Source organism: Gemmobacter aquatilis (assembly GCF_900110025.1).
GTDB classification, from domain to species: domain Bacteria; phylum Pseudomonadota; class Alphaproteobacteria; order Rhodobacterales; family Rhodobacteraceae; genus Gemmobacter; species Gemmobacter aquatilis.
This window is the reverse complement of sequence record NZ_FOCE01000001.1, coordinates 575,191-630,211: the sequence shown is the minus strand read 5'-3', so window position 1 is coordinate 630,211 and position 55,021 is coordinate 575,191. Positions and strand designations below refer to the sequence as shown.

The 55,021-nt window shown below is 65.5% G+C and carries 55 protein-coding genes and 2 tRNA genes (2 of these 57 running past the window's edge); 39 read left to right on the top strand and 18 right to left on the bottom strand.

What is annotated here, in order from left to right:
- Both BMX43_RS03150 and pbpC read left to right on the top strand, forming a co-directional pair.
- A protein-coding gene (locus tag BMX43_RS03150) for an alpha-2-macroglobulin family protein (RefSeq protein ID WP_091296591.1) crosses the window boundary here: on the top strand, positions 1–1,005 show its 3' end. It extends 4,431 nt beyond the left edge of the window; the window shows 1,005 of its 5,436 coding nt (coding positions 4,432–5,436); the start codon falls outside the window, past its left edge; it ends in the stop codon at positions 1,003–1,005.
- Positions 1,002–3,035: a penicillin-binding protein 1C gene (gene pbpC, locus BMX43_RS03145; RefSeq protein WP_425431769.1), complete on the top strand. Its 2,034-nt coding sequence runs from the start codon at positions 1,002–1,004 to the stop codon at positions 3,033–3,035. Before BMX43_RS03150 ends, pbpC begins: the two co-directional genes overlap by 4 nt.
- Positions 3,036–3,038: 3 nt before the next feature.
- Here pbpC and BMX43_RS03140 read toward each other — a convergent pair whose 3' ends face one another.
- Positions 3,039–4,214: an acetyl-CoA C-acyltransferase family protein gene (locus BMX43_RS03140; protein ID WP_091296586.1), complete on the bottom strand. Its 1,176-nt coding sequence runs from the start codon at positions 4,212–4,214 to the stop codon at positions 3,039–3,041.
- Between the two features lie 149 nt (positions 4,215–4,363).
- Here BMX43_RS03140 and BMX43_RS03135 point away from each other — a divergent pair, with 149 nt between their 5' ends.
- Positions 4,364–5,455, top strand: a complete 1,092-nt coding sequence (locus BMX43_RS03135) for an MFS transporter (protein ID WP_091296583.1) — start codon at positions 4,364–4,366, stop codon at positions 5,453–5,455.
- Between the two features lie 36 nt (positions 5,456–5,491).
- On the opposite strand, the gene BMX43_RS19700 is transcribed toward BMX43_RS03135, so the two are convergent.
- From BMX43_RS19700 to BMX43_RS03120, 4 genes are all read right to left on the bottom strand, one after another.
- On the bottom strand, positions 5,492–5,656 hold the full coding sequence (locus tag BMX43_RS19700; protein WP_175482003.1) for a hypothetical protein: 165 nt from the start codon (positions 5,654–5,656) through the stop codon (positions 5,492–5,494).
- 104 nt (positions 5,657–5,760) lie between these two features.
- Positions 5,761–6,507, bottom strand: coding sequence for a metallophosphoesterase family protein (locus BMX43_RS03130; protein WP_091296581.1), 747 nt, complete (start codon positions 6,505–6,507; stop codon positions 5,761–5,763).
- Between the two features lie 188 nt (positions 6,508–6,695).
- The gene (gene serA, locus BMX43_RS03125; RefSeq protein ID WP_091296578.1) at positions 6,696–8,291 is read right to left on the bottom strand and encodes a phosphoglycerate dehydrogenase; all 1,596 of its coding nucleotides are present in this window, start codon (positions 8,289–8,291) and stop codon (positions 6,696–6,698) included.
- 125 nt (positions 8,292–8,416) lie between these two features.
- Positions 8,417–9,574 (bottom strand): phosphoserine transaminase, encoded by a 1,158-nt coding sequence (locus BMX43_RS03120; RefSeq protein ID WP_091296575.1) that lies wholly within the window; start codon positions 9,572–9,574, stop codon positions 8,417–8,419.
- A 205-nt stretch (positions 9,575–9,779) separates the two neighbouring features.
- Between BMX43_RS03120 and BMX43_RS03115 the strand changes: the two genes are divergently transcribed.
- From BMX43_RS03115 to BMX43_RS03100, 6 genes are read left to right on the top strand one after another with little or no spacing between them, the layout of a single operon-like run.
- On the top strand, positions 9,780–10,220 hold the full coding sequence (locus tag BMX43_RS03115; protein WP_091296572.1) for a hypothetical protein: 441 nt from the start codon (positions 9,780–9,782) through the stop codon (positions 10,218–10,220).
- Positions 10,217–11,035 (top strand): AAA family ATPase, encoded by an 819-nt coding sequence (locus BMX43_RS03110; RefSeq protein ID WP_091296569.1) that lies wholly within the window; start codon positions 10,217–10,219, stop codon positions 11,033–11,035. The genes BMX43_RS03115 and BMX43_RS03110 overlap by 4 nt, the downstream gene beginning before the upstream one ends.
- 55 nt (positions 11,036–11,090) lie before the next feature.
- Positions 11,091–11,342, top strand: coding sequence for a hypothetical protein (locus tag BMX43_RS20125; protein WP_245749354.1), 252 nt, complete (start codon positions 11,091–11,093; stop codon positions 11,340–11,342).
- A gap of 27 nt (positions 11,343–11,369) precedes the next feature.
- A complete protein-coding gene (locus tag BMX43_RS20120) occupies positions 11,370–11,558 on the top strand; it encodes a hypothetical protein (protein ID WP_245749353.1) in 189 nt (62 codons plus the stop codon).
- Entirely contained in the window at positions 11,555–12,040 is a 486-nt protein-coding gene (locus BMX43_RS20115) for a phage portal protein (RefSeq protein ID WP_245749352.1), read from the top strand. Before BMX43_RS20120 ends, BMX43_RS20115 begins: the two co-directional genes overlap by 4 nt.
- Positions 12,033–12,707 (top strand): phage major capsid protein, encoded by a 675-nt coding sequence (locus tag BMX43_RS03100; RefSeq protein ID WP_091296567.1) that lies wholly within the window; start codon positions 12,033–12,035, stop codon positions 12,705–12,707. Before BMX43_RS20115 ends, BMX43_RS03100 begins: the two co-directional genes overlap by 8 nt.
- A gap of 32 nt (positions 12,708–12,739) precedes the next feature.
- On the opposite strand, the gene BMX43_RS03095 is transcribed toward BMX43_RS03100, so the two are convergent.
- Positions 12,740–12,815: transfer RNA gene (locus tag BMX43_RS03095), tRNA-Lys, on the bottom strand.
- A 109-nt stretch (positions 12,816–12,924) separates the two neighbouring features.
- Here BMX43_RS03095 and dapF point away from each other — a divergent pair.
- From dapF to BMX43_RS03080, 3 genes are all read left to right on the top strand, one after another.
- The gene (gene dapF / locus BMX43_RS03090) at positions 12,925–13,761 is read left to right on the top strand and encodes a diaminopimelate epimerase (RefSeq protein ID WP_091296564.1); all 837 of its coding nucleotides are present in this window, start codon (positions 12,925–12,927) and stop codon (positions 13,759–13,761) included.
- Positions 13,758–15,011: a tRNA (N(6)-L-threonylcarbamoyladenosine(37)-C(2))-methylthiotransferase MtaB gene (gene mtaB, locus BMX43_RS03085; protein ID WP_091296561.1), complete on the top strand. Its 1,254-nt coding sequence runs from the start codon at positions 13,758–13,760 to the stop codon at positions 15,009–15,011. The genes dapF and mtaB overlap by 4 nt, the downstream gene beginning before the upstream one ends.
- Before the next feature lie 119 nt (positions 15,012–15,130).
- On the top strand, positions 15,131–16,948 hold the full coding sequence (locus tag BMX43_RS03080) for a heavy metal translocating P-type ATPase (RefSeq protein WP_245749368.1): 1,818 nt from the start codon (positions 15,131–15,133) through the stop codon (positions 16,946–16,948).
- A 106-nt stretch (positions 16,949–17,054) separates the two neighbouring features.
- Here the strand turns inward: BMX43_RS03080 and dnaJ are convergent, their stop codons facing one another.
- The 3 genes from dnaJ to BMX43_RS03065 all read right to left on the bottom strand — a co-directional run bounded on the left by dnaJ (position 17,055) and on the right by BMX43_RS03065 (position 21,249).
- Positions 17,055–18,215 (bottom strand): molecular chaperone DnaJ, encoded by a 1,161-nt coding sequence (gene dnaJ / locus BMX43_RS03075; protein ID WP_091296556.1) that lies wholly within the window; start codon positions 18,213–18,215, stop codon positions 17,055–17,057.
- A gap of 72 nt (positions 18,216–18,287) precedes the next feature.
- Positions 18,288–20,195, bottom strand: coding sequence for a molecular chaperone DnaK (dnaK, locus tag BMX43_RS03070; RefSeq protein ID WP_091296555.1), 1,908 nt, complete (start codon positions 20,193–20,195; stop codon positions 18,288–18,290).
- Positions 20,196–20,430: 235 nt separating this feature from the next.
- Positions 20,431–21,249, bottom strand: coding sequence for an ABC transporter permease (locus BMX43_RS03065; RefSeq protein WP_091296553.1), 819 nt, complete (start codon positions 21,247–21,249; stop codon positions 20,431–20,433).
- A 132-nt stretch (positions 21,250–21,381) separates the two neighbouring features.
- Here BMX43_RS03065 and cysQ point away from each other — a divergent pair, with 132 nt between their 5' ends.
- The 7 genes from cysQ (at position 21,382) to BMX43_RS03030 (ending at position 29,909) form a co-directional block, all read left to right on the top strand.
- Positions 21,382–22,176, top strand: coding sequence for a 3'(2'),5'-bisphosphate nucleotidase CysQ (gene cysQ / locus BMX43_RS03060; protein ID WP_091296551.1), 795 nt, complete (start codon positions 21,382–21,384; stop codon positions 22,174–22,176).
- Positions 22,177–22,219: 43 nt separating this feature from the next.
- Positions 22,220–23,464 carry a glycosyltransferase family 2 protein gene (locus BMX43_RS03055; protein ID WP_091296548.1) on the top strand — a complete coding sequence of 415 codons (1,245 nt, stop codon included), beginning with the start codon at positions 22,220–22,222 and terminating at the stop codon, positions 23,462–23,464.
- A 167-nt stretch (positions 23,465–23,631) separates the two neighbouring features.
- A complete protein-coding gene (gene galU / locus BMX43_RS03050; RefSeq protein ID WP_091296545.1) occupies positions 23,632–24,531 on the top strand; it encodes a UTP--glucose-1-phosphate uridylyltransferase GalU in 900 nt (299 codons plus the stop codon).
- A 3-nt stretch (positions 24,532–24,534) separates the two neighbouring features.
- Positions 24,535–25,761, top strand: a complete 1,227-nt coding sequence (locus BMX43_RS03045; protein WP_091296543.1) for a glycosyltransferase family 4 protein — start codon at positions 24,535–24,537, stop codon at positions 25,759–25,761.
- 96 nt (positions 25,762–25,857) lie between these two features.
- Positions 25,858–26,808 (top strand): glycosyltransferase family 2 protein, encoded by a 951-nt coding sequence (locus tag BMX43_RS03040; protein ID WP_091296540.1) that lies wholly within the window; start codon positions 25,858–25,860, stop codon positions 26,806–26,808.
- Positions 26,809–26,818: 10 nt separating this feature from the next.
- Positions 26,819–28,516, top strand: a complete 1,698-nt coding sequence (locus tag BMX43_RS03035) for a DUF5927 domain-containing protein (RefSeq protein ID WP_091296536.1) — start codon at positions 26,819–26,821, stop codon at positions 28,514–28,516.
- A gap of 1 nt (position 28,517) precedes the next feature.
- A complete protein-coding gene (locus BMX43_RS03030) occupies positions 28,518–29,909 on the top strand; it encodes a nodulation protein NodH (protein ID WP_091296532.1) in 1,392 nt (463 codons plus the stop codon).
- A 3-nt stretch (positions 29,910–29,912) separates the two neighbouring features.
- Here BMX43_RS03030 and BMX43_RS03025 read toward each other — a convergent pair whose 3' ends face one another.
- From BMX43_RS03025 to BMX43_RS02995, 7 genes are all read right to left on the bottom strand, one after another.
- Positions 29,913–30,377 carry a PTS sugar transporter subunit IIA gene (locus BMX43_RS03025; protein WP_091296528.1) on the bottom strand — a complete coding sequence of 155 codons (465 nt, stop codon included), beginning with the start codon at positions 30,375–30,377 and terminating at the stop codon, positions 29,913–29,915.
- Positions 30,378–30,411: 34 nt separating this feature from the next.
- On the bottom strand, positions 30,412–30,987 hold the full coding sequence (hpf, locus tag BMX43_RS03020) for a ribosome hibernation-promoting factor, HPF/YfiA family (protein WP_091296524.1): 576 nt from the start codon (positions 30,985–30,987) through the stop codon (positions 30,412–30,414).
- A 234-nt stretch (positions 30,988–31,221) separates the two neighbouring features.
- Positions 31,222–31,974 carry an LPS export ABC transporter ATP-binding protein gene (lptB, locus tag BMX43_RS03015; protein WP_091296521.1) on the bottom strand — a complete coding sequence of 251 codons (753 nt, stop codon included), beginning with the start codon at positions 31,972–31,974 and terminating at the stop codon, positions 31,222–31,224.
- Complete coding sequence (lptA, locus tag BMX43_RS03010; RefSeq protein ID WP_091296518.1) at positions 31,974–32,471, bottom strand: lipopolysaccharide transport periplasmic protein LptA; 498 nt, start codon at positions 32,469–32,471, stop codon at positions 31,974–31,976. Before lptA ends, lptB begins: the two co-directional genes overlap by 1 nt.
- A gap of 8 nt (positions 32,472–32,479) precedes the next feature.
- On the bottom strand, positions 32,480–33,076 hold the full coding sequence (locus tag BMX43_RS03005) for a hypothetical protein (protein ID WP_245749351.1): 597 nt from the start codon (positions 33,074–33,076) through the stop codon (positions 32,480–32,482).
- Positions 33,077–33,133: 57 nt separating this feature from the next.
- A complete protein-coding gene (locus tag BMX43_RS03000; protein ID WP_091296511.1) occupies positions 33,134–33,748 on the bottom strand; it encodes a ribonuclease D in 615 nt (204 codons plus the stop codon).
- A gap of 118 nt (positions 33,749–33,866) precedes the next feature.
- Positions 33,867–33,951 (bottom strand) — tRNA-Leu (locus BMX43_RS02995).
- A gap of 148 nt (positions 33,952–34,099) precedes the next feature.
- Between BMX43_RS02995 and BMX43_RS02990 the strand changes: the two genes are divergently transcribed.
- The 11 genes from BMX43_RS02990 to BMX43_RS02940 all read left to right on the top strand — a co-directional run bounded on the left by BMX43_RS02990 (position 34,100) and on the right by BMX43_RS02940 (position 47,155).
- The gene (locus tag BMX43_RS02990) at positions 34,100–35,086 is read left to right on the top strand and encodes a complex I NDUFA9 subunit family protein (RefSeq protein ID WP_091296508.1); all 987 of its coding nucleotides are present in this window, start codon (positions 34,100–34,102) and stop codon (positions 35,084–35,086) included.
- Between the two features lie 4 nt (positions 35,087–35,090).
- A complete protein-coding gene (locus tag BMX43_RS02985) occupies positions 35,091–35,897 on the top strand; it encodes an undecaprenyl-diphosphate phosphatase (protein ID WP_091296505.1) in 807 nt (268 codons plus the stop codon).
- A gap of 162 nt (positions 35,898–36,059) precedes the next feature.
- Entirely contained in the window at positions 36,060–37,496 is a 1,437-nt protein-coding gene (locus BMX43_RS02980; RefSeq protein ID WP_091296501.1) for an NAD(P)-dependent oxidoreductase, read from the top strand.
- Between the two features lie 142 nt (positions 37,497–37,638).
- Positions 37,639–38,451, top strand: coding sequence for an alpha/beta hydrolase-fold protein (locus BMX43_RS02975; protein ID WP_091296497.1), 813 nt, complete (start codon positions 37,639–37,641; stop codon positions 38,449–38,451).
- The gene (locus BMX43_RS02970; RefSeq protein ID WP_245749350.1) at positions 38,448–39,179 is read left to right on the top strand and encodes a hypothetical protein; all 732 of its coding nucleotides are present in this window, start codon (positions 38,448–38,450) and stop codon (positions 39,177–39,179) included. Before BMX43_RS02975 ends, BMX43_RS02970 begins: the two co-directional genes overlap by 4 nt.
- On the top strand, positions 39,166–43,704 hold the full coding sequence (gltB, locus tag BMX43_RS02965; RefSeq protein ID WP_091296493.1) for a glutamate synthase large subunit: 4,539 nt from the start codon (positions 39,166–39,168) through the stop codon (positions 43,702–43,704). Before BMX43_RS02970 ends, gltB begins: the two co-directional genes overlap by 14 nt.
- Before the next feature lie 92 nt (positions 43,705–43,796).
- Positions 43,797–44,555 carry a monofunctional biosynthetic peptidoglycan transglycosylase gene (gene mtgA / locus BMX43_RS02960; RefSeq protein WP_091296489.1) on the top strand — a complete coding sequence of 253 codons (759 nt, stop codon included), beginning with the start codon at positions 43,797–43,799 and terminating at the stop codon, positions 44,553–44,555.
- A gap of 70 nt (positions 44,556–44,625) precedes the next feature.
- Positions 44,626–45,291 (top strand): FtsZ-binding protein FzlA, encoded by a 666-nt coding sequence (gene fzlA / locus BMX43_RS02955; RefSeq protein ID WP_091296486.1) that lies wholly within the window; start codon positions 44,626–44,628, stop codon positions 45,289–45,291.
- Between the two features lie 51 nt (positions 45,292–45,342).
- Entirely contained in the window at positions 45,343–46,380 is a 1,038-nt protein-coding gene (gene queG / locus BMX43_RS02950; RefSeq protein ID WP_091296484.1) for a tRNA epoxyqueuosine(34) reductase QueG, read from the top strand.
- A 51-nt stretch (positions 46,381–46,431) separates the two neighbouring features.
- Complete coding sequence (locus tag BMX43_RS02945) at positions 46,432–46,911, top strand: DUF1294 domain-containing protein (RefSeq protein WP_091296482.1); 480 nt, start codon at positions 46,432–46,434, stop codon at positions 46,909–46,911.
- Between the two features lie 46 nt (positions 46,912–46,957).
- On the top strand, positions 46,958–47,155 hold the full coding sequence (locus BMX43_RS02940; RefSeq protein WP_091296479.1) for a hypothetical protein: 198 nt from the start codon (positions 46,958–46,960) through the stop codon (positions 47,153–47,155).
- On the opposite strand, the gene BMX43_RS02935 is transcribed toward BMX43_RS02940, so the two are convergent.
- Positions 47,146–47,589 (bottom strand): MarR family winged helix-turn-helix transcriptional regulator, encoded by a 444-nt coding sequence (locus tag BMX43_RS02935; protein ID WP_091296476.1) that lies wholly within the window; start codon positions 47,587–47,589, stop codon positions 47,146–47,148. The genes BMX43_RS02940 and BMX43_RS02935 overlap by 10 nt on opposite strands.
- Positions 47,590–47,706: 117 nt before the next feature.
- On the opposite strand from BMX43_RS02935, the gene BMX43_RS02930 reads away from it, so the two are divergent.
- Both BMX43_RS02930 and BMX43_RS02925 read left to right on the top strand, forming a co-directional pair.
- Positions 47,707–48,135, top strand: coding sequence for an organic hydroperoxide resistance protein (locus BMX43_RS02930; RefSeq protein ID WP_091296473.1), 429 nt, complete (start codon positions 47,707–47,709; stop codon positions 48,133–48,135).
- Positions 48,136–48,326: 191 nt separating this feature from the next.
- Positions 48,327–48,755 (top strand): glyoxalase superfamily protein, encoded by a 429-nt coding sequence (locus BMX43_RS02925; protein WP_091296471.1) that lies wholly within the window; start codon positions 48,327–48,329, stop codon positions 48,753–48,755.
- Between the two features lie 38 nt (positions 48,756–48,793).
- Here the strand turns inward: BMX43_RS02925 and BMX43_RS02920 are convergent, their stop codons facing one another.
- Positions 48,794–49,660 carry a branched-chain amino acid aminotransferase gene (locus BMX43_RS02920; protein ID WP_091297144.1) on the bottom strand — a complete coding sequence of 289 codons (867 nt, stop codon included), beginning with the start codon at positions 49,658–49,660 and terminating at the stop codon, positions 48,794–48,796.
- 145 nt (positions 49,661–49,805) lie between these two features.
- On the opposite strand from BMX43_RS02920, the gene BMX43_RS02915 reads away from it, so the two are divergent.
- The 7 genes from BMX43_RS02915 to dxs all read left to right on the top strand — a co-directional run.
- Positions 49,806–50,306: a MarR family winged helix-turn-helix transcriptional regulator gene (locus tag BMX43_RS02915; RefSeq protein ID WP_091296468.1), complete on the top strand. Its 501-nt coding sequence runs from the start codon at positions 49,806–49,808 to the stop codon at positions 50,304–50,306.
- Positions 50,303–51,016 (top strand): response regulator, encoded by a 714-nt coding sequence (locus BMX43_RS02910; RefSeq protein ID WP_091296466.1) that lies wholly within the window; start codon positions 50,303–50,305, stop codon positions 51,014–51,016. The genes BMX43_RS02915 and BMX43_RS02910 overlap by 4 nt, the downstream gene beginning before the upstream one ends.
- Positions 51,017–51,082: 66 nt before the next feature.
- The gene (locus tag BMX43_RS02905) at positions 51,083–51,571 is read left to right on the top strand and encodes a hypothetical protein (RefSeq protein WP_091296463.1); all 489 of its coding nucleotides are present in this window, start codon (positions 51,083–51,085) and stop codon (positions 51,569–51,571) included.
- Between the two features lie 104 nt (positions 51,572–51,675).
- Positions 51,676–52,593, top strand: coding sequence for a histone deacetylase family protein (locus tag BMX43_RS02900; protein ID WP_091296460.1), 918 nt, complete (start codon positions 51,676–51,678; stop codon positions 52,591–52,593).
- The gene (locus tag BMX43_RS02895; RefSeq protein ID WP_091296457.1) at positions 52,590–52,829 is read left to right on the top strand and encodes an exodeoxyribonuclease VII small subunit; all 240 of its coding nucleotides are present in this window, start codon (positions 52,590–52,592) and stop codon (positions 52,827–52,829) included. The genes BMX43_RS02900 and BMX43_RS02895 overlap by 4 nt, the downstream gene beginning before the upstream one ends.
- A complete protein-coding gene (locus tag BMX43_RS02890; RefSeq protein WP_091296455.1) occupies positions 52,826–53,695 on the top strand; it encodes a polyprenyl synthetase family protein in 870 nt (289 codons plus the stop codon). Before BMX43_RS02895 ends, BMX43_RS02890 begins: the two co-directional genes overlap by 4 nt.
- A gap of 17 nt (positions 53,696–53,712) precedes the next feature.
- Positions 53,713–55,021, top strand: the 5' portion of a protein-coding gene (gene dxs, locus BMX43_RS02885) for a 1-deoxy-D-xylulose-5-phosphate synthase (RefSeq protein ID WP_091296452.1). Its footprint extends 605 nt past the window's final position; the window shows 1,309 of its 1,914 coding nt (coding positions 1–1,309); the start codon lies at positions 53,713–53,715; its stop codon lies beyond the right edge, outside the window.

The following is a 55,021-nucleotide window of genomic DNA, read 5'->3' as shown; positions in this document are numbered from 1 at the left end:
GGGGGCGAGGCGCTGGCCTATGCGCTGCTGGTGCTGGCGCGCGAAGGTGCTGCGGCGGTGGGCGATCTGCGCTATTATGCGGATGTGAAGGGCGATGCCTTTGCCACCCCGCTGGCTCAGGCGCAACTGGGTGCGGCGCTGGCGGCTTATGGCGATCCGGCGCGGGCGGATGCGATGTTCCGCAAGGCGCAGGCGCGGCTGGATGAAAGCGACGACAAGGGTGCGCAGATCTATCGCGCCGATTACGGCACCACCTACCGCGATGCGGCGGCCATGCTGACGCTGGCGGTGGAAGCGGGATCGGAAGCGGTGGACCGTGACGCGCTGGTGAACCGCATCGCCACGCAGGGCGCGCTGTCCACGCAGGAAAGCGTCTGGGCGCTGCTGGCGTCGAACGCGCTGATCGGGGCGGGCGGGGCGGATGTGACGATCAATGGCGCCGCCGCCAGTGGGCCGCTGGTGCGGGTGGCGAATGACACCAGCGCGCCACTGGTGGTGAAGAATGGCGGGGCGAAGACGCAACTGACCGTCACCACCTATGGTGTGCCGTCAGAGCCGGTGGCGGCGGGGGGCAATGGCTATGCCATCACCCGCAGCTATTACACGCTGGAAGGGGAGCCGATGGTGCTGGACAGCGTGCCGGTTGGCACGCGGCTGGTGACGGTGCTGGAGATCACCCCGTTCGAGGGCAACGAGGCGCGGCTGATGGTGGCCGATCCGCTGCCGGCCGGGTTCGAGATCGACAACCCGAGCCTGATCAGCGGCGGCAACATCGCCGCGCTGGATTGGCTGGGGCTGGAGACCGATACGGCGCATAGCGAGTTCCGGCAAGATCGCTTCCTTGCGGCGGTGGATCAGGTCGGGTCTGGCGCATTCAAGCTGGCCTATATCGTGCGGGCGGTGTCGCCCGGCACCTTCCGGCATCCGGCAGCCTCGGTCGAGGATATGTATCGCCCGGATTACCGCGCGCGCAGCGAGACCGGCCAAGTCACGATCACCGAGTGATGCGCGCCTTTGCCGCCTTTGCCCTGGTCGCTGCCCTTTGGGCGGCGGGTTTTGCCATGGACCGCGCGCGCGATTGGGTGGCGGTGACGGACCTGCCGCCGCTGGTGCTGGAAAGCTCGGCCGAGGTGGTGGATCGCAACGGGATATTGTTGCGGGCCTATACGGTGGGGGACGGGCGCTGGCGAATGACGGTGGAGCCGGAGGCGGTGGACCCCCGCTATATCGAGATGCTGGTGGCCTATGAGGACAAGCGGTTCTGGCAGCATGGTGGGGTGGATGGCTGGGCGATCCTGCGGGCCGTCGCGCAGGCGGCATGGAACGGGCGGGTGGTGTCGGGCGGATCAACGCTAACGATGCAGGTGGCGCGGCTGCTGGAAGACAGCGGCACCGGGCAAGTGGCGGGCAAGCTGCGGCAGGCGCGCGTGGCGCTGGCGCTGGAGCAGCAGTTGACGAAGCGCCAGATCCTGCAGCTTTATCTGAACCTTGCGCCGTTTGGTGGCAATCTGGAGGGCGTGCGGGCGGCCAGTCTGGCCTATTTCGGCAAGGAGCCGCGCCGCCTGACCCCGGCAGAGGCGGCGCTGCTGGTGGCCATTCCGCAGGCGCCGGAAAGCCGCCGCCCCGACCGGCATCTGCAGGCGGCGATTGCAGCGCGCGGGCGGGTGCTGGCGCGGGCGCTGGGCGATGGGGTGATCTCGGCTGAGGAGGCCGAGGCGGTGCGCGGCGAGCCGGTGCCGCAGGCGCGCAAGCCGGTGCCGATGCTGGCGCCGCATCTGGCCGACCGGATGCGCGCCGCCGAGCCGCAGAACCCGCGCATCACGCTGACGCTGGACGCCGGGTTGCAAAAGGCGCTGGAGGCGCTGGCGCGTGACGCGGTGGCGGGCAAGGGCGATCAGTTGCAGATCGCGCTATTGGCCGCCGACCCGGTGTCGGGCGAGGTGCTGGCCTCGGTCGGGTCTGCCGGGTTTCTGGCGGATCGGCGGCAGGGCTTTGTGGATATGACGCGGGCGCTGCGTTCACCCGGCAGCACGCTGAAACCGCTGGTCTATGGGCTGGCCTTTGACGAGGGGCTGGGCCACCCCGAGACGATGATCGACGACAAGCCGGTGAGTTTCGGCCCCTATGCGCCGCAGAATTTCGACAAGCTGTTTCGCGGCACGGTGCGGATGCGCGAGGCGTTGCAGATGTCGCTGAACATTCCGGTGGTGCTGATCACCGATGCGCTGGGCCCGGCCAAGGTGCTGGCCGCGATGCGCCGCGCCGGGATGAAGCCGGTGCTGGAGGGCGGGCAGCCGGGGCTGGCGCTGAGCCTCGGCGGGGTGGGGGTGACGCTGGAAGATATGGTGCAGCTTTACGCCGCGATTGCGCGGGGTGGGGTGGCGCTGCCGCTGCGCTATACCGGCGAAGGGGCCGAGGGGCAGCGCGTGATGTCTGCCGTGGCGGCCTGGCAGGTGGCGGATGTGCTGGCGGGCCTGCCGCCACCGCCCGGCGCGCCGGAAAACCGGCTGGCCTACAAGACCGGCACCAGCTACGGCCACCGCGACGCCTGGGCGATCGGGTTTGACGGGCGGTTTGTGGTGGGGGTGTGGATGGGGCGGGCTGATGGCACGCCGGTGCCGGGCGCCTTTGGGGGCGATCTGGCAGCGCCGGTGCTGTTTCAGGCGATGGGGCGGCTGAGCCGCAGCCTGACGCCACTGCCGCCCCCGCCCGCCGCGACGTTGCTGGTGTCGAACGCGCAACTGCCGCAGCCGTTGCAGCGGTTCCGGTCGCGCAATGCGGCGTTCGAGGTGGCGGAGGCGCCGGTGGTGGCCTTTCCGCCCGATGGGGCCGAGGTGGAGCGGTTGGGCGGCAAGCTGATGGTCCGGCTGCGCGGCGGCACGGCGCCCTTCACCCTGCTGGCGGATGGGGTGCCGGTGCAGGTGGGGCTGCGCGGGCGCGAGACGCTGCTCGATCTGCCCGGCGCGGGGTTTGTCACCCTGTCGGTGATCGACGCGGCCGGACGATCCGCCCGCGTCGCCATTCGCTTGCGCTGAGGCTCAGGCCAGTTCGACCGCCAGCGCGATGCCTTGGCCACCACCGATGCACATGGTGATGATGGCGCGTTTGCCGCCGGTGCGCTGCAGCTCGTAGATCGCCTTCACGGTGAGGATGGCGCCGGTGGCCGCAATCGGGTGGCCCAGCGCGATGGCGCCGCCATTCGGGTTGACCATCGCCGGGTCAAGCCCGAGGCCCTTGTTCACCGCCAGGGCCTGGGCGGCAAAGGCCTCGTTCGATTCGATCAGGTCGAAATCGGCCAGCGTCAGCCCGGTGCGCGCCAGAAGCTGCTGCACGGCAGGGATCGGGCCAAGGCCCATGACCTGCGGCCGCACGCCCGCGATGGAATAGCCCAGCAATTTCGCAATCGGCTTCAGCCCGGCCTTTTCGGCGGCGTCGGCCCGGGCCAGCACCACGGCGGCGGCGCCGTCATTGATGCCCGAGGCGTTGCCGGCGGTGACCGTGCCGTCTTTCTTGAACACGGTTTTCAACCCGCCCAGAGCGTCGAGCGAGGTGGCCTTGGGGTGTTCGTCGGTGTCGAAGATCACCGTGCCCTTGCGGCCCGCGATTTCGACCGGGACGATCTGATCCTTGAAGCGGCCCTCGGCAATGGCGCGGGCGGCGCGGATCTGGCTTTCCATGGCGAAGGCATCCTGATCGGCGCGCGAGATGTCACATTCCGCCGCGACGTTTTCGGCGGTGACGCCCATATGGCCGGTGCCGAACGGGCAGGTGAGTGCGCCGACCATCATGTCCAGCGCCTTCACGTCGCCCATCTTCTGGCCCCAGCGCGCGGCGGGCAGGATATAGGGGGCGCGGCTCATGCATTCCGCGCCACCGGCCAGCGCGAAATCGGCATCGCCCAGCATCAGGTTCTGCGCCGCCGAAACGATGGCCTGCGCGCCCGAGCCGCAGAGCCGGTTGACATTCAGCGCCGGGGCGGTATCGGGCACGCCCGCATTCATCGCGGCGACGCGGCTGAGATACATGTCGCGCGGTTCGGTGTTGATCACATGGCCGAACACGGCGGAGCCGATCTGCGCGCCCTCGATTCCGGCGCGGGCAAGGGCGGCCTTGCTGGCGAACGTGGCAAGCTCGATGGGCGAAAAGCCCGACAGGCTGCCGCCAAAGGTGCCGATGGCGGTGCGGGCGGCAGAGAGGATAACGATTTCAGTCATGGAAGGGCCTTTCCAAAGGTTTACGGGAAATGTGTCGCCCGGGGCGCGATCACGCGAGTCTTACGTTGCCTCAGAAATTAAGCAAGCGAAGCGATTGACAGTCGGGCCTGCAGGCAGAATGTGAAGCCGCGAAACAGGAGATCGGGAAGATGCGCGGGATGATGGGCGGCCAGGCCGGGCTGCTGTTTGCGGGAATGGCGAGTTTCATCCTGATGGGGGCGGGGCAATCGCTGTATGGCCCGGCGCTGCCGGTGTTTGGGCGCGAGATGGGGTTGAGCCTTGCCGATGCCTCGCTGGTGATTTCGGCGCATTGGGTGGGCTGTTTCATCGGGGTGGCGGTGATGTTCGTGGCGGGGCATCTGGCCACGCCGCGCCGGGTGCTGGCGCTGATGGCGGCGGGGGCGGCGCTGATTGCGGCAGGCTGGGGCTGGCCGGTGACGCTGATCGGGGCCACGGTGTTCGGCACGGGCTATGGCGGATCGACGGTGCTGTTCAACCCGCGCTTTCTGGCGGCGTTTGGCGACCGGGGGCCTTCGATGCTGTCGCTGCTGAATGCCACCTTCGGCATCGGCGCGATTGCGGCGCCGCTGGTGTTCGTGGCGCTGGGGTCGCAGCCCGGGCTGGGCTATGGGTTGATTGCGGGTCTGTGTCTGCTGGTGTTGCTGGGCGCGCAGGATGCCGGGCGGGTGGCGGTGAAGGTGGAAACGGTGGAGCGGCTGCGGCCCGATGCGCTGATCCTGACCTTTGGCCTGTTCGGCGTCGGGATGGAGGCCTGTCTGATCGGCCTTGGCCCGGCGGCTTTGGTGCGGGCGGGCGAGACCGAGGCCACCTCGGCGGCGCTGCTGTCGGCGTTTTTCGTGGCCTTTCTGGGTGCGCGGGTGGTGCTGACCTTTGCCGCGCATCTGATTGCGCCGTTCCGTCTGTATCTGATTGCGGTGGGCGGGATCGGCGCCTGCATGATTCTGGCTGCCGTCAGCGTGCCGGACTGGTTCTTCGTGCCTGCGGGCGCTTTTGCCGGGATGATCTTTCCCGGCTATTTCGTGGAGGCACTGGCGCGCATGGGCCATGGGCCGCGCGTGGCGCCGGTGGTGGTGGGTGCGGGCCTGATCGGCGGCATCGGCGCGCCGCTGGTGCTGGCGCGGCTGGTCGAGGCACTGGGGACACGCGGGTTTTTCTGGTGCCTTGGCGCGCTGGGTCTGGTTCTGCTGGCGCTGGGTCTGCTGGTGATGCGGCGACGCTGACCGTCAGGAGGCCGTTTCGGGCCTCCTGCCACAGGCTCAGAGATAGTGCCGCATCGTCGGCGTTGCGTCGCGCAGCGCATGGCCGCCCGACAACAGGCGCCACAGATGTGCCATCGTCATCATGTCATCCCTCGCGGCATGGGTGCCCGGGTGATCCCGCAGTTTCAGCACGCGCACGCCGTCAATCATCTCGACCTTCATCCCTGTCTCCTTCGGTTGGACGGTGCCCCCGAACGTCAGACTGATGGCAGATTATTAATGCGGCCTTGCCAGAGCCGGGCAATATTGCGGCGCTTGCGCTGCCTTTAGGGCAAATGCGGATGCGCGGGGCGCAGCGGTTTGCGGCCTTGCGCGGTCAGTTCGAACACCTCGCGCCCTTCGATCACCACGGCGGTCAGCGGCCCGCCATAGGCGGCGGAACTGTCAATGTTGACCCGGTTGCCGTAATGGGTGGCGACATCCAGCGCGGTATGGCCGTGCACGATCAGGCTGCCATGGTCGCGGGGGTCCGACAGGAAGGGTTCGCGGATCCAGACCAGATCGGTTTCGGTCTGTTTCGCCAAGGGGATGCCGGGGCGGATGCCGGCATGGACAAAGGTCACCTCGCCGCGTTGATGCGAGGTGGGCCGTGCAGCCAGCCAGTCGCGATGGGCCTGCGGCACGGCGGCCAGCGCATCGTGGAACACCGGCAGCAAAGGCCGGTCGCCGGGCGAGGCCACGCCATAGGATTGCAGCGTCTGCACGCCGCCGAGGCGCGGGTGCAGCCAGCTCAGATCCCGGCGCAGGCCTTCGTCATGGGCGTCGAAGGCGGTAAGGTAGAGGCTGAACATCCGGTCATGGTTGCCTTTCAGCACCACCCAATCCTCGCCGCGGGCCTGACCCTGCATCAGATGTTCGATCACGCCACGGCTGTCGGGGCCGCGATCCACCAGATCGCCGACATGGATCACCGGGGCGGCGCCGTGCTGGGCCTGATCGCGCGCGATCAGGTCATGCGCGCCCAGAAGCAGCGAAAGATGGCCGTGAATGTCGCCGATGGCGTAGCTGCGCATGGGTGCCTCCATGGAGAGCCGTGTCGCGGATGGGTAAGGCCGGGGGCCAGCCCCCGGACCCCCGGGGTATTTGGGCAAAGAAGAAAGTGCAAGGGGCGTGGCGCGGGGCCCTGCGTTGGGAAAGGACAAAGGCCGGGGCGTGGGCCCCGGCCTTCTGGATTTCGCGTGACGGCTGGCCTGTGCCCGGTTCAGGCCACGTCGAATTCCAGCGGTTTGACCTGCTGGAACATGCCGGTGGCCTCCAGCGTATCCACCACTTTCGCGTCGATCGCCTGATCGAGATACAGGATCGCGATCGCGTCCTGCCCCACGCCCGAGCGGCCAAGGGTGAAGTTGGCGATGTTCACGCCGTTCTTGCCCATGGTCATGCCCAGGAGGCCGATGATGCCCGGCACGTCATCGTTGGTGGTATACAGCATGTGCCGCCCCACTTCGGCGTCGATATTGATGCCCTTGATCTGGATGAAGCGCGGTTTGCCATCGGCAAAGCAGGTGCCTGCCACCGAACGTTCGCGCTTGTCGGTGACCATGGTCACCTTGATATAGGCGTCAAACGTGCCGGTCTTGTCCTGCTTGGTGGTGGAAACCTGAATCCCGCGCTCTTTCGCCACGATGGGGGCAGAGACGAGGTTCACATCGGGATTCGAGGCTTTCATCACGCCCGCGATCACCGCCTGGTTCAGCGCGGCGAGGTTCATGTCGGCGACGCGGCCATCATAGAGGATGTTGACGGCGCGGATCGGCTCTTCGGTCATCTGGCCGATGAAGGCACCCAGATGCGAGGCAAGCTTGATCCACGGGCCCATGATGGCGGCCTGTTCGGCGGTGACGTTGGGCATGTTCAGCGCATTCGACACGGCGCCGGTCAGCAGGTAATCCGACATCTGTTCGGCCACTTGCAGCGCCACGTTTTCCTGCGCTTCGGTGGTGGAGGCGCCAAGGTGCGGCGTGCAGACCACGTTGGGCATGTTGAACAGCGGGTTCGCGGTGGCGGGTTCCACCTCGAACACGTCCAGCGCTGCCCCTGCCACATGGCCGGATTTCAGCGCATCGACCAGCGCCGCCTCGTCGATCAGGCCGCCGCGGGCGCAGTTGATGATGCGCACGCCCTTCCTGGTCTTGGCGAGGTTTTCCGCCGAGAGGATGTTGCGGGTCTTGTCGGTCAGCGGCACATGCAGGGTGATGAAATCGGCGCGGGCCAGCAGATCGTCCAGTTCCACCTTGGTGACGCCCAGTTGCTTGGCGCGCTCGTCCGACAGGAAGGGATCATAGGCCACGACCTTCATCTTCAGGCCCACGGCGCGGTCGCAGACGATCCCGCCGATATTGCCGGCGCCGATCACGCCGAGCGTCTTGTTGAACAGCTCGACCCCCATGAATTTCGACTTTTCCCATTTGCCGGCATGGGTGGAGGCGTTCGCCTCGGGGATCTGGCGGGCGACGGCGAACATCATGGCGATGGCATGTTCGGCGGTGGTGATCGAGTTGCCGAAGGGCGTGTTCATCACGATCACGCCTTTTTTCGACGCGGCCGGAATATCGACGTTATCGACACCGATCCCGGCGCGGCCCACGACCTTCAGGTTGGTCGCGTTTTCCAGCAGCTTTTCGGTGACCTTGGTGGCCGAACGGATGGCAAGGCCGTCATATTGGCCGATGATTTCGGCCAGTTTCTCTTTGTCCTTGCCGAGTTTCGGCATGTAATCGACCTCGACGCCCCGGTCGCGGAAGATCTGGACGGCGGTTTCGGAAAGTTCGTCGGAAACGAGAACGCGCGGAGCCATTTGGGTGACCTCTGGATATGGGTTTGGAATGGCGGGGTGATCCCCGCCCTACGGTGTGGGGAAGGCGGGGTATTCCGCTTTCCCGGACGGTGCAGGTAGGGCGGGGGTTGCCCCCGCCATCCCGATCAGGCGGCTTTCGCCAGCGCCGCGATTTCGGCCTCGAACGCGTAGGCGATCCAGGGCATCAGCGCCTGAACATCTGCGGTTTCGACGGTCGAGCCGCACCAGATGCGCAGACCGGCAGGCGCGTCGCGATAGGCGCCCACGTCAAGGGCAACGCCCTCTTTCTCCAGCCGTTTCGCCACGTTCTTGGCGAAGGTGGCGCCGTCGGTGATACGCGGGTCGGCGAATTTCAGGCAGACGCTGGTGGTCGAGGCATTGGCCGGGTTCACCGCGAGGTTTTGCAGCCACGGATTGGCAGCGCAGAACTCCCACACCACTTGCGCATTGGCGGTGGCGCGGTCGATCAGGCCCTGCAGCCCGCCCACCGATTTTGCCCAGTTCAGCGCGACGAGGTAATCTTCCACGGCCAGCATCGAGGGCGTGTTGATGGTTTCGCCGACGAAGATGCCTTCGATCAGCTTGCCCTTCGAGGTGAGGCGGAAAATCTTCGGCAGCGGCCAGGCGGGGGTATAGCTTTCCAGCCGTTCCACCGCGCGGGGGCTGAGGATCAGCATCCCATGCGCGCCTTCACCGCCCAGCACTTTCTGCCAGGAGAAGGTGACGACATCCAGCTTGTCCCACGGCAGATCCATCGCGAAGGCGGCCGAGGTCGCGTCACAGATGGTCAGGCCCGCGCGGTCCGCCGGGATCGCATCGCCATTGGCGACGCGCACGCCCGAGGTGGTGCCGTTCCAGGTGAACACCACGTCCTTGTCGAAATCGACGGTCGCCAGATCGACGATCTCGCCGTAAGCGGCCTTTTTCACGGTGGCGTCGAGCTTGAGCTGTTTCACCACATCGGTGACCCAGCCTTCGCCAAAGCTTTCCCACGCCAGCATTTCAACCGGGCGGGCGCCGAGCAGCGACCACATCGCCATTTCCACCGCGCCGGTGTCAGAACCGGGGACGATGCCGATGCGGTAATCGGCGGGTACGCCGAGGATGTCGCGGGTCAGATCAATGGCCTGCTTCAGCTTTGCCTTGCCGACGGCGGCACGGTGCGAGCGACCCAGCGGGGCGTCTGCCAGTTGATCGAGGGTGAAACCGGGAACCTTGGCGCAGGGGCCAGAGGAAAAGCGCGGGTTTGCCGGGCGCTGTGCCGGGGCGATGAGATCAGCCATGGTATCCTTCCAGATATGAGCCTCTCGTTGGGGAGAGGTGTCCCGCTGCGGGCTTTACGAAACGCCCAAGATTCTTGCAAGCGGAAATGTCGTTTCCGATCGGAAACTGGTCGCAAGCGCCGTGAACGAGACGGGAACGACCGCTGATTCGTGGCACAAATCTGCCACAGGGTCTTCGCGGAATGTTCTTGGCGAAGCCCCGGAAATGGAAAACCCCGGCGCGCTGGCGGGCGCGACCGGGGCGGCAGGTCTGACCAAACAACCCGATAAAGTTGACGATCTGGCGGCAGAATATCGCTTGCGGCATGATTGGGCAATCACACTCACTTATGCGGTGGAGAATGCGCATCCCGACGATGCACTGTCGATCTGCTGCGGGGTGGTGGAACGGCTGCGCCGAGGGGCACCGCTGCCGCCGTTGCTGGACATCGAACACGAAGCCAGCTGGTGGGCCAGCATGGCTACGCCGTTCGAGCTGCTGGCCTATCTGCAAGCCTGTCTGGCCCAGCTGACCGACGAAGCGGTGAAGGTGAACACGCGCAAGCGGCTGTTGGTGCAACTGTGGGACACGCTGCCCGCCAGCGACCGACACGCCTTCCTTGCCCGCGTCGATCCCCAGGGCGCATTTGTGCGGGGGGCAGCATGACCGACGATCCGTTTGACGGCCTCAAGCCCGAAGAGCCGCCGCAGAATGTCACCAATCTTTCCGACTTCCGCAACCGCCCGCGCCAGGTGAATGCCCGGCAGGCGAATGCCTCGGGCCGCAAGAGCCGTTTCTTTTCCGCCGCCGATCTGGACGGCAAGCCGGTGCCGCCGCGCGAATGGCTGGTGCCCGATCTGATCCCGGCCGGAACGGTAACGCTGCTGACCGGCGACGGCGGCACCGGGAAATCGCTGCTGGCCCTGCAACTGGCCGTGGCCTGCGCCCTGGGCAAGACATGGTTGGGCCGGGGCGTGTCTGCGGGGCGGGTGCTGTTCCTTTCCGCCGAGGATGACGAAGCCGAGCTGCATCGCCGTCTCTGGGATGTGGTGCAGGCCGAGGATGCGGCGCTCTCCGATCTGGATCACCTGTCGATCCGCAGCCTTGCGGGCGAGGATGCGCTTCTGGCGGCGCTGGATCTGCGCAGCGGCATCCTGCGGGCCTCTGACCTGTTCCGCGAGCTTGACGCCTTCATGGGGGATCTGCGGCCCGTGGTGCTGGTGCTGGACACGCTGGCCGATCTGTTCCCCGGCAATGAGAATGACCGGGCGCAGGCGCGGCAATTCGTGGGCCTGCTGCGCGGGCTGGCAGCGTGGCCGCGCCGGAAGTGCAGGCCATGCTGTTGCGCAATCGCGCATGGGAATGCTGGATCTTGTTGCCCTCCGCCGAGGCACGGGCGGATCAGCCGATCTTCGCCGTTACCGCCATGGAAAACCTCGTTGGCTTCTTCGAAGACATGGGCGAATTCGCCATGGTGCTGAATGTCGGCGTGTTGGCCCGGAAGCTCTGGGCGCAGGTTGAAAAGGACGCGGCGTAATGTCCTTCCCCTTTAACTTGCTCGGGCGGGTGTTTCGCCCGGTCCACAAGCGCCAGATCGAGGCGGGGGGCGGCGGGCGTCGTTGGGAAGGTGCGGCCATGCTCCCGGCCCCTTCGCAATCGACGCTTGCCGCCCGTGGGGCCGCCAAGGCGCGCGCCAGCGCCGCCTATATGAACACGCCGCAGGGCAACCGGATTGTGGAGGCATGGGGGGCGGCGCTGGTGGGCAAGGGCTGGCAGGCGCGCCCGTAGCACCCCGACGCGGCCCGGCGCAAGGCGTTGGCCGAGGGGTTTGAAGAGCTGGTGCGCCCGATCCTGCTGCCGCTGGCCCGTGCCATTGTGCGCGATGGCGAAGCCTTCGTGCATCTGATCGTGACCCGCGACGGCGCGTTGCGCCCGAAGCTGATCGCCGCCGATCAGATCGACCCGAGCCTGACCCGCGATCTGGGCGACGGGGCGCGGATGTGACCTTTTCCAACCCCGGCGCGGGCCTTGCCCAGGCGGTGGAATTCCTGCGGGCGCAGGATCGGGAAATCGCAACCGGCGTGGGGCTGACCTTCGAAATGCTGACCGGCGATCTGGGCGAGGCCAATTATTCCTCGGCCCGCGTGGGCTTGCTGGACTTCCGCCGCCGCGCCGAAATGTTGCAGCGCAACCTGATCGAGGCGGGCCTGCTGCGCCCGTTGTGGCGGCGCTGGATCGACGTGCAGGCGCTGGCAGGGGCGATCCCGCCCGAGGCGCTGGCCGATCATCTGGCGGTGCGCTTCGTGCCGCCCGGCTGGGCTTGGGTGGACCCGAAGAACGAGGTCGAAGCCGATGTGGCCGCAATCGCGGCGGGCCTGAAATCCCGCGAAGAGGTGGTGGCCGGCCGTGGCCGCGACATTGACGAACTGGACGAAGAGCGCGCCCGCGACCGGGCGCAGAACATCAAAGGAGAAAGCCATGAATGATGAACGCGACAACACCGAAGCCACGGAAGAAGCCTACCGCATCGAGACCTTCGGCAAGATGGGCATCGCCGCCTGCGCCTTCGAGAATGACACGCTGGCGGCCATGGTCATGGCGAACCCGGTCCTGTCGGACGGCGTGGCGGTGTTCCATGCCGATCACGGCAACCTGACTGCTGCTGCCAATCCGAACGTAACTTCGCTGTCTGCTGCGCGTCTCGCCATGCGCAAGATGAAGGCCCTGGGTGGTATGCTGATCGACGTGACCCCGCGCTTCGTGCTGGTGCCGCCCGAGTTGGAAACCTTGGCCGAACAGGTGTTGACCGAGATCGCCGCGGCCAAGACCGAAGACGTGAACCCCTTCGGCAAGCTGTCGCTGCTGGTGGAACCGCGCCTGAGTGTCGCTGACCGTTGGTATGTCGTGGCCGATCCGGCCAGCGCCGAAGGGCTGGAATATTCCTATCTGGAAGGCGCGCCCGGCCCGCAGATCGAAACCCGTGCGGGCTTCGAAGTGGACGGCGTGCAGACCCGCATCCGGCTCGACTTCGGCGCAGCGCACGGGGGGCGTCGCGGAAGGGTGGCGCTGCAAGCTGTTTGCCGTAACAACAGTGGGGATAGCGACGGGGGGCTGTGTGCCTTGGCTGTGCCAAGCCGACCTCGTGTCATGTGATAGTGTTCACTTGTCCGGGGCGGTACAGAAAGTGGTGAGCCGGACAGGATTCGAACCTGTGACCCGCTGATTAAAAGTCAGCTGCTCTACCAACTGAGCTACCGGCCCACTCTCTGTGAGCGGCTAACTACGGAGTTCGGTCGGGGGGGTCAAGAGCGAAAAATCACAAAAACGCGGGTCTCTGGCAAAATCCCTAAATCTGGGTTACGACGCCCATATGACAGAGCTTTTCCCCCATGGCCTGCCGTTCATGAAGATGCACGGGGCAGGTAACGACTTTGTAGTGATCGATTCGCGTGGGCGCGGGGCGGTGGTGACGGCTGCGCTGGCGCGGGCGGTGGGTGATCGCAACCGCGGCGTGGGTTTCGATCAGCTGGCCGAAATCCGCGATGCGGAAGGCGCTGATTTCACGCTGGATTTCTGGAACAGCGATGGCAGCCGGGCGGGTGCTTGCGGCAATGCCACGCGCTGCGTTTCGGATTACATGATGCGGCAACTGGGCCGGGATGCGGTGACGCTGGTCACGCTGCGCGGGGGGCTGCGTGCGGTGCGGCGGGCGGATGGGCTGGTTTCGGTGAACATGGGCCAGCCGCAGCGCGACTGGGCCGAGGTGCCGCTAGCGCGGACGGTGGATACCGATCATCTGCCCTTGCCGGGCGATCCGGTGGCGGTGGGGATGGGCAATCCGCATTGCGTGTTCTTCGTGCCGGATGCCGGGGCGGTGGATGTGGCAGGCGAGGGGCGGCGCTATGAGGTGGACCCGCTGTTCCCGCAAAAGACCAATGTGGAATTTGCCAGCGTGATCGGGCCCAACCGGCTGCGGATGCGGGTGTGGGAACGCGGGGCGGGCATCACGCTGGCCTGCGGATCTGGCGCCTGTGCCACGGCGGTGGCGGCGGTGACGCGCGGGCTGACGGGGCGCCAAGTGGCGCTGGAACTGGATGGCGGCGTGCTGGAGATCGACTGGCGCGAGGATGGCGTCTGGATGGCCGGGCCGGTGGCGCATGTGTTCGACGGCGTGTTGTCGCCCGCGTTTCTGGCGGGCCTGCTATGAGCGCGCCTGTGTTCTCGACCCTCGGCTGCCGGTTGAACGCCTATGAGACCGAGGCGATGAAAGAACTGGCGGCGGCGGCGGGCGTGGAAAACGCGGTGGTGGTGAACACCTGTGCGGTGACCGCCGAGGCCGTGCGCAAGGCCAAGCAGGAAATCCGCAAGCTCGCCCGTGAAAACCCTGGCGCGCCGATCATCGTCACCGGCTGTGCGGCGCAGACCGAACCGGAAACCTTTGCCGCGATGGCCGAGGTGACACGGGTCGTCGGCAATACCGAAAAGATGCAGGCGGAAACATGGGCCAGCTTGCGCGTGCCCGATCTGATCGGCACGACGGAACGGGTGCAGGTCGATGACATCATGTCGGTCCGTGAAACGGCGGGGCATCTGATCGACGGGTTCGGGCGGCACCGGGCCTATGTGCAGGTGCAGAACGGCTGCGATCACCGCTGCACCTTCTGCATCATCCCGTTCGGGCGGGGCAATTCCCGCTCGGTGCCCGCCGGGGTGGTGGTGGAACAGATCAAGCGGCTGGTTGGCAAGGGCTTTAACGAGGTGGTGCTGACCGGGGTCGATCTCACCTCCTGGGGCGCCGATCTGCCGGCCCAGCCGCGGCTTGGCGATCTGGTGATGCGCATCCTGAAACTGGTGCCCGATCTGGCGCGGCTGCGGATTTCGTCGATCGATTCGATCGAGGCGGACGAGATGCTGATGCAGGCGATTGCCACCGAGCCGCGCCTGATGCCGCATCTGCACCTGTCGTTGCAGGCGGGCGATGACATGATCCTGAAACGGATGAAACGGCGCCATCTGCGCGACGATGCGATCCGGTTCTGCGAAGAGGCCCGGCGGCTGCGGCCCGACATGGTGTTCGGTGCCGATATCATCGCCGGATTTCCGACAGAAACCGAAGAAATGTTCGCCAATTCGCTGAAGCTGGTCGAAGATTGCGGGCTGACTTTCCTGCATGTCTTCCCGTTCAGCCCGCGCAAGGGCACGCCTGCCGCGCGGATGCCGCAGGTGAAAGGCCCGCTGGTGAAGGATCGCGCGGCGCGGCTGCGCGCAGTGGGCGACGCGGCTTTGGCGCGTCATCTGGCGGCGCAGGTCGGGCAGGTGCACCGCGTGCTGCTGGAAGGCCCGCGTCTGGGCCGGACCGAGCAGTTCACCGAAGTGGGTTTTGGCGCCGATCAGCCGGAAGGGCAGATCGTCACGGCCCGCATCACGGGGTTTGCAGGTGAGCGGCTGACTGCCTAGGGTGCGCCTGACAGCAGGAGACAGCCATGCCGCATGACCACAGCCATGATTCCGCGCCCCACGGGGAGGCTGATGAAAGCCAGCGCGAGGCGATTCTGGCCGCGATCACGCTGATCGGCATGGCGGCGGGGCTGATGGCGGAATTTCTGGCGCCGGGCTGGTGGGGCCCTGCGGGGTTGGGAGCGGTTTACCTTGCCGCCGGGGTGCCGACGCTGCTTTCGGCGCTGCGTGCGGCCTGGCGTGACCACAAGCTGGACATTGATCTGCTGATGGCGCTGGCGGCACTGGCGGCGGCGCTGGTCGGATCGGCGCTGGAAGGGGCGGTGCTGCTGACCCTGTTCACCATCTCCGAGGCGCTGGAACACCGCGCCATGGGCCGCGCCCGCCGCGCGGTGGAGGCGCTGATGGCGCTGCGCCCCGATACCGCCTTTCGCAAACGCGGCCCGGTGGTGGAAGAAGTGCCGTCCGACAGCCTGATCCCCGGCGATCTGGTGGTGGTGCGACCGGGCGGGCGCGTGCCGGTGGATGGGGTGATCGCCAGCGGCGCGGCCTCGATGGACCTGTCTACCATCACCGGCGAATCGATGCCGGTGCATAAAGGCCCCGGCGACAAGGTGTTCGAGGCGACGGTGAACCTGAACGGCGTGCTGGAGGTGACGGTGGCGCGCGGCGTGGCCGAAAGCACGGTGGCGCGCATGGTGCAACTGGTGACCGAGGCGCAGGCGGCGCGCGCCCCGTCCGAACGGTTTTCGGAATGGTTCGGGCAGCGCTATACGGTGGCGGTGCTGGTCGGCTCGCTTCTAGCCTTTGCGGCCTTCTATGCGCTGGGGCGCGGTTACGACGAATCGCTGTATCGCGCGGCCACGCTGCTGGTAGCAGCCAGCCCCTGCGCCATCGTGATCTCGGTGCCCGCCGCGATCCTGTCGGCGCTGTCGGCGGCGGCACGGGGCGGGGTGCTGTTCAAGGGCGGTGCGGCGCTGGAAATGCTGGCCGAGGTGCGGGCCTTTGCCTTCGACAAGACCGGCACCCTGACCACCGGCCGGGCCGAGGTGACGGAGATCCATGCCGCCGACCCTGCAGCCTTCCTGCGCAAGCTGGCGGGGCTGGAGGCCCATTCCGAACATCCGATTGCCGATGCGATCCGGCGTGAGATCGTCGCGCGCAATCTGGTGCCCGATCCGGTGATCGAGGTTCTGGCCCATCCCAGCGAAGGTATCACCGGGCGCGATGCCGAAGGGCCGATCTGGGCCGGGAACGCCCGCATGGCCGCGCAGATGGCCGCCGAGCTGCCGCATCTGGACGGGATGAGCGACGGGGCGCAGACGCTGATCTGGCTGGGACGCGGCACGCAGGTTCTGGGCGCGGTGACGGTGGCTGACCGCCCGCGCGCCAGTTCCCGCGCCGGGCTCGATGCCTTGCGGCAGGGTGGGGCGCAACTGGCGATGATGACCGGCGACCGCCGCGCTGTGGCCGAACGCATCGGCGCAGAACTGGGGCTGACCGGCGCCGAGATCCATGCCGATCTGCTGCCGCAAGACAAGGTGGCGCTGGTGGGAACCCTCGCAGGCCGGGGCCGGGTGGCCTTTGTCGGCGATGGGGTGAACGATGCGGCGGCGCTGGCACGGGCCGATGTCGGCATCGCCATGGGGGCTGCGGGCAGCGAGGTGGCGCTGCAGGCCGCCGATGTGGCGCTGCTGTCCGAAGAGATGAGCCAACTGGCCGCCGCCCACCGGCTGGCCCGGCGCACGGCGCGGATCATCCGACAAAACCTGATCTTCGCGCTGGGCGCCATGGCGGTGCTGGTGATCGGCGGGCTGTTCTTCGACCTGCCGCTGCCCATTGCGGTGATCGGCCATGAGGGCGGCACCATCCTTGTCGTGCTGAACGGCCTGCGCCTGCTGATCGACCCGATCCGCGTCGATCAGCGCCGCGCCTGAGGGCCGGCTTTCATCTTGGCTTAAATATCCTGGGGGAGTCGCCACAGGCGACGGGGGCAAAGCCCCCACCCTTTTTCGCAGAAAAAGGGCGCCCGAAGGCGCCCTGTCACATCTTCTTGCCGTCCCAGAAACTCTTGACCTTCGAGAAGAAGGACGAGGCTTCCGGGTTGTTTTCTTCCGACAGTTTCTCGAACTCGCGCAGCAGCTCTTTCTGCCGGGCGGTCAGGTTCACCGGGGTTTCCACCACCAGCTCGATCAGCAGATCGCCCGCCCCGCCGCCGCGCAGCGCGGGCATGCCCTTGCCGCGCAGCCGCATCTGCTTGCCGGTCTGGCTGCCTGCGGGCACCTTCACGCGGCTGCGTCCGCCGTCGATGGTGGGCACCTCGACCTCGCCCCCCATCGCGGCGGTGGCCATCGGCACCGGCACGCGGAAGAACAGATGCACGCCGTCGCGCTGGAAGATCGGGTGTTCTTTCACCTCGATGAAGATGTACAGATCCCCGGTCGGGCCGCCGCGCAGACCTGCCTCGCCTTCACCGGCCAGCCGGATGCGCGTGCCGGTTTCCACCCCTGCCGGGATGTTGACAGACAGCGCGCGTTCCTTCTCGATCCGGCCTGCGCCGCCACAGGCGCGGCAGGGGTTTTTCACCATCTGGCCGATGCCGTTGCAGGTGGGGCAGGTGCGTTCCACCGTGAAGAAGCCCTGCTGCGCCCGCACTTTGCCCAGACCCGAACAGGTCGGGCAGGTGACAGGCTCGGCCCCGCCTTCGGCGCCGGTGCCGTGACAGGAGTCACAGGCGGTGGAGGCCGGCACGTTGATGGTTTTCTGCACGCCCTTGAAGGCTTCTTCCAGCGAGACCCGCAGGTTGTAGCGCAGATCCGATCCGCGCTGCGCCCGCGTGCGCCCGCCGCCCGGGCCCCCGCGCCCGCCGCCCATGAAATCGCCGAACAGATCCTCGAACACATCCGAGAAAGCCGAGGCGAAATCGCCATTGCCGCCGCCGTTGAACCCGCCGCGCGGGCCACCGCCGCCCATGCCGCCTTCAAAGGCCGCATGGCCGTAACGGTCATAGGCCGCCTTCTTTTCGGCGTCCTTCAGAACGTCATAGGCCTCGTTCACTTCCTTGAACTGCGCCTCGGCATCCGGATTGTCGGAGTTGCGGTCGGGGTGCAGCTCTTTGGCCTTGGTGCGGTAAGCCTTCTTCAGCTCGTCCGCCGAAGCCCCGCGCGCTGCGCCGAGCACCTCGTAATAGTCGCGTTTCGCCATGGATCAACTCCCCTTCGGAACCGGAGAGGGGCGGCCCGTTGCCGGACCGCCCCCTTTCCGTTGTCCGCGGTCTTACTTCCGCTTGTTTTCGCCGAGGTCTTCGAAATCGGCGTCCACAATGTCATCATCGACCGAGCGGGGGCCATCTTCCGGTGCGCCTTCGGATTCTGCCGCCTGCGCCTTGTAGATCGCTTCGCCAAGCTTCATCGCGGCTTCCGTCAGGTTGTGGATGCCACCCTTGATCTTGCCTGCGTCTTCCGTCTTGAGGGTTTCCTCAAGCGCGCCCATCGCCAGTTCGATCACTTCGACGGTGGACGGATCCACCTTGTCGCCATGTTCATCCAGCGATTTCTTGGTCGAGTGCAGCAGGCCTTCGGCCTGGTTGCGGGCTTCCACCAGTTCCTTGCGCTTCTTGTCGGCTTCGGCATTGGCCTCGGCGTCGCGGACCATCTTTTCGATCTCGTCATCGGACAGACCGCCCGACGCCTGGATCGTGATGTTCTGCGACCGGCCAGTGCCCTTGTCTTTCGCGGACACCGACACGATGCCGTTGGCGTCGATGTCGAAGGTCACCTCGATCTGCGGCATGCCGCGCGGGGCGGGCGGGATGTCTTCCAGATTGAACTGGCCGAGGATCTTGTTGTCCGCCGCCATTTCGCGCTCGCCCTGGAACACCCGGATCGTCACGGCGTTCTGGTTGTCTTCGGCGGTCGAGAAGACCTGAGACTTCTTGGTCGGGATCGTGGTGTTGCGGTCGATCAGGCGGGTGAACACACCGCCCAGCGTTTCGATGCCCAGCGACAGCGGGGTCACGTCAAGCAGGACCACATCCTTCACGTCGCCTTGCAGCACGCCAGCCTGAATGGCGGCGCCAAGCGCCACGACCTCATCCGGGTTCACGCCCTTGTGGGGTTCCTTGCCGAAGAACTTGGTCACTTCCTCGATCACGCGCGGCATCCGGGTCATCCCGCCGACCAGAACCACCTCGTCGATATCGGCGGTGGTCAGGCCTGCGTCTTTCAGCGCGGCCTGGCAGGGCTTGATCGAGGCCTTGATCAGATCGCCGACAAGGCTTTCCAGCTTGGCGCGGGTCAGCTTCATCACAAGGTGCAGCGGCGTGCCCGAGTTGCGGTCCATCGAGATGAACGGCTGGTTGATCTCGGTCTGCTGGCTGGACGACAGCTCAATCTTGGCCTTTTCAGCGGCTTCCTTCAGGCGCTGCAGGGCCATCTTGTCCTGCGTCAGGTCAACGCCATGCTCTTTCTTGAACTCGTCAGCCAGGTAGTTGACGATGCGCATGTCGAAGTCTTCGCCACCGAGGAAGGTGTCGCCGTTGGTCGATTTCACTTCGAACAGGCCATCGTCGATTTCAAGGATGGTGATGTCGAAGGTGCCGCCGCCGAGGTCGTAGACGGCGATGGTCTTGGTGTCTTTCTTGTCGAGCCCGTAGGCCAGAGCAGCGGCCGTCGGCTCGTTGATGATGCGCAGCACGTCCAGACCGGCGATCTTGCCCGCGTCCTTGGTGGCCTGACGCTGGGCGTCGTTGAAATAGGCCGGAACGGTGATCACGGCCTGAGTGACGGTTTCGCCCAGATAGGCCTCGGCGGTTTCCTTCATCTTCTGAAGGATCATCGCAGACACTTGCGAGGGCGAATATTTCTCGCCGCGCACTTCGACCCAGGCGTCGCCGTTCCCGCCATTCACGACGGCATAGGGCAGGTTCTTCTTGTCCTTGGCGATATGCGCATCATCGGCGCGGCGGCCGATCAGACGCTTCACTGCGAAAACAGTGTTTGCCGGGTTGGTGACGGCCTGCCGTTTGGCGGCCTGACCGACCAGACGTTCGGTTTCGGTGAAACCGACGATGGAGGGGGTGGTGCGGGCACCTTCGGAGTTTTCGATGACGCGCGGCTGCGATCCGTCCATGATGGCGACGCAGGAGTTCGTGGTCCCGAGGTCGATCCCGATGACTTTGGCCATGATATGCTACCTCTTCTTGCGGCGATGTTATGGGGGCAGAGCCTCAACAGGCCTCTGACCCCGATCCCAGTTGAGCGGCCGGGGCGGCCTGCCCCGATCCGGCTTCTGGGCGTATATAGGCAGCAGGTTTCGAGCCTGCAAGCGTCACGCGGCTGTGACATGACGCGGATTATCGGCTTTTTTTCCGATTGCGTCCGCAGAGCCCGAATTGCCGACGAAAAGGCCCGCCTCAGGCTTAGCCGCGCGCGCTCCAGCTGGCGGAAATGTGCTTGCGGGTGAAGAATTCCCCCATCAGTCCCAGCACGATGGTCGCCGCCGCGATCCAGACCGGATAGCTGATCGAGCTGTTATGCGGGTTGTAGTTCAGGAAGATGAACCCGCGCCCTTGGTCGATGGTGTGGAACAGCGGATTCCAGTCGAACCATTGCAGGATGCGGCTGGGGGTGTTGTTGGCGACGAACATCTTGCCCGAGGCGATCATGTTGGCGCGCATGTAGACCTTGACGATGATGCCGATCAGGTCGGGTGACCAGGGTTTGGCGGCCAGGAAGATCATGCCGATGCCGATGCCGCTGGCCCAGGAGACGAGCAGCATGGCCAAGGCCCCCACCGGCTCGTGTATGGTGATGGGTGAAACGATGGCGTGGTAGAAGAACAGCACGAAGCAGATCGACAGGATCTGGATGTAAAGGGTGCTGAGCGCCGCTGCGGCAATGGCGATGATGGTGTTCATCGGCGCGTGCAGCATCATCGAAGAGGTTGGCCCTTCGGCCCCCGACACCGCGCCCATCGTCTTGGAATGGGTCATGAACATGAAGATGCCCGACATCACGAACAGGATCGGGTCGCCCCGGATCTGCCCGCGCTGGCCGAAGATATGCGAGATGACCCAGAACACCGCGACGAGGATCAGGGTCTGGACCACGTTCATCACCAGCCCAAGCATGGCATTGCCATGACCCTTGCGGATATTGCGGACCGAGGCATGGAAGATCAGCGCCAGCAGCCCGAAGGCGGAACTGGCGCGGGATCGGGATCGTTCGGCGCTGAACATGCTGCGGACCTCTTTGGCGGCGATGCGCCATTCTGCGCGGGATGTCTTGCCGATCCCTTGACGAGCGATGATAAGATGTCTTGAAAAATTTGCAACCGCGCGGCCTTGTGCCGCCCCCCGGAGCCTTCCTGAATGGATTTTGCCCGCCTCGTTCCTGTCATGCGCCGCCTTGCCCTCGAAGCCGGGGACCGGATCATGGAAATCTACAATTCGCCGGAATTCGAGGTGAAGGCCAAAAGCGATGCCAGCCCGGTGACCGAGGCGGACGAGGCGGCGGATGCGCTGATCTCTGCCGGGCTGCGGGCCGAATTCCCGGAGGTGACGCTGATCACCGAAGAACAGGCGGCCAGCCACGGGCTGAGCGCACAGACCTTTCTGATCGTCGATCCGCTGGACGGCACGAAAGAATTCATCCAGCGCCGCGGCGATTTCACGGTGAACATCGCCTATGTGCAGGATGGCGTGCCGCTGCGCGGTGTCGTCTATGCCCCGGCGCAGGGGCGGCTGTTCTACACGCTGGAAGACGGCTCGTCGGTGGAAGAAACTGGCGCGCTGGACAAGGCGATGCCCGGACCGCGCAGCCCGATCGGCGTCAGCACGCCGGACAATGGCGCGCTGATGGTCGTGGCGTCGAAAAGCCACCGCGATCAGGCGACGGACGATTACATCGGCAAATATGCGGTGAAGGACATGAAATCGGCTGGCAGCAGCCTGAAATTCTGTCTGGTGGCCACGGGCGAGGCGGATCTGTATCCGCGTCTGGGTCGTACGATGGAATGGGATACGGCGGCGGGCGATGCGGTGCTGCGCGGCGCCGGCGGTCATGTGGTGCGGTTCGACGATCACACGCCGCTGGCCTATGGCAAATCGGGTTGGGACAACCCGTTCTTCATCGCCTACGCCCCCGGCGTGGACCTGAAGAAGTGACAGAGATGCGCCGCAGCCTTGCGGCGCAGGGTGGGGCGGCGGGATGACCCCGCTGCCCGCCCCCCCGATTCCCGCCAGTCTGATCATCGTCAGCCGCCACCGTCCCGAAGCCTTGCGGCGGGCGGTGACGGCGGTGCGGCAACTGGATTATCCGGCGCTGGAACTGGTGATCGTGGCAGATCCGGCGGGCTGTGCCGCCGTGGCGGGGCAACCCGCGAAGATCGTACCCTTCGATACCCCCAACATTTCCGCCGCGCGCAATCTGGGTCTGCAGGTGGCGGCGGGCGAGGTGGTGCTGTTTCTGGATGACGACGCGGTGCCCGAACCGACATGGGCCGCGCGGTTGCTGGCCCCCTTTGCCGATGCACGGGTGATCGCCGCTACCGGATTCGTGCGCGGGCGCAACGGCTTTTCGTTTCAGTGGCTGGCATCCGAGGTGGATGCGCTGGCGCAGGATCATCCGCTGGCGGTACCGGAAGGGGTCAGCCTTCATGCGGGCAGGCCGGGGCGCGCGGTCAAGACGCAGGGCACGAATTGCGCCTTTCGCCGGGACATGCTGCTTGCGGCGGGAGGATTTGACCCCGCGCTGCACTTCTATCTGGACGAGGCCGATGTGAACCTGCGGCTGGTGGGGCAGGGGCTGACGGCAGTCGTGGCGGATGCACAGGTGCATCATGGTTTTGCCGCCAGCGCCCGGCGCCGGGCAGACCGGGTGCCACTGACGCTGCAAGAGATCGCCGCCTCGACTGCCGTTTTCCTGCGTCGCCACGCGCCGGGGGCTGCCGCTGCCGGTCTGGCGCGGCTGCGCGGCGAACAGCGGGCGCGGCTGCTGCGGCTGATGGTCGAAGGCCGGATCGAGCCGGGCGAGGTGAGGCGACTGCTGGCCGGGCTGGAGGCGGGCTGGCGCGACGGGATGGCGCGGGCACTGCCCGATCTGGTGCCGCTGTCGCGGGTGGACAGGACGTTCCAGCCCCTGCCCCTGACCGTGCGGCCACATCAGGTGCTGGCCGGACGTGTCTGGCAGGCCGGGCGGCTGGCGCGTGTGGCGCGGCAGGCGGTGGCAGACGGTGCGGTGGTCACGCTGTTCCGGTTCAGCCCGACGGCACTGCGCCACCGCCACCGCTTTCACCCGGATGGCTATTGGGAACAAGTCGGCGGGATTTTCGGTGCCGCAGACCGGGCTGAACCGGCCTTTGCCCTGCGCACGTTCGCGGCCTGCCTCGGCAAGGAAAGCGCGCGATGGGCAAAGCTGCGCCTATCCGGGCCGGAGGTTGGCGGCTCTGCTTGAGCTACCCCCGCCAAAAGGATATTGCTTGCTTGTATTTGGGGCACCAGACACGATCAATTTTTGCGGTTTTCACCTTTTTCGCTGAATACCGGATCAGATTGAGGTAGTTTGTCCTGAAACCCCCGAAATGGGGTGTCGCAACGCGGTAAAAAGATTCGAGCGAGCACATGAAAATGAAGAAGGTCACCAAGGCGGTCTTCCCGGTTGCAGGGATGGGGACGCGGTTCCTGCCTGCCACCAAGTCCATTCCCAAGGAAATCATGACGTTGGTGGACCGCCCGCTGATCCAGTACGCGATCGACGAGGCGCGGGCTGCCGGGATCAAGGAATTCATCTTCGTGACGTCGCGCGGCAAATCCGCGCTGGAAGATTACTTTGATCACGCGCCGGAGCTGGAAAGCAACCTGCGCCGCGCGGGCAAGACCGACCTGCTGGAGATCCTGAAGGATACCAACATGGATTCGGGCGCCATCGCCTATGTCCGCCAGAATCGCGCGATGGGGCTGGGCCACGCGGTGTGGTGCGCGCGTCGTCTGATCGGCAACGAGCCCTTCGCCGTGTTGCTGCCCGATGATGTGATCGCCGCAGAAAAGCCCTGTCTGGCCCAGATGGTCGAAGCCTACGAACAGACCGGCGGCAATATGGTGGCCACGATGGAAGTGCCGCCGTCCAAGGCTTCGTCTTATGGCGTGCTGGATGTCGAGGAAGACATGGGCGCCATCGTGAAGGCCAAGGGTATGGTTGAAAAGCCCAAGGCGGAAGACGCGCCATCGAACCTTGCGGTGATCGGGCGTTATATCCTGTCGCCGAAGGTGATGGTGAACCTGAACAAGATGCGTCAGGGCGCGGGTGGCGAGATTCAGTTGACCGATGCCATCGCCGAGGAAATCGGCGAAGGCGGCACTGGCGTCTATGGCTATCGCTTCCGCGGCCAGCGCTACGATTGCGGCTCGAAAGCCGGGTTCCTGCAGGCCACGGTGGCCTTCGGCATGGCCCGCCCGGACCTGCGCGATGAATTCTCGGCCTATCTGCACGAGACCATCGCCCAGCAGAAGGCCGCGCAGTAATCCGTGGCGCCGCCGCGTCTGCTGGACCTGACGCGCCTTGTGTCGCGTCTGGGACGGGGGGCGCTGACCGGCGTTGACCGGGTGGAGCTGGCCTATCTGGACCGATTTCTGAAGGGGGACGCCTGCGAGGGCGCCCCCCTTTTTGCATTGGTGCGCGGCGTGGGCGGATTTGCGCTGCTGGATGCGGCGGGGGCGGCCTGGGTGGCGGCGGTGGCGCGCGGGCAGGTGACGGTGGCGCCTGCGGGCTGGCTGGCGCGGCGGCTGCGGCGGGGCGACCCGCTGCGCGCCGATGCCGAGGCGCAGGTGCGGCGCCGGGCGCTGGCATGGGCGCCGGTCTGGGCGGTGGGGCGGCTGTTGCGGCGCCTGCCTGTAGGCACGCGCTATTTCAATGTCGGCCATGCCAATCTGACCGATGGGCTTCTGGCGGCATTTCAGGGGGCGGGAGTTCGGGTGGCGGTGCTGGTGCATGACGTGATCCCGCTGGACCACCCGGAGTTCACCCGCCCCGGTATCCCCGAGGTGTTCGGACGCAAGATGGCGGCGGTGGCGCGGCGGGCCGATCTGGTGATTCACTCCACCCAAGAGGCCCGCAACCGGACCGAGGCGCAGTTCTTGCGATTCGGGCGGGTGCCACCGGGCCGCGTGGCAGCGCTGGGCGTGCCGGTTGCGGCGCCCGCGCCGCTGGATCTGCCGGGGCTGGACCGAACGCGCCCTTATTTCGTAGCGGTAGGCACCATCGAGCCGCGCAAGAATCATGCCCTGCTGCTGGATCTGTGGCAGGCGCTGGCCATACATCTGCCCCGCGACCAGATGCCGCAACTGGTGATTGCGGGTGGCCGGGGCTGGTGCAACGAAGCCGTGTTCCGCAGGCTGGATGCGCGCCCCGAACAGGTGGTCGAGGCGCCGGGGTTGGGCGATGGCGCTTTGGTGACGCTGATCCAAGGGGCAGAGGCCCTGCTGTTCCCTAGCCTGGCCGAAGGGTTCGGCCTGCCCCCGGCCGAGGCGGCGGCGCTGGGCGTGCCAGTCTTTGCCAACCCGCTGCCCGTCATCCGCGAGGTTATGGGCGACTACCCGGTTTACCTAGATGCGACAGATAGTTATTCTTGGCTGGAAACAATGCTGCAGGTTACTCGGCAGCCAGTTGCGCAAAGGAGGAGAGGCGCGGCGGGGGGGTGGAATCCGCCCGATTGGGAGACGCATTTCAATACGGTCTTAAGCTCCGTCTGGTAGACGGCGCAATATGGCAGGTTCGGAGTATAGCAGGGCTTGAGTATCCTGACGACATACCGGCTTCGGCTGGCGCGCAAACGCTGGCGCATCCGTGCCATGCGCAAGCGGCGCGAGCTGCGACCTGTTGTCAGCCGCGTGGCGGCGATCCGGCCCGATAGCCTGTTGCTGTTTTCGACCCTGCGCAACGAACTGGTCCGCCTGCCGTATTTCCTGCGCTATTACCGCGAATTGGGCATCAATCATTTCCTGATCGTAGACAATGGCAGCGATGACGGGTCACGCGAGTATCTGGCGGAACAGCCGGATGTCTCTCTCTGGACCACGGATCACAGCTATAAACGGTCGCGCTTCGGGGTGGATTGGCTGAACTGGTTGCAGATGCGCTATGGGCATGGCCATTGGACGCTGGTGGTAGACCCGGATGAATTCTTCATCTACCCGTTCTGCGACACCCGGCCGTTGCGCGCGCTGACCGACTGGCTGGATGCCAGTTCGATCAAGTCCTTTTCGGCGATGATCCTGGACATGTATCCCAAAGGGCCGATCGGGGCGCAGCCCTACCGCACCGGGCAAGACCCGTTCGAGATCGCCAAATGGTTCGACAGCGGCAACTACGTCATCTCGAAAAACCGTGCCTATGGCAACCTGTGGATTCAAGGCGGGCCGCGGGCACGGACCTTCTTTGCCGATGCGCCCGAACGCGCCCCGGCGCTGAACAAGATCCCGCTGGTGAAATGGCACCGCGATTACGCTTATGTCAGTTCCACCCATATGCTGCTGCCACGCGGCCTGAACCTCGTCTATGACGAATGGGGCGGCGAAAAGGCCAGCGGCTGCCTGCTGCATGCCAAGTTCCTCGACACTTTCGCGGTGAAGGCGGATGAGGAGATGGCCCGCCAGCAGCACTATGCCAACAGCCACGAGTACCGTGCCTACAAGGCCGCGATGGACGACAGCCCCGACCTGTGGTGCAAGTGGAGCGAGAAATACATCAACTGGCGCCAGCTGGAGATTCTCGGGCTGATGTCGAAGGGCAACTGGGCATGAGGGGGCAGAGGTGAGCGTCGGCTTTGTCATGCTCTGCCATACGGCCTTCGACCGCGCCGCGCAGGTGGCGCGTCACTGGGCCGGGCATGGCTGCCCGGTGGTCATCCATGTGGACAAGCGGGTGAAGGGCAAGACGGTGCGCAAGCTGATGCGCGATCTGGCCGATGTGCCTGACGTGCGCTTTTCGTCCCGCCATGCCTGCGAATGGGGCACCTGGGGGTTGGTGGCGGCGACGCAGGCGGCGGCGGGCCTGATGTTGCGTGAATTTCCGGGGGTTCGGCATGTCTATCTCGCCTCCGGCTCCTGCCTGCCGCTGCGCCCGGTATCGGAACTGGTGGCCTATCTGGACGAGCGGCCCAAGACCGATTTCATCGAAAGCGTCACGACCGAGGATGTCGGCTGGACGGTGGGCGGGTTGAACATCGAACGGTTCACGCTGCGCTTTCCGTTTTCGTGGCGCAAGAACCGGCGGCTGTTCGATGGCTATGTGCGGCTGCAACGGCGGCTGGGCTTCAAGCGGCGCATCCCGCCGGGGCTGGTGCCGCATCTGGGCAGCCAGTGGTGGTGCCTGACCCGGCAGACACTGAGCGCGATTCTGGAAGACCCGGAGCGGGAGAGCTATGAGCGGTACTTCCAGCGCGTCTGGATCCCGGATGAAAGCTATTTTCAAACGCTGGTGCGGCAGGTGTCGGGCAATGTGGAAAGCCGGTCGCTGACCCTGTCCAAGTTCGATTTCCAAGGCAAGCCGCATATCTTTTACGATGATCACCTGCAATTGCTGCGCAAATCGGATTGCTTCGTGGCGCGCAAGATCTGGCCGCAGGCGGACAAGCTGTATCGCGCGTTCCTGACCGAAGATCCCGGCGCGCAGGCGGTGGCAGAGCCCAATCCCGGCAAGATCGACCGGCTGTTCGCCAAAGCGGTGGAGCGGCGGACGAAGGGGCGGGCGGGCCTCTATATGCAAAGCCGCTTCCCCAATCAGGATTGGGAAAACGGCATGACCGCCGCGCCCTATTCGGTGTTCGAGGGCTTTGCGGAGCTGTTCGAGAATTTCGAAACCTGGCTGGGTAAGGTGGCGGGGGTGCGGGTGCATGGCCATCTGTTTGCACCAGACCGCGTGCGCTTTTCCGGGGGCGAGACGGTCTATAATGGTTCGATGGGCGACAGCGCGATGCTGCGCGATTACAACCCGCGCAGTTTTCTGGTGAACCTGATCTGGAACACCCGGGGCGAACGGCAGTGTTTCCAGTTTGGCCCGGCGGACGAGCAGAAGATTTCCGAATTCCTGTCGCGCGATCCCCATGCGCAGATCTCGGTGATCTCGGGTGCCTGGGCGGTGCCGCTGTTCCATTCCAACCGCAATTTCAGCGACATCCGGCGCGAGGCTGCGCTGCTGCAAAAGATCGAATCGCAGCATCTGGCGGTGTTGCGCGGGCTGCATGTGAAGGCGCGGGTGCGGATCTGGACGCTGGCGGATTTCGTCGAAAACCCGATGGAGCCGCTGCAAAGCATCATCGACGAGATCGGGCCCCGCGCCCCCCGCCGCCTGACCGAGGCGCCGCGCATGGCGGATCTGACCGGCTTTGGCCAGTTCCTGCAGAACCTGCGCAATCAGGGGATGCAGCCGGTTCTGATGGGCGATTTCCCGGCGGGCGACGATCCGCGCCCCGGCAACACGCGGCGTGGCCGCCCCTATCTGGTGAAGTAGTTTGGCAGGCAAGTTCACGTCCTTCGTGATGTTCGCGGAAATGCGCACCGGCTCCAACTTTCTGGAGGCGAATTTGAACCTGCTGCCGGGCGTGATGTGCCATGGCGAGGTGTTCAACCCGCATTTCATTGGAAAGAAAGACAATTTCAGCCTGTTTGACATCGACATGGCGGCGCGCGATGCCGATCCGCACGCGATGCTGGCGGCGCTGCGGGCGCAGACCGATGGCTTGGCGGGCTTCCGGTTGTTCCACGACCATGATGCGCGGGTGATTGCCGCGGTGCTGGCCGACCCCGCTTGCGCCAAGATCATCCTGACGCGCAACCCGGTGGAAAGCTATGTCAGCCTGAAGATCGCGCAGGATACCGGGCAATGGCGGCTGACCAATGCCAGCAAGCTGAAAACCGCGCGGGTGCCGTTCAACGCGCCGGAATTCGAGGCGCATCTGACGGGGCTGCAAGAGTTTCAGATCCTGCTGATGAACAGCCTGCAATGCAGTGGGCAGACGGCCTTCTATATTGATTACGAAGATCTGCAGGATCTGGGCGTGTTGAATGGCCTTGCGGCATGGCTGGGGGTGGCGGGGCGGCTGGATGCGGTGGACCCAAAGCTGAAAAAGCAGAACCCCGAAGAGATCACCGACAAGGTGCTGAACCCGGCCGAGATGGAAGCGGCGCTGGCGCGGCTGGATCGGTTCAACCTGGCCCGCACCCCGAATTTCGAACCGCGGCGGACGGCGGCAATTCCGTCTTTCGTGGCGGCGGCGGATGCGGGGCTGTTGTTCATGCCGGTGAAAGGCGCGCCGGATGCCGAGCTGCGCGCTTGGCTGGGGCGGATCGGCAAGGGCGGGGTTGTCACCGATTTCGTGCAAAAGACGCTGCGGCAATGGAAGCGCGCCAACCCCGCGCATCGCAGCTTTGCCGTGCTGCGCCACCCGCTGCCGCGCGCTTGGGCGGGCTATTTGCAGGTGCTGGCGGGGGGCGATGACCTCAATCTGCGCCGCCTGCTGGTCAAGGCCTATCAGCTGCCGCTGCCACCTGCCGACGCCCCGCCCGAGGCGCTGCGCGAGGGGTTTCTGGCCTTTCTGCGCTGGCTGAAGATCTATCTGGGCGGGCAGACCGGGCAGAAGATCGACCCGGCGCTGGCAAGCCAGACAGCGGTATTGCAGGGGTTCGCGCAGTTTCAGGGCCCTGATCTGCTGATCCGCGAGGAACGGCTGACCGAAGGGCTGGCCTTCCTTGCGGCAGAGCTGGGCCTTGTGGCCCCACCCGGGCCGACGTTGGCGGCGGATGCCCGGCTGCTGGCGATCTGCGATGCCGAACTGGAAGACGCCGCGCGCGACGCCTATCAGCGCGACTATGTGGGATACGGCTTTGGCCGCTGGCGGGCCTGACGCTCAGGCCGCCTGCGGCGCCCGCGTTTCGGTGAGGATGGCATAAAGTTTTGCCGGGTCGCTGTTGGCGCGCAGCTTGGTGCAGATCTCAGCATCGCGCATCGTGCGGCTGACCAGTGCCAGCGCTTTCAGGTGATCGACGCCCGAATCCTTGGGCGCGAACAGGCCGAACACCAGATCAACCGGCTGACGGTCCACGCTGTCATAATCCAGCGGCTTTTCCAGCCGCAGGAACACGCCGACGATGCCCGGCAGATCCTCGATCCGGGCATGGGGCAGGGCGATGCCATGGCCGACCCCGGTCGGGCCAAGGCTTTCGCGTTCCTGCAACCCGTCGATGGCGGTTGCCGCACTGATCTTGTAGGCGGCGGCCACCATCTCGCCCAGTTCCTGAAACAGGCGCTTCTTGCTGGTCAACTGGCTGACGACCCTGACGGCCTGAGGATTGAGTATCTTCGCTAGTTCCATCAGGATCGCCGTATGCCCCGCGCCCGCAGGCGCTTCACTTGCTGTTGCGCGGGTCGATCCAGCCGATGTTACCGTCATCCCGACGGTAAACGACGTTCACCCCACCATGGCCTTCATTGCGGAACACGAGCATTTTCTGCGCGCCCAGTTCCAGCTGCATCACGGCTTCGCCGACGGTGATCGAAGGAATCTTCGTCTCCATCTCGGCAATGACGATGGGCTGGTTCAGGTCGGCTTCAATATCCTCGGGTTCCTCGGTTGGGGCGAGGATATAGGAGGAACCTCCGTCGAATTCAACCGGTGCCGTGCGGTCACGGTGATGGTCGCGCAGGCGGCGCTTGTAGCGGCGCAACTGCTTGTCCATCTTCTCGCGGCAGGATTCGAAGGCGGCATAGATTTCGGACGCATGGCCCTTGGCCGCAGCATTCAGGCCAGTGGACAGGTGGATGGTCGCTTCGCAGATATATTCATGCGCGACGCGGGAAAAGACAATGACGGCATCTGTCGGGCGCTGTGCGTATTTTTCAACGACCTCGCCCAGTTCGGCCTTCACATGGGTCTGAAGCGCCTCACCGATGTCGATCTGTTTTCCGCTGATCTGGTAACGCATGGCTCCTCCTTCGGGATTGCAGCAAGGCATGGCCTGCATCACGCAGGTCCACCCGCTGATGGTTTTTTATATGGGTCCGCCAAGACCTTGGCACCAGAGGAGGAGGGCAGAAAGCTGCCATCGGGGCCGAGGTGTGTGGGTCTGTTATCGCTCGCATCCCCGCCATTTGGCGGCAGGCGAGAGGGTCTTGTCAACTGCTTCGTGGGGGTATGGCGGAAAGCGGCGACGCCCGGTTCAGGCCATACGAAAATTCTCGCCGAGATAGACGCGGCGGACGGTTTCGTCCTTCACGATTTCTTCGGCGGTGCCGCTCATCAGAACCTTGCCATCATGCAGGATATAGGCGCGGTCCACGATCTCCAGCGTCTCGCGCACGTTGTGATCGGTGATCAGCACGCCCAGCCCGCGCGACTTCAGATCCTGTACCAGATGGCGGATTTCCCCCACCGCGATCGGGTCCACCCCGGCGAAGGGTTCATCCAGCAGCAGATACTTCGGCTCCGCCGCCAGACAGCGGGCGATTTCGACTCGCCGCCGCTCGCCGCCCGACAGGGCAAGCGCCGGGGCGCGACGCAAATGGGTGATCGAGAAATCCGACAGCAGCTCTTCCAGCCGTTCGCGCCGCTTGTGCGGGTCGCTTTCAGCGATTTCCAGCACGGCGAGGATGTTGTCTTCGACCGACAGCCCCCGGAAGATCGACATTTCCTGCGGCAGATAGCCCACCCCCAGCCGGGCGCGGCGATACATTGGCAGGGCGGTCACATCCTTGCCGTCGATCAGCACCTGTCCGCCTTCGGGGGTCACAAGCCCGGCAATGGCATAAAAGCAGGTGGTCTTGCCCGATCCGTTGGGGCCGAGCAGCGCCACAACCTCGCCCCGGTTCAGATCCAGCGTTACATCGCGGATGACCGGGCGTTTCCGGTAGCTTTTGCGCAGCCCGCGCACATGCAGGCCCGAGGGCTGGGCCGTGGTCGAATCGAAAGCCATCACTTCTTGCCTTCCGGCATGAAGACGGTGGACACCCGGCCTTCCATCACCCCGGTGCCAGCCTTGAGGTCCATCACCAGTTTCTGCCCGGAAATGGCACTTTTGCCCTGCGTCAGCAGCACATCACCCGTCATCACCACCGTCCCGGTGGCAATGGTATAGACGGCCTCTTTCGCCTCGGCGGCGTCGGTCTTGTTGGCCAGTGTCACACCGCCGGTGGCGTGCAGCTTCGCAATCGCCTTGCCATCCGCCGCATATTCTACCCGCACCTCTGCCGCCGCCAGCCGCATGTCGCCCTGACCCACCAGCACATTGCCACTGAAGATCGCCATGCCATCCGTCTGGCTGACGGTCAGCTTGTCGGCCTGCACCTCGACCGGCAGCGCGGTGTCCTGCTTCAGCCCGCCAAAGGCGACTTCGGCCTGCTGTTGCGCCGCCGCAGTCATCGGTGCGCCAAGAGCCAGCGCGAGCAGCAGGGCACGGAAAGGGATCAGCATCACAGGCCTCAAGGAGTTTGTCCGGGGACGTATATCAGGCGCACATGGCCGTTGAAAACCAGAAGATATTGGCCGGGCGTGTCCGCGGCCTGTGTCATCTGAAAGCTGTCCGCCGCCAGCTTGCCTGCGGGGCCGAAGCCTTCGACCGGGCCGGTGCTGCTGGCATTGGTGCGATCCAGCGCCACGGTCAGCCCGTCGGTCTTCACCTCATAGCCGGTGGCGGTGGCGATCTGCACGCCCGATTGCAGCAAGACCTGCTTTGCCGTGCCATCGCTGCGCATCGCGCCCGCGCTGAGCGCGGTGCGCTTGCCGTCAGGGGTGACAAGCTGGCCGTTCACCTGGGCGGCAGAGGCGCCGTTGCCGGTATCAGGCCGCGCCTCGGCGGCGGTGATGGTCAGGGTCGCGCCGTCCTCGGTCACGCCCGCATAGGTGGGGGCGGTCATCCGTGGCTCGCGGATGCGTTCGGCCACGTCCACCTCGGCATAGGGCAGGGCGGCCTCGGGGTCGATCTTGCGGGCCACAAGGAAGAGCGTGGACAGGAGCGCCAGCGCGGTCAGCGGCAGCGCCACCTTCAGCCAGCCCACCAGCCGCGAATGACTGTCCATGCCGCCCGCCCCTTTCATCGCTGCGCCCGCCCGACATGGCGGCGCAGGTGCGGCGGTTCAATGGTGAAACAGGTCATTCGGCTCGTCCCAGCCCATCAGATCCAACTCGGCCCGCGTCGGCAGGAAGTCGAAGCAGCGCTGCGCCAGCTCCATCCGCCCCTCACGCTCCAGCCGGGCCTGCAGTGCCGCCATCAGCTGGTGCAGATACAGCACGTCGGAGGCCGCATATTCCTTCTGCGCCTCGGTCAGCACCGCCGAGCCCCAGTCAGAGGTCTGCTGCTGTTTGCTGACATCGACGCCGACCAGTTCCTGCAACAGATATTTCAGCCCGTGCCGGTCGGTGAAGGTGCGGATCAGCCGCGAGGCGATCTTGGTGCACCAGACCGGGGCCGTGGTCACGCCGAAGGCTTTCTTCATCGCCGCAATGTCGAATCGCCCGAAATGGAACAGCTTCAGCACCTTGGGGTCGGTCAGCAGTTTTTCCAGATTCGGCGCCGAGGTCTGGCCGCGCGCGATCTGCACCAGATGCGCATTGCCGTCACCCGACGACAGTTGCACCACGCACAGCCGGTCGCGGCGCGGGTCAAGCCCCATGGTTTCGGTATCAATGGCCACCACCGGGCCGAGGTCCAGCCCGGCGGGCAGGTCATTCTTGTGCAGGTGGATCGCCAATTCAGCCTCCGAAACAACGTTGCGTCGGGCATAGACCTGCGCAGGGCGGGGGTCAACTGCGGGTGGGGGCTGGAAAAACCAAAGGCCCGGCACCTTGCGGGGCCGGGCCTTGAGGAAATGGTGCCCAGAAGAGGACTCGAACCTCCACGTCTTGCAACACTGGTACCTGAAACCAGCGCGTCTACCAATTCCGCCATCTGGGCGTCTTCGTGGGGCAGCTTCTATGGCGGTGCGTCAGGAGTGTCAACAGCCCGAAACGAAAAAAGTGAAAGGGATTTGCAGCTTGTTTGCGAAAGCCCTTAAAGTTATGGAGTTGTGCAACTTAGCACCATTTCCGGGAAGGGCTCGCAGATGAGCAAGCTGGTCACCATCTATGGCGGTTCGGGCTTTGTGGGGCGGTATATTGCCCGCCGCATGGCGAAAGAGGGATGGCGCGTGCGCGTCGCTGTGCGCCGCCCGAACGAGGCGATCTTCGTGCGCCCTTATGGCGTTGTCGGTCAGGTGGAACCCATCCTGTGCAACGTGCGCGATGACGCCAGCGTGCGCGCCGCGCTGAAAGATGCGGATGCGGTGGTGAACTGCGTCGGCATCCTGAACGCGGTCGGCAAGAACAAGTTCGACGCCGTGCAGGCCGAAGGCGCGGGCCGCATCGCCCGGCTTGCGGCGGCAGAAGGCGTGGCGCATCTGGTGCAGATCTCGGCCATCGGCGCCGACAAGAATTCTGACAGCGACTATGCGCGCAGCAAGGCTGAAGGCGAGGCGGCGGTCCTGGCGGCCTTCCCGTCGGCGGTGATCCTGCGCCCTTCGGTGATCTTCGGCAACGAGGACCAGTTCTTCAACCGCTTCGCCGGCATGGCGCGGCTGAGCCCGATCCTGCCGATCACCGGCGCCAACACCAAATTCCAGCCGGTTTCGGTGGAGGACGTGGCGCAGGCTGCGGTGAAGGGCGTGCTGGGGCAGGCGGCGCCGGGTGTGTATGAGCTGGGCGGGCCGGATGTGGCGACGTTCCGCGAGTTGATGCAGGGAATGTTGAAGGTCATTGACCGCCGCCGCCTGATCCTGCCGCTGCCGCGTTTCGTGGCGCGGATCATGGCCTTTGGCTTCGATACGGTGCAGGCGGTGACGCTGGGCCTGATTGAAAACAAGGTGCTGACCGGCGATCAGGTGAAAAACCTGAGCCGTGACAATGTGGTGACCCCCGGCGCGCGTGGTTTTGCCGATCTGGGCATCACCCCGGCCTCGGTCTGGGCGGTGCTGCCGGAATATCTGTGGCCCTTCCGTCCGGCGGGGCAATATGCTGCGATCAAGGCTTCGGCGAAAAATCTGCGCAAAGTCTGATTGAATGGCCGATCAGTCTCTTCTGTCCGCCGCCGTTCTGGGTGTTCTGGAGGGGCTGACCGAGTTCATCCCGGTATCCTCCACCGGGCATATCCTGCTGGCAGGGCATTTTCTGGGCTTTGAAAGCGCCGGCAAGACCTTCGAGGTGGTGATCCAGCTTGGCGCCGTGCTGGCGGTGCTGTCGGTCTATGCGGCGCGATTGTGGGCGCTGTTTTCCACCGCGCACCGGGACCCCAAGGCGTTGCGCTTCATCGTGGCCGTGGCGCTTGCCTTTGTTCCGGCGGTGGTCATCGGCGTGCTGGCGCATGATTTCATCAAGACCGTGCTGTTCGAAACGCCGAAGCTGATTGCGGTGATGCTGATTCTCGGCGGGATCGTGCTTGTGTTCGTCGATCGCCTGAAAATTGAGCCGCGCTATGAAGATGCGACCGATGTGCCGCTTGGTGTGGCGCTGAAGATCGGTTTCATCCAGTGCCTTGCGATGATTCCTGGTGTTTCGCGCTCCGGCTCGACCATTGTCGGGGCGGTGCTTTTAGGGGTTGGTAAGCGCGGTGCGGCAGAGTTTTCGTTCTTTCTGTCGATGCCGACTATGGCGGGGGCCTTCGCTTATGACCTTTGGAAGAATCGCGACGTGCTGGATGCCGGGGCCTTCACCGAAATCGGGATCGGCTTCGCGCTGGCCTTCATTTCGGCGGTGCTCGTGGTGAAAGGTCTGCTCGGCTATGTCTCTCGGCATGGCTATGCGGTGTTCGGGTGGTGGCGAATCATCGTCGGGACAGTTGCTTTCGCCCTGCTTTCCTTGGGTTTTTGACCAAATAGGTCAAAATGTGATACCTAATTTCGCAAGAAAACGTGTCAGAAAGCCCGGTCGGGCTAAAAAAACTTGAAACAAGGTCAGTCTTACTGACTTTTATTTCATTTCGAGGCAAAGTATCAAGGCGCACCCACCGATTTGCCGCAGGGAGGCGCCGCTATGGCCAAGGAACGGATGCTTCAGTTTGTCAGCGTGAAGCGGGAGATGCCCGAGAAGCGCCCGGCGGATCTGCGGTCGCAGGATTTTCACGAGATTTACCGCGAATACGCGGCGCAGAAGGCGGCGGAGCAGGCGAGCCGGTGCAGCCAGTGTGGCGTGCCCTATTGCCAGTCGCATTGCCCGCTGCACAACAATATCCCCGACTGGCTGCGCATGACCGCCGAGGGACGGCTGCAGGAAGCCTATGAAATCAGCCAGGCGACCAATACCTTCCCGGAAATCTGTGGCCGCATCTGCCCGCAGGACCGCCTGTGCGAAGGCAATTGCGTGATCGAACAGTCGGGCCATGGCACGGTGACTATCGGTTCGGTCGAGAAGTATATCACGGATACGGCTTGGGAAAATGGCTGGGTCCAGCCGGTGAAGCCGATGGTGGAGCGGGGCGAGAGCGTCGCGGTGATCGGCGCCGGGCCGGGCGGGCTGGCGGCGGCGGACATGCTGCGCCGCAAGGGCTATCAGGTGACGGTCTATGATCGCTATGACCGCGCGGGTGGGTTGCTGACCTATGGTATCCCCGGCTTCAAGCTGGAAAAACCCATTGTGATGCAACGGGTTGAGCAACTCGAAGCTTCGGGCGTGAACTTCGTGATGAACTGCAAGGTGGGCGAGGATCTGAGCTTTGATGCGATCCGCGGCCAGCATGACGCGGTGCTGATTGCCACCGGCGTCTACAAGATGCGGGGCGTTGGCGGGCCGGGTTCGGGGGCCAAGGGAATTGTGCAAGCGCTTGATTACCTTACGGTTTCCAACCGGAAAAGCTTTGGCGACGAGGTTGAAGCCTATGACAATGGCGAGCTGAACGCGGCGGGCAAGCGGGTGGTGGTGATCGGCGGCGGCGACACCGCGATGGACTGCGTGCGCACGGCGATCCGGCAGGGCGCGGTGAGCGTGAAGTGCCTGTATCGCCGCGACCGGGCCAATATGCCCGGCTCGCAGCGCGAGACGCAGAATGCCGAGGAGGAAGGCGTGGAATTTGTCTGGCTGTCGGCACCCAAAGGCTTCACCGGCGGGGCGTCGGTGGAAGGGGTGATGGTGCAGAAAATGCGCCTTGGTGCCCCGGATGCGACAGGGCGCCAGAGCCCGGAAGTCATTGAAGGCGCTGACTATATCGAGCCTGCGGACCTTGTGATCACCGCGCTGGGCTTCGAGCCGGAAGACCTGCCGACGCTGTGGGGCGTGCCGGAACTGGCGGTCACCCGCTGGGGCACGATCAAGGCCGATTTCCGCACGCATCAAACCTCGCTTCCCGGGGTTTACGCGGCGGGCGACATCGTGCGCGGTGCGTCATTGGTGGTCTGGGCCATCCGCGACGGGCGCGAGGCGGCGGATTCGATTGCGGCCTATCTGGCGGCCCCGGCCTCGGTCGCAGCGGAATAAGACCGGAAAAAGGGGGGGGTGACATGCGTACACCCCCCGTACACCCCCGGTCGGACCTGCGTGCGACAGATTTGCCCCCTTCCTTTCCCGGCTGGCGGATGATCCGGCAGCAAGACTGACCGATCAGGAGAGACGGAAAACCATGGACGAGGTGCTGCAAGCGGAGATGCGGGAAGGGGCGGAAGCCCCTGTGCCGGTGCATCCGCCGCGCCGTGCCCGGCCCGATGTGAAGATCGACATGCTGCGCGCCGATGCGCGGCTGCGGCTGTGGCGGCACGCGGGCAAAAGCGACCGGCTGGTCGTGTGCTTCTCGGGCGTGGGGCGCAATGGCAAGCAGCCACCCCGGCTGGAATTCGCCAAGACCGCCAGCGCGGCAGGCCGCGACCATGCGCTGTATCTGGCCGATCCGGCGCGCAGCTGGCTGAACGCGCCGGGGCTGATCGAGGAGATGGTGGAGATCATCGAGGCCGAAGTGGCGCGGCTGGGCGTGCGCGAGGTGGTGGCGATGGGCCATTCGCTGGGCGGGTTTTCGGCGCTGGTGCTGAGCGGCTTCACGCGATTCGACCGGGTGCTGGCGTTGTCGCCGCAACTGTCGGTCGATCCTGACATCGTGCCGGACGAGCGGCGCTGGGCGCAGTTCCGCGCAAGGATCGAGACGATTCGGGTGCATCAGGCGGGCGATCACATGGCGGCGCAGACGCAGCATTGCATTATCTTTGGCCGCAACCGGCGCGAGGCACCGCAATTGCGGCTGCTGCGCCCGGCGGAAAATGTGCAGGTTTTCTTGCTGCCCAAGGTGCAGCACGATTCGGTCAAGCGGCTGTATGATGCGGGTATTCTGGATGACGTGGTGCAACTGGCGCTGGGCGGACGGGTGCGCAAGCTGCGGCAGATGTTGAAGGCACAGATGCGGGCGGTGCAGATCGGCCCGGCAATTGAGGAGGAAGCGGCATGAAGGCGGGGATGATCCTTCTGGCGCTGCTTCTGGCAGCGCCTGCGGCAGAGGCGGGCAGTTTCACCCCGCCCAAGGGGTGCGAGACGTTCTTGACGGTGCAGGCGCGCGGCTGCCGGGTGTCGAATCACTATCGCTGCACGGCGGATGCGCCGGGCGACCAGTGGCGCGCGGATTTCGATCAGGAGGGGATGTTCTTCCTGAGCCGGATCGACCGCCAGACGCAATGGGTGGAAAGCTATGAGTTCAACCCCAATCTGCGCCAGACGCTGGACCCGAACCCCACCGATCCGGCCAGTTTTGACGATCTGCTGGCCGGGCGCGACGATTTCGATTTCAACCTGTCGAAGGATGACGGCGCGCACAGCCATGTGACCGGCCATGACGCGCTGACCGGGCGGACGGTGGTGATCGACGGCACGACCCTGCGCGAGACGCGTTTCGATTTCACCGAGACCGACGCCGAGGGGCAGGTGCTGCGCCGCTCGCGCGGGCGGGAGTTCGTTCACCCCGAGTTGCGGCTGTTCTTTGCCGGGCCGTCGGAATGGTGGGACGGCGAAAAATGGTTGCCGATGGATGGCAGCCCGATGAAAATTCTGAAACCGGGGCAGCCCGGTTTCGCCGCGACCCAGCCGATTTTCGAATGCGGGGCGCTGATGTCGTCTTACCGGCCCCAGCCCGCGCCGCAACCTGACCTAGCCACGGAGGCCCAAAGCCATGACGATCTATGATGAAGCCTGGGTGAAGGCAGAAGAGACCAAGCGCGCCTACATGCACGCCCATGGGCTGTGGAAAGAGGATGACGAGCATTCCTCTTGCGGGGTGGGTCTGGTTGTCGCGATCTCGGGCAAGCCGAGCCGCAAGGTGGTGCAATCGGGGATCGATGCGCTGCGGGCGATCTGGCACCGGGGCGCGGTGGATGCCGATGGCAAGACGGGCGACGGCGCGGGCATCCATGTGCAGATCCCGGTCAAGTTCTTTTACGACGTGATCCGCCGCACCGGGCATGAGCCCGATCTGAACAAGCTGGTGGCGGTGGGGCAGGTGTTCCTGCCGCGCACGGATTTCGGCGCGCAGGAACGTTGCCGGACCATCGTCGAGGCCGAAGTGCTGCGGATGGGGCACTATATCTATGGCTGGCGCCATGTGCCGGTGGATACCTCGGTGCTGGGCGACAAGGCCAATGCGACGCGGCCCGAGATCGAGCAGATCCTGATCCGCTGCGAGAAGGACATTGATCAGGAGCAGTTCGAGCGCGAGCTGTATATCATCCGCCGCCGGATCGAGAAGGCGGTGCTGGCCGCGCATATCCAGGGGCTGTATCTGTGCAGCCTGTCCTGCCGGTCGATCATCTACAAGGGGATGATGCTGGCCGAGCAGGTATCGGTGTTCTATCCCGATCTGCAGGACGAGCGGTTCGAATCGACCTTTGCGATCTATCACCAGCGCTATTCCACCAACACCTTCCCGCAATGGTGGCTGGCCCAGCCGTTCCGCATGTTGGCCCATAACGGCGAGATCAACACGCTGAAGGGCAACGTCAACTGGATGAAATCGCACGAGATCCGCATGGCCTCATCCGCGTTTGGCGAGGCGGCCGAGGATATCAAGCCGATCATCCCGGCAGGCACGTCGGACAGTGGCGCGCTGGATGCGGTGTTCGAGGTTCTGGTGCGGTCTGGCCGGTCGGCGCCGATGGCCAAGACGATGCTGGTGCCCGAGGCCTGGAGCAAGACCACCACCGACATGCCGAAGGCCTGGGCGGATATGTATGCCTATTGCAACGCCGTGATGGAGCCGTGGGACGGCCCGGCGGCGCTGGCGATGACCGACGGGCGCTGGGTCTGCGGCGGGCTGGACCGCAACGGGCTGCGGCCGATGCGCTATGTGGTGACGGGCGACGGGCTGCTGATCGCCGGGTCGGAAGCGGGCATGGTGCCGGTGGACGAAACCACGATCCGCGAAAAGGGCGCGCTTGGGCCGGGGCAGATGATCGCGGTCGATACCCGCGAGGGCAAGCTGTACCACGACATGGACATCAAGAACCGTCTGGCGGGCAGCCAGCCCTATGGCGACTGGATCGAGAAGGTCGTGGACCTGAACTCGATGCTGCGCGACGTGCCGGAAAACGTGACCTATCAGGGCGGCGAACTGCGCAAGCGGCAGATCGCGGCGGGCTATTCGGTGGAGGAACTGGAACAGGTTCTGGCGCCGATGGCCGAAGACGGCAAGGAAATGATCGCCTCGATGGGCGATGACACGCCGGCGGCGGTGCTGTCGAAGCAATACCGCCCGCTGAGCCATTTCTTCCGCCAGAACTTCAGCCAGGTGACCAACCCGCCGATCGACTCGCTGCGGGAAAGCCGGGTGATGAGCCTGAAGACGCGGTTCGGCAACCTGAAGAACGTGCTGGACGAAAACTCCAGCCAGACCGAGATTCTGGTGCTGGAAAGCCCGTTCATCGCCAATGCCGAATATGCGGTGATGCTGAAGCAGTTCGGCGCGCATGTGGCGGTGATCGACTGCACGTTTGCGGCGGGCGCGGATCAAGAGGCGCTGCGGCTGGGGCTGGAGCGCATCCGGGCCGAGGCGGAAGACGCCGTGCGGTCTGGCGCGCTGCATCTGGTGCTGAGCGACGAGCATCAGGGCGCGGGCAAGGTGGCGATGCCGATGATCCTTGCGACCTCGGCGGTGCATAGCTGGCTGACGCGCAAGGGGCTGCGGACCTTCACCTCGTTGAACGTGCGGTCGGCGGAGTGCATCGACCCCCATTATTTCGCGGTGCTGATCGGCTGCGGCGCGACCACGGTGAACCCCTATCTGGCGCAGGACAGCATTGCCGACCGGATCGCGCGCGGGCTGCTGGACGGCAATATCACCGATGCGATGCGGCGCTACCGCGATGCCATCGACGCCGGTCTGTTGAAGATCATGGCGAAGATGGGGATTTCGGTGATCTCGTCCTATCGCGGCGGCTTGAACTTCGAGGCGGTGGGGCTGAGCCGTGCCATGGTGGCCGAATATTTCCCGGGGATGCACAGCCGCATTTCGGGCATCGGTCTGCATGGCATCCAGATGAAGGCCGAAGAGGTTCACGCCAAGGGCTGGCTGGGCGGCAGCGATGTGTTGCCGATTGGCGGCTTCTACAAGGCGCGGCGCTCGGGCGAGAAGCACGCCTGGGAAGCGCAGACCATGCACATGCTGCAATCGGCCTGTGACCGGGCGTCTTATGACGTGTGGAAGCAATACAGTGCGGCGATGCGGGCCAACCCGCCGATCCATATCCGCGACTTGCTGGACATCAAGGCGCTGGGCAAGCCGGTGCCGCTGGAGGAGGTGGAATCCATCACCTCGATCCGCAAGCGGTTCGTCACGCCGGGCATGAGCCTTGGGGCGCTTGGCCCGGAGGCGCACAAGACGCTGAACGTGGCGATGAATCGCATCGGCGCGAAATCGGACAGCGGCGAGGGCGGCGAAGATCCGGCGCATTTCCTGCCGGAAGCCAATGGCGACAACCCGTCGGCCAAGATCAAGCAGGTGGCCTCGGGCCGGTTCGGCGTGACCGCCGAATACCTGAACCACTGCGAGGAGCTTGAAATCAAGGTCGCGCAGGGCGCCAAGCCCGGCGAGGGTGGCCAGCTTCCGGGCATGAAGGTGACGGAGCTGATCGCGCGGCTGCGGCATTCGACCAAGGGGGTGACGCTGATTTCGCCGCCGCCGCATCACGACATCTATTCCATCGAAGATCTGGCGCAGCTGATCTATGACCTGAAGCAGATCAACCCGCGCGCCAAGGTGACGGTGAAGCTGGTGTCGGCCTCCGGCGTGGGCACGATTGCGGCGGGGGTGGCGAAGGCCAAGGCCGACATCATCCTGATTTCCGGCCATAATGGGGGCACCGGCGCCTCGCCGGGGACCAGCATCAAATATGCCGGTCTGCCGTGGGAGATGGGTCTGACCGAGGCGCATCAGGTGTTGTCGATGAACAACCTGCGCGAGCGGGTGACGCTGCGCACCGATGGCGGTTTGCGCACCGGGCGTGACGTGGTGATGGCGGCGATGCTGGGGGCCGAGGAATACGGCATCGGCACCGCCGCGCTGATCGCCATGGGCTGCATCATGGTGCGCCAGTGCCAGAGCAACACCTGCCCGGTGGGCGTGTGCACGCAGAACCCGGAACTGCGGGCCAAGTTCACCGGCACGGCGGACAAGGTGGTGAACCTGATCACCTTCTATGCCCAGGAAGTGCGCGAGATTCTGGCCAGCATCGGTGCGCGGTCGATGGATGAAATCATCGGGCGGGCGGATCTGCTGAGCCAGGTCAGCCGTGGGTCGGCGCATCTGGATGACCTTGACCTGAACCCGCTGCTGATCACCGTCGATGGCGCGCAGAAGATCACCTATGATCGCAGCAAGCCGCGCAACCATGTGCCCGATACGCTGGATGCGGAAATCGTCAAGGACGGCGCGCGGTTCTTCGAGGATGGCGAGAAGATGCAGCTGAGCTATGCGGTGCGCAACACGCTGCGCACCATCGGCACGCGGTCGTCCAGCCATATCGTGAAGAAGTTCGGGATGCGCAACAACCTGCAACCCGACCATCTGACGGTGAAGCTGACCGGGAATGCCGGGCAATCGCTGGGGGCTTTTGCCGTCAACGGGTTGAAGATCGAAGTGCAGGGCGATGCCAACGACTATGTCGGCAAGGGTCTGTCGGGCGGGTTGATCGTGGTGCGGCCGTCGATGTCGTCGCCGCTGGTGGCCAGCGAGAACACCATCGTCGGCAACACGGTGCTGTATGGTGCGACCGACGGGCATCTGTTCGCGGCAGGCCGGGCGGGCGAGCGCTTTGCGGTGCGCAACTCGGGTGCGAAAGTGGTGGTGGAGGGCTGCGGCTCCAACGGCTGTGAATACATGACCGGCGGGGTGGCGGTGATTCTGGGCAAGATCGGTGCCAACTTCGGCGCCGGGATGACCGGGGGCATGGCTTATCTGTATGACCCGGACGGGTCGGCGGAAGAGTTCATGAACCTGGAAAGCCTGGTGACCTGCGCCGTCAGCCACCCGCATTGGGAAGCGCAACTGCGCGGGCTGGTGGAGCGGCACGCCGCCGAGACCGGCAGCGTGAAGGCGACGCGGATTCTGGCGAACTGGGAGGCCGAGCGGGCGAATTTCCTGCAGGTCTGCCCGAAAGAGATGCTGGTGCATCTGGCCCATCCGCTGAGCGATGAACGCGCGGCGGTTCTGGCCGAGTGAGAACAGGCGCGGGCGGGGGAAACCCCGCCCGGCGACAAACCGGGGCCCGCGCCTGCTTGACCGCAGCGCGGGCTTCGTGGTTTCTGGGCCGCATGTCCAAACCCGCCCCCCGCAAGAAACCCGCCGCCAAGGCGCCCCCCGCCGCGCCGGAACCGGAACTGGTGGCGGCGGTGCCGATCGGCTGGCCGCGCCGGTTGTGGCGGTGGGCGGTGCGTGGGACCGGGCTGGTGGCCGGGTTCTTCGGCGCGCTGGTGCTGATCTATACCGTCGTGCCGGTGCCGGGCGATTTCTACATGATGCAGGAACGCTGGCGGCTGGGTGGCCTGCAGAAGGACTGGGTGCCGATGGAAGAGATCGCGCCGGTGATGGCGCGGGCGGCGGTGGCGGCGGAGGATGCGAATTTCTGCCTGCACTGGGGGTTTGACATGGCGGCGATCCGCGCGGCGCTGGCCGAGGGCGGCAATCGCGGCGCCTCGACCATCAGCCAGCAGGTGGTGAAGAATGTCTTTCTGTGGCAGGGGCGCAATTGGGCGCGCAAGGCGATGGAAGGCGTGCTGACCCCGGCGGTGGAACTGGTCTGGAGCAAGCGGCGGATCCTTGAGGTTTATCTGAACGTTGCCGAATTCGGCGAAGGCGTGTTCGGGGTGGAGGCGGCGGCGCAGCATTATTACGGCATCCCGGCGGCGCAGCTTTCGGCGCAGCAGGCGGCACGGCTGGCGGCGGTGCTGCCCGACCCGAAAGAGCGCAATCCGGCGAAACCGGGGCCGGTGACGCGGCGGCGGGCGGCGCAGATCCAGTCGGGCGCCGAGACGATTGCGGCGGATGGGCGGGCGGCCTGTTTCGAGGAGTGACCCTTACGGGTTGAATTTGGGGGCGCGCTGCGGCAATGAGGGTTATCCCTTTCGGAAAGCTGTGCCTGCGATGAACCGCCTGTATCATTTCCCCCTGTCCCCCTTCTGCCGCAAGGTGCGCCTGACGCTGGCAGAGAAACGGATCGAGGTGGAACTGGTCGAGGAACGCTATTGGGAACAGTCGCCCGATTTCCTGCGGCGCAACCCGGCGGGCAAGGTGCCGGTGCTGCGCATGGATACCCGCGTGATGAGCGAGAGCCAGGCGATCTGCGAATATCTGGAGGAAGCCTATCCCGCCCCGGCGCTGATGCCGCGCGACCCGGATTCGCGCTATGAGGTGCGGCGGCTGTGCAACTGGTTCGACGACAAGTTTCATAGCGAGGTCACCTCGAAGCTGCTGTATGAGCGGGTGAACAAGAAGGTGATGGCGGCGGGCTACCCGGACAGCAAGAATGTCAAATCGGGGGCGAACCGGATCAAGTATCATCTGGATTACATGGCATGGCTGCTGGACCAGCGGCGCTGGCTGGCCGGGGATACGATGACGCTGGCGGATTTTGCCGCCGCCGCGCATCTGAGCTGTCTGGACTATATCTCGGATGTGGACTGGAACCGCCATGCGGTGGTGAAGGACTGGTATGTGAAGCTGAAATCGCGCCCGTCCTTCCGGGCGCTGCTGGCGGATCAGGTGCCGGGCTTCCCGCCGCCGGGGCATTATGCCGATCTGGATTTCTGACCACGACCCCCGGGGGCTTTGCCCCCGGACCCCCAGGATATTTTGGCCAAGATGAAGGCAGAGGATGCGCTTGTGCTGAAAGACCGGCTTGTGGCGCGGGCCTTGGAGGAGGGGTTCTCCAAGGTGGGGATCTGTGCGCCGGAGGCGGTGCCGGAGGCGGCGGGGCGGCTGCGGGCGTTTCTGGCGGCGGGGCGGCACGGGCAGATGGGCTGGATGGCCGAGCGCGAGGGCTGGCGCGGCAGTGCGGCGGCGCTGTGGCCCGAGGCGCGGTCGGTCATCATGCTGGCGGAAGTGTATACGCCCGAGGCGGACCCGCTGGCGGTGCTGGCGCAGCGCGACCGGGCGGCGGTGAGCGTCTATGCGCAGGGCAAGGATTACCACGATCTGGTGAAGCGGCGGCTGAAGCGGCTGGGCGGCTGGTTCGTGCAGGTGGCGGGGGCGGAGATCAAGGTCTTCGTCGATACCGCGCCGGTGATGGAAAAGCCCTTGGCGCAGGCGGCGGGGTTGGGCTGGCAGGGCAAGCATACCAATCTGCTGGCGCGCGATCTGGGAAGCTGGTTCTTTCTGGGCGCGATCTTCACCACGGCGGATCTGCCGAAGGACGCGGCGGAGGTTTCGCATTGCGGAAGCTGCCGCGCCTGTCTGGATGCCTGCCCGACCGGGGCCTTTCCGGCGCCCTATCAGTTGGATGCGCGGCGCTGCATTTCCTATCTGACCATCGAGCACAAGGGGCCGGTGGACGAGGGGTTGCGCGGCCTGATGGGCAACCGGATTTACGGCTGCGACGATTGTCTGGCGGTGTGCCCGTGGAACAAGTTCGCGCAGGCGGCGCGGGAGATCGGCTATCAGCCGCGCGTCGGGGCGCCGCTGCTGGCGGAGCTGGCGGGGCTGGACGATGCCGGGTTCCGGGCGCGGTTTGCGGGCAGCCCGATCAAGCGCATCGGGCGCGACCGCTTCGTGCGCAATGTGCTGTATGCGATCGGCAATTCGGGGCTGGCAGAGTTGCGGGCGGCGGCTTTGGCGCTGGTGGAGGACGCCGATGCGGCGGTGGCGGATGCGGCGCGCTGGGCTTGCCTGAAGCTTGCCTGATTTTTGCCGTTTGCGGGCGGTAGGACGGGGCAGGTCAGTCAGGAGGTTTTCATGTTTGACGCGATTCTGCCGGGGGGGCCGGCGCATCTTCCGTTTGTGGCTGGGGTGCTGCTGGTTCTGGTGAACCTGCTGGCCGGGTTCGGCATCTGGCTGGACCGGCGCCGCGAATTGGCGGGCGAGCCGGGCGTGCCGGATCGGGCGCTGCTGCGGCTGGCGTATTTTGGCGGCTGGCCGGGGGCGAAGCTGATGCAACTGCTGCTGCGGGCGCGGGCCGGGGACAAGGCGTTTCGCGGCAAGCTGAACCGGGTTTTGCTCTGGCAGGGGTTGGTGGCAGGGCTGGTGTTCGGGGCGCCGCTGCTGATGGCCCGGGTGCAGCCGATGCTGGAGGGCGAGATGTTTTCCATGGCGTCGCTGGGGCTTGGCGGTGAAGGCGAGAGCAAGAGCAGCGCGGATTCGGTGAAGATGCGCCAGATCGAACCGCAGGCGGCGGCGGAGAAAGGCTCAGCCCGTTGGATCAAGGTTGGGGATTGAGGTGATTCGGGCTTAGGCTGACCGCCTTCTGGAGGAGGAGGACAGTATGAGCCGACATCTTGCCGACAAGAGAGCGCCGTCCACCGGGCGGCGGGCGCAGGAGTTCCTGCGGCTGGCGCGGGCCGAGGGTAGCCAGTTCTGGGCCGGGTTCTGGCGCAGGCCGCGCGCCACGGGGGAGGGCAACCGCCGGATGGCGCAATATCTGCGGATTGACCGGGAACAGCCGGGAGACCGTCAGGCCTGAGCCTCGGCGGCGCGCAAGGCATTGCGCAGGGCGAGAATCGTCTCGCGCAGGCTTTGCGCCTCGGCTGCGGTGATCCGGGCTTTTTCAGCGATGCAGAGCGGGAAGGTGGCGGCTTTCTGGCGCAGGGTTTCGGATTGCGGGGTGAGGTGCAGCAGGATCTGCCGTTCATCCTGCGGATCGCGCTGGCGGGTCAGCAGGCCCGCTTGCTCCATGCGTTTGAGCATGGGGGTCAGCGTATTGCTTTCCAACTGCAAGGCGGCGCCGACCCGGCTCATCGTCTGGCCGTCTTTTTCCCACAGCAGGGTGAGAACGAGGAATTGCGGATAGGTGAGCCCCGCCGCGTCGAGCAGGGGTTTGTAGGCGGCCTGCATGGCGTGATTGGCGGAATAGAGCGCGAAGCACAGCAGATTGGGCAGGGGAAGGGGTGCGGTCATGGCGGGCTCCTGTTCCCTGCATGATGGATCGTGCGCGATGCAATCGCAAGGGATTGACTGTCGCAGGGGGTAATGTATCGTGCACGATAGAATCTTGAGCGACTAAAGGAGGGTTCCATGGTCAAGGAAGTGGTCTATCGCACGGTGGCGGAAGCGAAGGGCGGCGGGCGCAACGGCGCCTCGGCCACGCTGGACGGGGCGCTGGCCGTCACGCTGAGCGTGCCGAAAGAGATGGGCGGCGAGGGCAAGGGCAACAATCCCGAGCAGTTGTTCGCGGTGGGCTATGCCGCCTGCTATCTGGGGGCGCTGCGCTTTGCGGCCAGCAACGAGAAGATCGGCGAGGTGCCGGCGGATGCCACGGTGCAGGCGCAGGTGGGCATCGGCCCGCGTGCCGAGGGTGGCTTTGGCATCGCGGTGACGCTGAAGGTGCATCTGCCGGGGGTGGAGCGTGCGCTGGCCGAGCGGATGGTGGAGCGCGGGCATTTCATTTGCCCCTATTCCAACGCGATCAAGGGCAATGTGCATGTGGTGACGATTCTCGACTGAGGATCGTGGCGATTGACAGATGGCCCTGCTTGGGGCTATCGGGCGGCAGGGGCCGGGGCCCCCGCCGCCTGCAGGCCATTGGCCGTGGTGAAGCCCCCTGTGACACCCATCCGCTGATCCTTGAGCAGCCGGGACGCGTTGGCAATGCAGGCACCAGCACAGACGCCCGGCGGTTCTGAAGGGAACGCAAGATGACGGGTATTCTGCCGACACGGGACGGGGCAAAAGCGCAGGCCAAGGCGTTGCGCGCGGCGATGCAGGCCGAAGGGCGCGACATCAGCCATGGCGAGGCGCTGGAGCTGATCGCAAAAAGCCACGGATTGAAAGACTGGAACACGCTGAGTGCCGCGATTGGCAACGGGCCACAGGCGCCGGTGGCGCTGGGGCAGATTGTTGGCGGGCGCTATCTGAAGCAGCGCTTCGTGGCCGAGGTGCTTGGCGTGGTGGAACTGTCTGCGGGCCGCTATGAGGTCACGTTGCATTTTGCAGAGGCTGTCGATGTGGTGACCTTCGACAGCTTTTCCAACTTTCGCAGCCGGGTGACCAAGGTTGTCGGGCCGGGGGGCCGCTCGTTCGATGCCACATCGGACGGGGTACCGCATCTGGTGCTGGATCTGTAAGAAAAAGGCCCCCGAACCGGGGGCCTTTTGTTTGGCGATCAGGCGCGCACCAGCGCCTCGTATTCGGTGGCGATGTCGCGGGTCAGGGCGCCGACCTCGAACGTGTAATCGCCGATCTGGCCCACCGGGGTGACCTCGGCGGCGGTGCCGGTCAGCCAGCATTGTTCGAAATCGGCCAGTTCTTCCGGCAGGATATAGCGTTCGTGGACGGTGATGCCCTTGGCGCGCAGCATCCCGATCACGGTTTGCCGGGTGATGCCGTTCAGGATCGCATCCGGGTTGGGCGTATGCACCTCGCCGTCCTTGACGAAGAAGATGTTGGCGCCGGTCGCTTCGGCCACATAGCCGCGATAGTCGAAGAACAGCGCGTCAGAGCAGCCCTTGGCCATGGCGGCGTGTTTCGACATGGTGCAGATCATGTAGAGTCCGGCGGCCTTGGCGGCGGTGGGGATGGTTTCGGGCGAGGGCCGCTTCCACTTGGCGATGTCGAGTTTCGCGCCCTTGAACTTGGCGTCGCCGTAATAGGCGCCCCAGGTCCAGCAGGCGATGGCGACGCGCACCGGGTTGCCCAGCGAGGCCACGCCCATTTCATCGCCCGCGCCGCGGAAGGCCAGCGCACGCACATAGGCATCGGTCAGGCCATTGGCGGCCAGCACTTCATCCTTGGCGGCGTTGAGCTGTTCGACGGTATAGGGGATCGGCATGTCCAGCAGTTCGCCCGATTTCAGCAGGCGGGCGGAATGTTCGGTGGATTTGAAGATCTTGCCGTTGTAGCAGCGCTCGCCCTCGAACACCGACGAGGCGTAATGCAGCGCATGGGTCAGGATATGGACCTTGGCATCGCGCCAGTCCACCAGTTTGCCATCCATCCAGATCTTGCCGTCGCGGTCATCATAGCCAGCCATCGAATCCTCCTGGGCTTTTGCGAATGTTGCGCAGGAATTGGCCGTATCGGGCATAAAGTTGCGCAAAATCTGCGCTTCGCTAACAGTTGCGTCTTGGAAAGTCAACAAGGCTGACGTAAATTCGCGGCAAGCGAGGGAGGCCGACATGAGCGAGCCGGGGGTCGGGGGCGAAAGCCTGCTGTTTCTGACGGATGAGCAGTTACGCAAGGGCATCGAGGCGATGTTCTTTGCCTATCGCGGCTTTACCGCCGATCCCGACCGGATTCTGGACGGGATGGATTATGGGCGGGCGCATCACCGGGCGATCCATTTCATCCACCGCACGCCGGGAACGACGGTGAACAATCTGCTGAACATTCTGGGGGTGACGAAGCAAAGCCTGAACCGGGTGTTGCGCACGCTGGTCGAGGATGGGCTGGTGGAAAGCCGCGTCGGGCGCGAGGACAAGCGCGAGCGGCATCTGTTTCTGACCCCGCGCGGGGCGGAGCTGGAGCGGGCGCTGTCGGATGCGCAGCGGGCGCGGATGCGGGCGGCCTATCGCGCGGCGGGGCCGCAGGCGGTGCAGGGGTTCCGGCAGGTGCTGGAGGCGATGATGGACCCCGATCTGCGCCGCCAGTTCCAGAGCCAGAAGGAGAGCGGCGCATGAACGATCTGCAGGCGCATCTTCTTGTGGTGGATGATGACGAGCGTATCCGGGGGCTGTTGCAGAAGTTCCTGATGCGCAACGGCTTTCTGGTGACGATTGCGCGCGATGCGGCGCAGGCGCGGCGCTTGCTGGCGGGTTTGGATTTCGATCTGATCGTGCTGGATGTGATGATGCCGGGCGAGACGGGCATACAGTTGACCCGCGATCTGCGCGCCAAGCTGGCGGTGCCGATCCTGCTTTTGACCGCCAAGGGCGAGACGGTGAACCGGATCGAGGGGCTGGAAGCGGGGGCGGATGATTACCTTGTGAAGCCGTTCGAGCCGAAAGAGTTGCTGCTGCGGATCAATGCGATCCTGCGGCGGGTGCCGGCGGCGCGGCCGGCCGAGGCGGGGCCGAAGGTGCTGCATCTGGGCGGTGTGCGCTATGACATGGAGCGGGGCGAGTTGTGGCGCGGTGCCGAGTCGGTGCGGCTGACCGCGACCGAGGCGCAGTTGATGCGGCTGCTGGCGGCGCAGCCGGGCGAGCCGGTCAGCCGCGAGCGGCTGGTGGGCGATCTCGGCTCGGGCGACGAGGATGGCGGCGACAAGGCGCAGGAGCGGGCGGTGGATGTGCAGATCACCCGGCTGCGCCGCAAGATCGAGGCCGATCCGCGCCAGCCGCGCTATCTGCAGACGGTGCGCGGCGCGGGGTATATGCTGCAGCCCGATTGACCGGGGCTTAGGGCCGGTTAAGCTGCGCCGCTGCCGGGAGGGCAGGGAAGCAATGGGTTCGACACGATGAAAATGATATTGGCCGGGGCGGTTGCGCTGCTGGCAACGGGTGTGGCTGTGCAGGCGCAAGAGTTGCAGGGCTTCGATCAGGTGGCGGGATGGGATGTCCTTGTCGATCCGACGCTGGACAATGGCTGTCTGATCAATGCGGAATTCGAGGATGGTTCGGATGTGCGCATCGGGTTCGACATGCGCGGGCCGACCGGATACATCCATGCCGCCAATGACGGCTGGGGCGATATCGTCGAGGGGCAGAGCTATCCGGTGAGCTTCAGTCTGGATGGCGAAGTGTATCAGGGCGAGGGCGAGGGGTTGTATATCGACGGCCTGCCGGGCGTGGATATCGAATTCGACAGCATCGATTTTCTGATGGACATCGCCCAGAAGCAGACGATGGAGCTTTCCAGCGAAAGCGGGCCGGTGATGACGATCGACCTGACCGGCTCGGCGGTGGCGCTGGCGCGGGCGGTGGAATGTCAGGACGCGCAGGGCTGAGGCTGGCGCGGGGCGGCGGGTGCGGACGGGGGGCTGTCTGCCCCCCGGACCCCCCGAGGATATTTCTGAACAGAAAATGGGGTTGAGGCGCAGGGGGGCGGGGCATGACGGTGCTGTTCACGCATGAGGAGTGTCTGGCGCATCGCGAGCCGCCGGGCCACCCGGAGCAGGCGGCGCGGCTGGTGGCGGTGGCGCGGGCTTTGGAGGGCGTGCCGCTGGACCGTCGGAATGCGCCACTGGCCGCGCGGGACGAGCTGTTGCGCTGCCACCCCGAGGCCTATGTGGCGCGGGTGGAGCGGGCGGTGCCGGGATCGGGCTGGGCGCAACTGGATGGCGATACCTATCTGGCGCCGGGGTCTTTGACCGCCGCCTTGCGCGCGGTGGGCGGGGTTTGCGCGGCGGTGGATGCGGTGCTGGCGGGCGAGGATCGCACGGCCTTCGTGGCCTGCCGTCCGCCGGGGCATCATGCCGAGGCGGCGCGGGCGATGGGGTTCTGCCTGTTCGGATCGGTGGCCATCGGGGCGAAGCGGGCGCTGGATCATCACGGGCTGGCGCGGGTGGCGGTGCTGGATTTCGACGTGCATCACGGCAATGGCACGCAGGATCTGTTGTGGAACGAGGGGCGGGCGATGTTCGTCTCGTCGCATCAGATGCCGCTGTATCCGGGCAGCGGGGCGGCGTCGGAGGTGGGGGCGCAGGGGCAGGTGATCAATCTGCCGCTGCGACCGGGATCAGGCGGGGCGGAGATGCGGGCCGCCTGGCAGGGCGCGCTGGCGCGGGTGGAGGCTTTTGCGCCGCAACTGGTGCTGGTGAGTGCCGGGTTCGATGCCCATGCCGATGATCCGCTGGCGGGGCTGGACTGGCAGGTGGCGGATTTCGCTTGGCTGACCGGCGCGATCTGCGATCTGGCGGATCGCTGTTGCGGCGGGCGGGTGGTATCCGTGCTGGAGGGCGGTTATGATCTGGCCGCGCTGGCGGCCTGTGTCGCCGCCCATGTGGATGTTTTGCGGAGAGACCGATGAGCGAGAAACCGATTGCCGAGATGAGCTTTGAAGAGGCGATGGGCGCGCTGGAGGCGGTGGTCACGCAGCTGGAACGCGGCGAGGTGGCGCTGGAGCAGAGCATCGCGCTGTATGAGCGTGGCGCGGCGTTGAAGGCGCATTGCGCGGCCAAGCTGAAGGATGCCGAGGAAAAGGTGGAACTGATCCGCGCGCAGGAAGGCCGCGCTGTCGGCACGACCCCTGTGGAGGGGCTGTGAGCTTTTCTGACCTGTTGAAAGCCGATGCAGCACTGGTGCAGGCGCGGCTGGACGCGGCGCTGGCCCTGCGTGCCGAGGTGCCGGTGGTGCAGGCGATGCGCTATGCGGTGCAGGGCGGCAAGCGGCTGCGGGCGTTTCTGGTGCTGGAATCGGCGCGGCTGCATGGCATTTCGCCCGAGGCGGCGGTGAGTGCGGCGGCGGCGGTGGAGGCATTGCACGCCTATAGCCTTGTGCATGACGATCTGCCCTGCATGGATGACGATGACCTGCGGCGCGGCTTGCCGACGGTGCATGTGACATGGGACGAGGCGACGGCGGTTCTGGCGGGCGATGCGCTGCAGACGCTGGCGTTTGAATTGCTCTGTGACCCCGTTCTGGGCAAGGCAGAGCGGCGGCTGGCGCTGGTGGCGGGGCTGGCGCAGGCCAGCGGCGCCGAGGGCATGGTGCTGGGGCAGGCGCTGGACATTGCGGCGGAAACCGCCGACGCGCCGCTGACCCTGCCGGAAATCACCCGGTTGCAGGCGGGCAAGACCGGCGCGCTGATCTGCTTTTCCGCCGAGGTGGGGGCGATTCTGGCTGGGGCCGACCGGGCGCCGCTGCGCGCCTATGCGACGGCGCTGGGGCTTGCCTTCCAGATTGCCGATGACATTCTGGATGTGGAGGGCGACGCGGCGGCAGTTGGCAAGCGGGTCGGCAAGGATGCCGAGGCGGGCAAGGCCACCTTCGTGTCGTTGCTGGGCCTCGACGGGGCGAAAAGCCGCGCAGCCGCGCTGATTGACGAGGCGGAAGCGGCGCTGATCCCTTATGGTGCGCGGGCTGCCGCCTTGATCGACGCGGCGCGCTTCGTTATCTCGCGCCAAAGCTGATACCCCGAGGAGGGGCCATGACCAACCGACCCAAGACCCCGGTGCTGGACCGGGTGCATCTGCCCGCCGACATGAAGGCGCTGTCAGACCGCGAATTGCGGCTGCTGGCCGATGAATTGCGTGCCGAGACGATTTCCGCCGTGTCGGTGACCGGCGGGCATCTGGGCGCCGGGTTGGGGGTGGTGGAACTGACGGTGGCGCTGCACGCGGTGTTCGATGCGCCGCGCGACAAGATCATCTGGGATGTCGGGCACCAGTGTTACCCCCACAAGATCCTGACCGGGCGGCGTGACCGTATCCGCACCCTGCGGATGGAGGGCGGGCTGTCGGGCTTCACCAAACGGTCGGAAAGCCCCTATGACCCGTTCGGGGCGGCGCATAGCTCCACCTCGATCTCGGCCGCGCTGGGCTTCAAGGTGGCGGCCGATCTGGGCGGTGACCCCGGCGATGCGATTGCGGTGATCGGCGACGGGTCGATGAGCGCGGGCATGGCGTTCGAGGCGATGAACAATGCCGGGCATCTGAAGAAACGGCTGTTCGTGATCCTGAACGACAACGAGATGAGCATTGCGCCGCCCGTTGGCGCGCTGTCATCCTATCTGAGCCGCCTTTACGCGGGCGCGCCGTTTCAAGAGCTGAAGGCGGCGGCGAAGGGCGCGGTGAGCCTGCTGCCGGAACCGTTTCAGGAAGGCGCGCGGCGGGCGAAGGAAATGCTCAAGGGCATGACCGTCGGCGGCACCTTGTTCGAGGAGCTGGGGTTTTCTTACGTCGGGCCGGTGGATGGGCACGATCTGGACCAGTTGCTGCCGGTGCTGCGCACGGCGAAGGCGCGGGCGACCGGGCCGATCCTGATCCATGTGATCACGAAAAAGGGCAAGGGCTATGCCCCCGCCGAAGCGGCGCGCGACAGGGGCCATGCCACGGCGAAGTTCGATGTGCTGACCGGCGAGCAGCAAAAGGCGAAAAGCAACGCGCCCAGCTATACCAAGGTTTTCGCGCAAAGCCTGATTGCCGAGGCGGCGCGGGATGACAGGATCGTGGCGGTGACGGCGGCGATGCCGGACGGCACCGGGCTGAACCTGTTCGCCGAACGCTTCCCTCGCCGCTGTTTCGATGTGGGCATTGCGGAACAACACGCGGTGACCTTCAGCGCCGGGCTGGCGGCGGGGGGCCTCAAACCGTTCTGCGCGCTCTATTCCACCTTCCTGCAGCGCGGCTACGATCAGGTCGTGCATGACGTGGCGATCCAGCGGCTGCCGGTGCGCTTTGCCATTGATCGCGCCGGGCTGGTGGGGGCCGATGGCGCCACGCATGCGGGGGCGTTCG

What these genes read in the sequence shown, in the direction of transcription:
- BMX43_RS03140 (WP_091296586.1), bottom strand. Translation starts at nt 4,214, where the DNA reads ATGACTGAAATCGTTATCCTCTCTGCCGCCCGCACCGCCATCGGCACC.
- BMX43_RS03135 (WP_091296583.1), top strand. Translation starts at nt 4,364, where the DNA reads ATGCGCGGGATGATGGGCGGCCAGGCCGGGCTGCTGTTTGCGGGAATG.
- BMX43_RS19700 (WP_175482003.1), bottom strand. Translation starts at nt 5,656, where the DNA reads ATGAAGGTCGAGATGATTGACGGCGTGCGCGTGCTGAAACTGCGGGAT.
- BMX43_RS03130 (WP_091296581.1), bottom strand. Translation starts at nt 6,507, where the DNA reads ATGCGCAGCTACGCCATCGGCGACATTCACGGCCATCTTTCGCTGCTT.
- serA (WP_091296578.1), bottom strand. Translation starts at nt 8,291, where the DNA reads ATGGCTCCGCGCGTTCTCGTTTCCGACGAACTTTCCGAAACCGCCGTC.
- BMX43_RS03120 (WP_091296575.1), bottom strand. Translation starts at nt 9,574, where the DNA reads ATGGCTGATCTCATCGCCCCGGCACAGCGCCCGGCAAACCCGCGCTTT.
- BMX43_RS03115 (WP_091296572.1), top strand. Translation starts at nt 9,780, where the DNA reads ATGGAAAACCCCGGCGCGCTGGCGGGCGCGACCGGGGCGGCAGGTCTG.
- BMX43_RS03110 (WP_091296569.1), top strand. Translation starts at nt 10,217, where the DNA reads ATGACCGACGATCCGTTTGACGGCCTCAAGCCCGAAGAGCCGCCGCAG.
- BMX43_RS20125 (WP_245749354.1), top strand. Translation starts at nt 11,091, where the DNA reads ATGTCCTTCCCCTTTAACTTGCTCGGGCGGGTGTTTCGCCCGGTCCAC.
- BMX43_RS03100 (WP_091296567.1), top strand. Translation starts at nt 12,033, where the DNA reads ATGAATGATGAACGCGACAACACCGAAGCCACGGAAGAAGCCTACCGC.
- dapF (WP_091296564.1), top strand. Translation starts at nt 12,925, where the DNA reads ATGACAGAGCTTTTCCCCCATGGCCTGCCGTTCATGAAGATGCACGGG.
- mtaB (WP_091296561.1), top strand. Translation starts at nt 13,758, where the DNA reads ATGAGCGCGCCTGTGTTCTCGACCCTCGGCTGCCGGTTGAACGCCTAT.
- BMX43_RS03080 (WP_245749368.1), top strand. Translation starts at nt 15,131, where the DNA reads ATGGCGGCGGGGCTGATGGCGGAATTTCTGGCGCCGGGCTGGTGGGGC.
- dnaJ (WP_091296556.1), bottom strand. Translation starts at nt 18,215, where the DNA reads ATGGCGAAACGCGACTATTACGAGGTGCTCGGCGCAGCGCGCGGGGCT.
- dnaK (WP_091296555.1), bottom strand. Translation starts at nt 20,195, where the DNA reads ATGGCCAAAGTCATCGGGATCGACCTCGGGACCACGAACTCCTGCGTC.
- BMX43_RS03065 (WP_091296553.1), bottom strand. Translation starts at nt 21,249, where the DNA reads ATGTTCAGCGCCGAACGATCCCGATCCCGCGCCAGTTCCGCCTTCGGG.
- cysQ (WP_091296551.1), top strand. Translation starts at nt 21,382, where the DNA reads ATGGATTTTGCCCGCCTCGTTCCTGTCATGCGCCGCCTTGCCCTCGAA.
- BMX43_RS03055 (WP_091296548.1), top strand. Translation starts at nt 22,220, where the DNA reads ATGACCCCGCTGCCCGCCCCCCCGATTCCCGCCAGTCTGATCATCGTC.
- galU (WP_091296545.1), top strand. Translation starts at nt 23,632, where the DNA reads ATGAAAATGAAGAAGGTCACCAAGGCGGTCTTCCCGGTTGCAGGGATG.
- BMX43_RS03040 (WP_091296540.1), top strand. Translation starts at nt 25,858, where the DNA reads ATGCGCAAGCGGCGCGAGCTGCGACCTGTTGTCAGCCGCGTGGCGGCG.
- BMX43_RS03025 (WP_091296528.1), bottom strand. Translation starts at nt 30,377, where the DNA reads ATGGAACTAGCGAAGATACTCAATCCTCAGGCCGTCAGGGTCGTCAGC.
- hpf (WP_091296524.1), bottom strand. Translation starts at nt 30,987, where the DNA reads ATGCGTTACCAGATCAGCGGAAAACAGATCGACATCGGTGAGGCGCTT.
- lptB (WP_091296521.1), bottom strand. Translation starts at nt 31,974, where the DNA reads ATGGCTTTCGATTCGACCACGGCCCAGCCCTCGGGCCTGCATGTGCGC.
- lptA (WP_091296518.1), bottom strand. Translation starts at nt 32,471, where the DNA reads ATGCTGATCCCTTTCCGTGCCCTGCTGCTCGCGCTGGCTCTTGGCGCA.
- BMX43_RS03005 (WP_245749351.1), bottom strand. Translation starts at nt 33,076, where the DNA reads ATGGACAGTCATTCGCGGCTGGTGGGCTGGCTGAAGGTGGCGCTGCCG.
- BMX43_RS02990 (WP_091296508.1), top strand. Translation starts at nt 34,100, where the DNA reads ATGAGCAAGCTGGTCACCATCTATGGCGGTTCGGGCTTTGTGGGGCGG.
- BMX43_RS02985 (WP_091296505.1), top strand. Translation starts at nt 35,091, where the DNA reads ATGGCCGATCAGTCTCTTCTGTCCGCCGCCGTTCTGGGTGTTCTGGAG.
- BMX43_RS02980 (WP_091296501.1), top strand. Translation starts at nt 36,060, where the DNA reads ATGGCCAAGGAACGGATGCTTCAGTTTGTCAGCGTGAAGCGGGAGATG.
- BMX43_RS02975 (WP_091296497.1), top strand. Translation starts at nt 37,639, where the DNA reads ATGGACGAGGTGCTGCAAGCGGAGATGCGGGAAGGGGCGGAAGCCCCT.
- BMX43_RS02970 (WP_245749350.1), top strand. Translation starts at nt 38,448, where the DNA reads ATGAAGGCGGGGATGATCCTTCTGGCGCTGCTTCTGGCAGCGCCTGCG.
- gltB (WP_091296493.1), top strand. Translation starts at nt 39,166, where the DNA reads ATGACGATCTATGATGAAGCCTGGGTGAAGGCAGAAGAGACCAAGCGC.
- mtgA (WP_091296489.1), top strand. Translation starts at nt 43,797, where the DNA reads ATGTCCAAACCCGCCCCCCGCAAGAAACCCGCCGCCAAGGCGCCCCCC.
- fzlA (WP_091296486.1), top strand. Translation starts at nt 44,626, where the DNA reads ATGAACCGCCTGTATCATTTCCCCCTGTCCCCCTTCTGCCGCAAGGTG.
- queG (WP_091296484.1), top strand. Translation starts at nt 45,343, where the DNA reads ATGAAGGCAGAGGATGCGCTTGTGCTGAAAGACCGGCTTGTGGCGCGG.
- BMX43_RS02945 (WP_091296482.1), top strand. Translation starts at nt 46,432, where the DNA reads ATGTTTGACGCGATTCTGCCGGGGGGGCCGGCGCATCTTCCGTTTGTG.
- BMX43_RS02940 (WP_091296479.1), top strand. Translation starts at nt 46,958, where the DNA reads ATGAGCCGACATCTTGCCGACAAGAGAGCGCCGTCCACCGGGCGGCGG.
- BMX43_RS02935 (WP_091296476.1), bottom strand. Translation starts at nt 47,589, where the DNA reads ATGACCGCACCCCTTCCCCTGCCCAATCTGCTGTGCTTCGCGCTCTAT.
- BMX43_RS02930 (WP_091296473.1), top strand. Translation starts at nt 47,707, where the DNA reads ATGGTCAAGGAAGTGGTCTATCGCACGGTGGCGGAAGCGAAGGGCGGC.
- BMX43_RS02925 (WP_091296471.1), top strand. Translation starts at nt 48,327, where the DNA reads ATGACGGGTATTCTGCCGACACGGGACGGGGCAAAAGCGCAGGCCAAG.
- BMX43_RS02920 (WP_091297144.1), bottom strand. Translation starts at nt 49,660, where the DNA reads ATGGCTGGCTATGATGACCGCGACGGCAAGATCTGGATGGATGGCAAA.
- BMX43_RS02915 (WP_091296468.1), top strand. Translation starts at nt 49,806, where the DNA reads ATGAGCGAGCCGGGGGTCGGGGGCGAAAGCCTGCTGTTTCTGACGGAT.
- BMX43_RS02910 (WP_091296466.1), top strand. Translation starts at nt 50,303, where the DNA reads ATGAACGATCTGCAGGCGCATCTTCTTGTGGTGGATGATGACGAGCGT.
- BMX43_RS02905 (WP_091296463.1), top strand. Translation starts at nt 51,083, where the DNA reads ATGAAAATGATATTGGCCGGGGCGGTTGCGCTGCTGGCAACGGGTGTG.
- BMX43_RS02900 (WP_091296460.1), top strand. Translation starts at nt 51,676, where the DNA reads ATGACGGTGCTGTTCACGCATGAGGAGTGTCTGGCGCATCGCGAGCCG.
- BMX43_RS02895 (WP_091296457.1), top strand. Translation starts at nt 52,590, where the DNA reads ATGAGCGAGAAACCGATTGCCGAGATGAGCTTTGAAGAGGCGATGGGC.